This window comes from Paraburkholderia piptadeniae, from assembly GCF_900007165.1.
GTDB classification, from domain to species: Bacteria; Pseudomonadota; Gammaproteobacteria; order Burkholderiales; family Burkholderiaceae; genus Paraburkholderia; species Paraburkholderia piptadeniae.
The window spans coordinates 1-56944 of sequence record NZ_CYGY02000081.1 but is presented as its reverse complement, the minus strand read 5'-3'; the positions used below and the strand labels follow the sequence as shown (position 1 = coordinate 56944).

Below are 56944 nucleotides of genomic sequence, written 5' to 3'. Positions count from 1 at the left end.
GCTGCATCTGAAGCTCACGCGTTCGTCGATCGAACTCGCGGGCACGCAGCCGTCGCCGATCAAATGGACCTACACGGGCAGCATCGGGCTCGTCCGTTCACCGTCGGTTTTGCATTGGGTCGCGACGAGTCACAAAGGGCTGCGGGAAGCGGACTTCGATCTGAATGCCGCGACCGCGCCCGGAGACAGGGATCAGTGCCGGGGTTAGTGGGTGGGTTGAACCGTTTTGAACCGTATCGTGGCGGCACGCAACGTGCCGGTCGAAGCGGGTTTCCGGTCCGGTCGGAGGCGGTGGGGCGTCACCAGCAAACCCACCACCCACGCATTTTGTATCGCCGTACCGGCCAGATACATTGGGACACAAAGCAGGGGAGACGTTACGGTATAAAGTCGGCATTGCAATCAGGAGCAAGCCATGACGTCCAACCTTCACCACGGCTCGTGTCATTGCGGCGCGGTCACGTTCGAAGTCGAAACTCCCGTCACGCCCGCCGTGCGCTGCAACTGCAGTCTGTGCCGGCGCAGAGGCGCGCTGATGTCGCCATTCCTTCCCACAAGCGCGCTGCGCATCCTGTCGGGCGAGGACAGTCTCACGCTGTACCAGTTCAATACCCACGTCGCGAAGCATTACTTCTGCAAGCACTGCGGCGTTTATCCTTTTCACCAGACGCGCAAGGACCCGAACCTGTGGCGCGTGAACCTCGGCTGTCTGGACGGCGTCGATCCGTACGCGCTCGAAGCGTCGGTATCGGACGGCGCGAGCCTGTCGGTGGTCGGCGACGCATAATAGCGGCACAACAGCGGGCGAAGGAGCCTCGTGTGGAAAAAACGGATCATGTTCTGATCGTCGACGACGACCGCGACATCCGCGAACTGGTCGGCACCTACCTCAACAAGAACGGCGTGCGCGCGACGCTCGCGTCGGGCGGCCGGCAGATGCGCGCCGCGCTCGCGAGCGAGCGGCCGGACCTGATCGTGCTCGACCTGATGCTGCAGGGCGAAAGCGGTCTCGACCTGTGCCGCGAACTGCGCGCGGGCGAATTCCAGTCGATCCCGATCCTGATGCTGACGGCGCTGAGCGAAGAGACGGACCGCGTCGTCGGCCTCGAGATGGGCGCCGACGACTATCTCGCGAAGCCGTTCGCCGTGCGCGAGCTGCTCGCGCGCATCCGCGCGATCCTGCGCCGCGCGCGCATGATGCCGCCCGGCAACGAGCAGGCGAGCACGTCGCACTTCCTGTGCTTCGGCGACTGGCGGCTCGATACGATCGGCCGCAATCTGATCGACAGCGAAGGAACGATGGTCGCGCTGAGCGGCGCCGAGTACCGGCTGCTGCGCGTGTTCCTCGATCATCCGCAGCGCGTGCTGACGCGCGACCAGCTATTGACGCTCACGCAAGGGCGGCAGACGGAACCGTTCGACCGCTCGATCGATCTGCTCGTGAGCCGCGTGCGTCAGCGTCTGCGCGACGACGCGCGCGAGCCGCGCTACATCAAGACGTTGCGCAACGAGGGCTATGTGTTCTCGTCGCTCGTCACGCCGGAGGACAGCGCCTGATGAACCACGCAGCCGGCCGCCTGCGCGGTCTGTGGCCGCCGCGCACGCTGTTCGTGCGCCTGTCGCTGATCTTCTTCGCGGGCCTCATCGCCGCGCAGACGCTGTCGTTCTGGCTGACGATGGCCGAGCGCAACGAGTCTATGACGCACATGATGGTCGGCTACATCGGCCAGGAAGTGACGAGCTCCGTCGCGCTGCTCGACCGGCTGACGCCCGCCGAGCGCGTCGAATGGCTGCCGAAGCTCGCGCGGCGCAGCTATCGCTTCGTGCTCGGTCCGGGCACGAGCGGCATGCCGCCGGATGCGACGCTGTCCCGGCAGATCGGCGCTTCGATCGCGAAGGACGTCGGCGCGCACTACAACGTGACGGCCAATGCGGTGCCGGGCGAGCGCGAGCATCTCGAAGTGCATATGACATTGAGCGACGGCTCGCCGCTCACGATCGACATGCACCCGGTGCACGGCACGCCGCTGTCGCCGTGGCTGCCGCTCGTGCTCGCCGCGCAACTGGCGCTGCTGGGCGGCTGCGCGTGGCTCGCGGTGCGCCTCGCGACGCGGCCGCTCGAACGTCTCGCGCAGGCGGCCGACACGCTCGGCCCCGATCTCGCGCCCGCCGCGCTGCCGGAGAACGGGCCCGAAGAAGTCGCGCGTGCGTCGAAGGCGTTCAACGCGATGCAGGCGCGCATCGGCATCTATATGCGCGAGCGTTTGCAGATTCTGGCGGCCGTCTCGCACGATCTGCAAACGCCCATCACGCGCATGCGCCTGCGCGCCGACCTGCTCGACGACGAAGCGGAGCGCGCGCGTCTGCAAAAGGATCTGAAGGAGATGGAGCTGCTCGTGCGCGAAGGCGTCGCCTATGCGCGCACGCTGCATGGCGCCGACGAGAAGCCGTGCCGGATCGATCCCGACGCGCTGATCGGGAGCATCGTCAGCGACTATGCGGACGCGGGCGACCGAGTATCGCTGACGGGGCGCGTCGGCGAGCCGGTGACGACGCGGCCGCAGGCGCTGCGTCGCATTCTCGGCAATCTGATCGACAACGCGCTGAAGTACTCGGGCGGCGACGAAGTGACCGTCGAAATGAGCGTCGACGCCACGCGCGCGCGGCATGTGTCGATCGCCGTGCTCGATCGCGGCCCGGGCATTCCGCAGTCGCAGCTCGACGCGGTGTTCCAGCCGTTCTATCGCGTCGAGACGTCGCGCAATCGCGAGACGGGCGGCACGGGCCTGGGGCTCGCGATTGCGAAGCAGCTTGCGCAGTCGATGGGTGCGACGCTGACGCTGCGCAATCGCGAAAGCGGCGGCCTCGAAGCGCGGCTCACGCTTTGAAGGCGCGCATCGAACGTTCGAAGGCGCTTCGCGGGCACTACGCGGGCACTACGCGGCGCGCTTCATCGACGCGCGCACATAATCGACGAAGCGCGTCACGACGGGATCGTCGCGCTCCGTCTGCCATGCAAGGCCGACGCGCCATTGCGCGGACGCATCCTTCAGCCGCAACACGCGCGCATCGCGCAGCAAATGCTCCGCACGAGAAGGCACGAATGCCGTGCCGACACCCGACGCGACGGCGGCCAGCACCGACTGGATATCGTCGGCTTGCTGGATCACGCGCGGCACGAAGCCGCGCTCCGCGCACCATGCGTCGATCATGCCCGCCAGCCCCGGGCCGCGGCTGCGCGCGAGCGCAATGAAGCCAAGCTCGTTGAGTTCGTCGAGGTTCGCGGGCACGCGCTTCCACGTCGCGTGCGGCGGCACGGCCAGCGCAAGGGATTCGTCGACGACGCGAAACGCCGACAGGCCCGCGCTCGCGGGCAGCCGGACGAAGCCCACGTCGAGCTTGCCGGCGAACATGCGCCGCGTCTGCTCCGCCGACGACAGATCGTTCAGCGTGACACCGATGTTGGGATTGAGCCTTCGATACGCGGCGATCAAAGGCGGCGCAAGCGTGAGCGCCGACAGGCACAGGCCGATGCGCAGATGGCCGCGACGGCCGCTGCCCGCTTCGCGCGCGCGTGCGAGCACGTCGTCGGCGTCGCGCACGAGGGCTTCGGCATCGGGCAGAAACACGCTGCCGAAGGCCGTCAGTTCCGCGCCGTGACGGCCCCGCTCGAAGAGACGCGCGCCGAGGCTTTCCTCGAGCGCGACGATCTGCTTGCTGAGTGCCGGCTGGCTCAGATGCAGCGCCTGCGCCGCACGGCCGAAATGGCGCAGGTCGGTGACCGTCAGGAACGCGCGCAGCAGCCGGATTTCCATTCTTCACCGTTATCGTTTCGATCGAATTATTCATTTTACGTATCGAAGGGCGCGCGGTCCAATGGAGGCATTTCATCGATTCGTACCGGGTCCATCATGTCCTCTCTGCCCACCACGACGCTGCGTGTCGCGTCGATGCTGTTCAAGTCGCGCCGTGGCGCGACGGCCGATAACGTTGCGCGAACCGTCGCCGCCATCGAACGGGCCGCGCGCGACGGTGTCGGACTGGTGGTGTTTCCGGAAGCATGTCTGACGGGTGGCATTGGCGAAACTGCTTCGTCGGATGCGCGCAAGATACGCCGCACGGAGCTGAGGGCGCTTGCGCAGGGCATCGACAGCGCGCCCGTGCTCGCCGTCGCCGATGCCGTCGAGCGCACGGGCGTCGCCGCGGGTGTCGGCCTGATCGAAGCGGCGCCGAACGGGGAACTGTTCAACAGCTATGTCGTGTGCCTGCCGGGCGGCGAGCGGCACGTGCATCACAAGCTGCAGCCGGATGGCGCGCGCCATCTCGCGCGCGGCAACCGCTTCACCGTGTTCGACACGCGCTGGGGATGGCGGCTCGCGGTCCTGATCGGCGGCGACAACTATCTTGTCGAGAACGCGCGGATGGCGGCACTGCTCGGCGCGCGGCTGCTCGTTGCGCCGCATGCGCGCACGGGTGCCAGCGACGCCGCGAGCGCCGAATGGATGTGCCGCGCGTTGCCGGCGCGCGCGATCGACAACGGCATGTTCGTCGTCTACAGCGACGGCGTTCACGACGACACGCAAGCCGGCGATCATGCGGGCGAACGCGTGGCGGCCGCGATCGTCGATCCGTGCGGCCAAGTGATCGTGCAAGACGGGCAGGGCACGCGCGACGACGATATGATCGTCGCGGACCTCGACCCGGCGTTGATCGGCACGAGTCCCGGGCATCGCTGGCTCGATGCGAGGCGCCCCGATCTGTATGCGCGGCTGGCGACGGGACGCGCGCGTGAGATGCCACTGGACGCACGCGGGTTCGAGCCGGGCACGGCCAGCGCGCGCGGCTCGGTGCCCGTGAGCTTTGCGATGGTGAGACGCGATCGGACGCACGGCTGATCGAACGCGACGCCTGCACTCGTCACTTCATTCCGATGCAGGCTTGCGATGCATGCAAGAGGACCAACATACGCACATCGATAACAGCGCATTTTATTCGCGCCCTATACTTAGCCGATGAATCCTCTTCGAAAGCAGGCCATGCGTCGTTTATCAGTCAGGCGGTCGCCCATTCATGGCAAGGGCGTGTTCGCGCTGTGCGCGCTCGCGGCCGGCGAGCGCATCATCGAGTACAAAGGCGAAGTGACGTCATGGCGGCGCGCCGCGCGGCGCATCGAGCGTAGCGGAGACTATGGGCATACGTTCGTGTTCGGCCTGTCGGATGGGCGCGTGATCGACGGCAGCGTCGGGGGCAATAGCGCGCGCTGGCTCAACCATGCGTGCAAGGCCAATTGCGAGGCGGTCGAAATCGACGGACGCGTTTTTATCGAAGCCGCCGTCGATATCCAGTGCGGCGAAGAACTGCTGATCTCATATGGTCTGTCCGTCGACGATCCGCAAGACGAAGAAACTCGCCGCCAGTATGTATGCCGATGCGGATCGCCCGCGTGCCGCGGCACGATGCTCGCCGTTGCGGACGACGCGCGCGCATGACGCGGCGCTTCCCGGCGCATCCACCTGTCGACAAGCCGACTGACGATCGCTGACCATCCGCATCGCGCGCGTGGTTCGAGGCTGTACGCGTCGTCCGGGAGGACGTGTTGCCGGGCTGTGATACAGTGCCCGCAGCGTTCCAGAGAGGCGTCCATGACTAAACGACCACGGAAGACCACGCAGTCCCCGGCTCCGACCTTGCCGGCGTTGCTCATCGAACTGGAAGCGTCGCTGCCTTGCCTGATGGCGCAGCCTGCCGCTTTCTCATCCGCGCTGGTTCGCGTGTATCGCTGCCTCGACCGAGCGAGCGCGCCGATCCGGCAGCGCGCGCCGCGAGCCGGGCGGCCCGCGCGAAAAAAAGCGCCGGGCGCCGACATGTCGATGTCGCTGCCGCTCTTTCCCTGAATCCCTGAAGGCTGGACCCCGGGCTTTTCAGCGTTCCTCTGAACACGCGGGCGTGCACATGCGCCGCATCGACTCGCGTCCCTTATGGTCTGAGCGGTTCGACAGCCTGGCCGACACGCGCGTGCTGGACGCGCGGAAACGCAATCTGCACCGCGAGCCCACGCCGCCCGATTCCCGAGCCGATGTGAATCTGCGCGTCGAAATGCGTGGCGATGCGCGCGACGATCGATAGCCCGAGTCCGCTGCCATTGCCGCTCGCCGTTGCCGCCGAGCCGCGGAAGAAGCGGTCGGTCAGGCGCAGGCGCTCTTCGTCGGAAACGCCCGGGCCGTTGTCGGAGACCGTCAACGCGACGCTCTGCGCATCGGCTAGCACGCTGATATGCACGCGCCCGCCGACATCGCCGTACTTGATCGCGTTGTCGAGCAGGTTGTCGATCAGCGTGCGCGCGAGCACGCGGTCCGCATACACTTCGGCGTCGCGGTCCCCGGCCAGCACGATGGCCATCGACTTCTCTTCAGCATGAAGCGCGCGAAACGCGATCGCCTCGCTCGCCACTTCATGCAGCTTGACGGGCAGCGTCGTGACCGTCTCGCGTTCGTCGAGCCGCGCGAGCAGCAGCAGTTGCTCGGCGAGACGCGCGCTGCGGTCGACGCCCTGGACCACCCGGTGCATCGCCTGTTGACGCTGCGCGCCGTCTTGCGCGGCGAGCGCCACTTGCGCCTGGACCTTGATCGCGGCAAGCGGCGTCTTCAGCTCGTGCGCCGCGTCGGCCGTGAATGCGCGCTCGCGCATGATCGAATGTTGCAGCCGCGCGAGCAACTGGTTGATCGCGTCGACGAGCGGCTTCACTTCGGCGGGCGACGGATTGACGTGGATCGGATCGAGGTTGCGCGCGTCGCGCGTGCGCACTGCCTTCGAGATCGTCGACAGCGGCCTGAAGCTATGCCCGATGCTGAACCATATGAAGAGCGCCAGCACGGGCAGCGCGATGGCCATCGGACGCGCGATGCGGCTCGCGACGCCCGTCGTCAGATCGCTGCGCATATTGGCAGGCTCCAGCACGCGCACGGTGCGGCCCGTCGCGCTGTCGCGCAGTGCATAGGCCAGCCACATGCTTCCGCCGATCGTCAGCCGGTGCACACCTTCAGCCGTCTCGCCCGGCTCGACGGACGTTTTCAGCGACGCGAGGCCGGGGCTTTCGACGATCAGCCGGCCCGCCGCATCGCTCATCTCGAAGAGCGCATAGCGCGGCTGAGCATCGCTGTCGTCGTAGACGGCGGGCGACGCTCGCGTGTATTCGTTGCGCACGTCGATGCCCGCCGCGGCCAGTTTCGCGAGATTGGCCGCATCGAGCTGGATCAGCAGATGCGCGAGCTGGATCAGGCGCGCGTCGTCCCACTCGTCGACTTCGCGCGTCGCGTTGGTGAAGCTCCACGCGAACATCACCGCCCATACGGCGCCGACGCTGACGAGAATCAGCCACATCAGCCGGCGGCGGATCGACGTCGAGCGCGTTCCCGTCATGCTTTGTCCACGACGTAGCCGAAGCCGCGCACCGTGCGGATCACGTCGCCGCCGAGCTTCTTGCGCAGGTTCGACACGTGCACTTCGATCGCGTTGCTCTCGACTTCCTCGTGCCACCCGTACAGGCTTTCCTCGATGCGCGAACGCGGCTGCGGCACGCCCGCATGCGTGAGCAGGTGGATCAGCACGGCCCATTCGCGCGCCGTGAGCGGCACACGCACGCCGCCCTTCGAAACCGTTTGCGCGACCGGGTCCACGGTCAGACCACGCCACGCAATAACGTCGGTGCTGCGGCCTTGCGAGCGGCGGATCAGCGCGCGGCAGCGCGAAACCAGCTCGGCGAGATCGAACGGCTTGCCGAGGTAGTCGTCGGCGCCGGCGTCGAGGCCGCGCACCTTGTCGGCGGCCGTGTCTTTCGCCGTCAGCACCAGCACGGGAATGTCATTGCCGCGCAGGCGCAGCCCTTTGAGCAGGTCCATGCCGGAGAGCTTCGGCAAGCCCAGATCGAGGATCAGCAGCGCATAGGGCGTGGTCGCCAGCGCGACTTCCGCATGCTGGCCATCGCGCGCCCAATCGACCGTAAAGCCGGCATTGCGCAACGCGACTTCGAGCCCGCTGCCGATCAGGTCGTCATCTTCGACGAGTAGGATGCGCATGGATGTGAAATCTGTTTTGGGTCTGTTTGATGAGAGTCTATCGCGTATGACATATATGTATACGTGGGCGTCGCGGCATCGACAGGGCTTAAGCATTTCTTCAGATTTAGCCGTTAGCATCGCGCCGTACCCGCTTGCGGCAACGGCGCCGCCCCTTCACGACGAGGTAGAAGATGAACCTGAATGCCCTCACGCAACGCCCCGCCTACGACGGCATTGCGCGTCTGCTGCACTGGCTGGTGGCGCTTTTGATCGCCGCGCAGTTCGTGCTCGGCTGGACGATGCCGGACGTGCATCGGGATACCGTTCCAGACGGGCTGATCGCGTGGCATCTCGGCGTGGGCGCGGCGATCGTCGCGGCCGTCGCGTGCCGGATTCTCTGGCGCGTCACGCACCAGCCTCCGCCCGCCGAGCTGACGCCCACACTCGGCTTCATCTCGCGCGCGACGCATGCGCTGCTGTACGTCACGCTCGTCGCGGTGCCGCTGGCGGGCTGGGCGAACGCGTCGTCGCGCGGCTGGGCGGTCAAGCTGTTCGGCGTGGTCCGCTATCCAGACCTGACGCAGAACGGCTCGCAGACGGGCCACGCACTCGGCGACGTGCACGGATGGCTCGCCTGGGTGCTGCTCGCGCTGATCGCGCTGCACATCGGCGGGGCGCTCTTTCATCGCATCGTTCTGAAGGACGATGTGCTGCAACGCATGCTCCCGTAGATCGCGCAGTTGCCGTAAGCCACGAGCAATGTGTCGCAAGGCATCTGAAACAGCCACTGCATCGAAGGGGCTTAATATTCCCTTCAGAATCGGGTCGCTACCATCGGGGTGCGGTGTCCGGCGAGGTTCCGGCACGTTCGAATTCGGCGCACCGCCATGCGAACTTCACACGAGGGGAGTCGGCGCAGCGGGCCGGTGCGCGCCATGTAGGGCTGGCTGTGTGATGAAGCAAACCACTGTAGAGATGATCCGGGCACACGTCGTCACGGCTTCCGTTGCTGCGACGGCCATTGACGTGGCAGTCGTCAGCCTGCTTTTCTTCTGCAAATTTCCGGAATCGATGTTCGAGACGGCTTCGTTCCGTGCGATTACGTTCACCTTGCTACTGGCCGCCGTTCTTGCCACGCGCCACGCGGCGCATATCGCGTTCCGCGCGGCCATCTGGCGGCGTCATGCGCGTTTCGTCGGGCCACGGGAGAACGCGGTTTGTGTGTCTTCCATGTGTCCGGCGCGAAGACTTGTTATCCTTCATCTGCATTTCACCGGCATGCCTTATGTTCCCGTCAACAGGACGGGGTGGTGACTGCGTTCTGTGACGTGTGTCACCCGTTTATGCGCGGCTGTCGGCGAGACAGCCAGCTTCTGAAGTCTTTTAGCCGGAGCAACTAAAATCATGCAGGACGCGCTGCTGCACATCTACTGGCTGCCGACGGCGCTTGCGCTCGGGGCAGCGGTGTATGCCGTCATCGCGGTGGTGGCCTCGATCGTGTCGATGTCGCGTGTCGCGGCGGCCGAACGGCGCGTCGCGCCGACGCCCGTGAGCGTGCTGAAGCCGCTATGCGGTGCCGAGCCCAGGCTCTTCGAGAATCTCGCCACGTTTTGCGAGCAGACGCACCCGTGCTTCGAACTGATCTGCGGCGTATCGCGCGCGGACGATCCCGCCGTCGCGATCGTCCATCGCTTGCAGACCGCCTATCCCGAACGCCAGATTTCGCTCGTGATCGATCCGCGCATCCACGGCACGAATCTGAAAGTGAGCAACCTGATCAACATGGCCGAATGGGCGCGTCACGACGTATTCGTGATCGCAGACAGCGATATCGCCGTCGAAGCCGATTATCTGGAGCGCGTGTGCGCGCCGCTCGACGATCCGCAGGTCGGCATCGTCACCTGCCTGTATCGCGCGAAGGGTATCGCCGGGTTCTGGTCGCGCGTGGGCGCGCAGTTCATCAACGAATGGTTCGTGCCGTCCGTGCGCGTCGCGCATATGTTCGGTTCGACGCGCTTCGGCTTTGGCGCGACGCTCGCGTTGAAGCGCGCGACGCTCGAGCGCATCGGCGGCTTCGGACGTCTGAGGAACACGCTCGCCGACGACTACTGGCTCGCGGGGCATGTGCGCGAGCTCGGCTTGAACACGGCGCTGTCGTCCGTCGTCGTCGAAACGGATGTGACGGAATGCACGCTGCCCGCGCTATGGGATCGCGAGACGCGCTGGCTGCGCACGATCCGCTCGGTGAACCGCGCGGGCTTCACGTTCCTGTTCGTGACGATCACGCTGCCGTGGATGCTGTGCGGCGCGTGGCTCGCGTTCGCGCTGCGCGGCGGCGCGCACTTGCCGGGCGCGCTCGCGCATCCCGCCGTGTCGATCGCGCTGATCGTCGCGACGGTGACGGGAATTTCGGCGCGCGTCGTCCTGCATGCGATGATGAGCGCCGAGCGGAACATATTCTGGCGCGATCTCGCGCTGACGCCGGTGCGCGATGCGCTGATGTTCGCGCAATGGCTGGCGGGATCGTTTGGCTCGACCGTGGTGTGGCGCGGCGTGCGCATGCCCGTCGAGGAAAAGGACAGCGCGGCGACGGTGTTCCGGCCAGAGCCCGTCAAGGCACTCGAAGTATCCGACGGCCGCTGAACGCGCCGCATCCGCAGCAGTTGCGCGTTCGGCTCAATTGAAACTCGTGGAAAACGAATATGAAGAAGACGTTATTTTTGCAGGCACCGTCGTATGACGGTTTCGATGGCGGCGCGGGGTCGCGCTATCAGGCGAAGCGCGAAATCCGCTCGTTCTGGTATCCGACGTGGCTCGCGCAGCCGGCCGCGCTCGTGCCGGGCAGCCGGGTGCTCGATGCGCCCGCCGATGGCCTGTCGGTGGAAGCGACACTCGCGATCGCCGCGGAATACGAGGTCGTCGTCATTCACACGAGCACGCCGTCGTTCCCGGCGGATGCGCTCTTCGCCGAGCAGCTGAAGGCGCGCGCGCCGAAGGTGATGGTCGGCATGGTCGGCGCAAAGGTGGCCGTCGATCCGCACAACTCGCTGACGGCGAGCGACGCGATCGACTTCGTCTGCCGCGAAGAATTCGATTTCACCTGCAAGGAGCTCGCCGAAGGCCTGCCGCTCGCGCAGATCAAGGGCTTGAGCTATCGCGCCGCCGACGGTTCGATCGAGCACAACGAAGCGCGCCCGATCCTCGAAAACATGGACGAGCTGCCGTTCGTCGCGCCCGTCTATCAACGCGACCTGAAGATCGACAACTACTTCATCGGCTACCTGAAGCATCCGTATGTGTCGATCTACACGGGACGCGGCTGCCGCTCGCGCTGCACGTTCTGCCTGTGGCCGCAGACGGTGGGCGGCCATCGCTATCGCACGCGCTCCGTCGAGAACGTGCTCGAAGAAGTGAAGTGGATTCGCGACAACATGCCCGAAGTGAAGGAGATCATGTTCGACGACGACACCTTCACCGACTTCAAGCCGCGCGTCGAGGAGATCGCGCGCGGTCTCGGCAAGCTGGGCGTCACGTGGTCGTGCAACGCGAAGGCGAACGTGCCGTATTCGACGCTGAAGATCATGAAGGAAAACGGTCTGCGTCTGCTGCTCGTCGGCTATGAGTCCGGCGACGACCAGATCCTGCTGAACATCAAGAAGGGCCTGCGCACCGATATCGCGCGCCGCTTCTCCGAAGACTGCCGCAAGCTCGGCATCAAGATTCACGGCACCTTCATTCTCGGCCTGCCGGGCGAGACGCAAGAGACGATCAAGAAGACGATTGAGTACGCGAAGGAGATCAATCCACATACGATCCAGGTGTCGCTCGCGGCTCCGTATCCGGGCACGACGCTCTACAAGCAGGCCGTCGAAAATGGCTGGCTCGAAGAGAACAAGGTGATCAACCTCGTGAGCAAGGAAGGCGTGCAGCTTGCTGCGATTGGGTATCCGCATCTGTCGCGCGAAGATATCTATCACCACCTCGAACAGTTCTATCGCCAGTTCTATTTCCGGCCGTCGAAGATCTGGGAAATCGTGCGCGAGATGCTGATGAGCTGGGACATGATGAAGCGGCGCCTGCGCGAAGGCGTCGAGTTCTTCCGCTTCCTGCGGGCTCACGAGGCATGACGCAGCCGGGCAGGCCCCGACGCGCACTGATCGTTACTGCCGACGACTTTGGCCTGCACACGCGCATCAACGAAGCCGTCGAGCGCGCGCATCAAAGCGGCGTGCTCACGGCGGCGAGCCTGATGGTGGCGGCGCCCGCCGCCGCCGATGCCGTGCGGCGCGCGCAGCGCAATCCGACCTTGCGCGTCGGCCTGCATATCGTGCTGGCCGACGGCGTGCCGATGCTGGCGACGCATCTCGTCCCGGCGCTCGTCGACAGGCACGGCCGGTTCGGCGACCGGATGGTGCGCGACGGCTTTCGTTTTTTCCTGCTCCCGGAAGTGCGCCGTCAATTGAAGGCGGAAATCCGCGCGCAGTTCCAGGCGTTCGCGCACACGGGGCTGAAGCTCGATCACGTGAACACGCACAAGCACTTTCATCTGCATCCGACAGTGCTCGCGCTGATCATCGAGGTTGGCAGCGACTTTGGGTTGAACGCGATGCGTCTGCCGTATGAACCCGGCGCGCCGGCGTGGATCAGACCGTGGATGGCTCGTGTGCGCAAGCAGTTGAATAATGCAGGTATCGCGCACAATGATTACGTGATCGGCATGTCGCAGACGGGGCGGCTCGACGAAGCGGCGCTGCTCGCCGCGCTCGCGCGGCTGCCGGAAGGGGTCGGAGAGATTTACGGTCATCCGGCCGTGGCCGGAGACGGGGCGATCACGCCCACGATGCAGACATACCGGCACAGCGACGAATTCGACGCGCTGGTGTCCGGGCGCGTCGCATCGGCAATTGCCGCGAGCGGGGCCATCACGGGCGGTTTCGCCGATGTGTTCTCGCAGCGGACTTACGTATGATGAAGTGATGAAGTGGCTTAAATGGTTGGGGTTGCCCGCGGGCATCGCGGTGCTGATCGCGCTGGCGCTGCACGGCGGCATGGACGATGTGCTGCGCGCGATCGGGGCGGCGGGCTTTGCGCTGTTGTGGCTCGTGCCGTTGCATGCGTTGCCGCTGCTGCTCGATGCGCAGGCATGGCGGCTGCTCCTCGGCAAGCGCGCGCCGCTCGCATATCTGTGGTGGGTCGCGACGGTGCGCGAGGCGGTCAGCCGGCTGTTGCCGGTGGCGAGCATCGGCGGCGAGTTCGTCGGCGTGCGGCTCGCGCGCTGGCGGACGGATGACGCGAGTGTCGTCGGCGCATCGGTGATCGTCGAGGTGCTGGTGACGATGGCCGTCCAGTATGTGTTCGCGGCGATCGGTCTCGTGATGATCGTCGCGCAGACGGGGCACGACGCGATGCTTGTGACGGTCGGCGCGGCGCTCGTGCTGTCGCTGCCGCTGCCCGTCGTCGTGTTCGTGCTGTTGCGGCGCGGCGGGCTCTTTCGCGCGATCGAGCGATGGTCCGCGCGTCTGCCGATGAGCGAGCATTGGGGCGTCGAGCGCATGGGCGGCGCGCGGCTCGATGCCGCCATCGATGCGTTGCTGCGCGAACCCGGCCTGCTTCTGCGCGCGTTTCTGTGGCAGTTCGCGGGGTATGTGCTGGGCGCGTCCGAGGTGTATCTCGCGCTCTGGATGCTCGGGCATCCCGTTTCGATCGGCGGCGCAATCGCCGTCGAGGCGCTCACGCAAGCCGCCCGGCACGCGGCGTTTTTCGTGCCGTCGGGGCTCGGCGTGCAGGAGGCTGTCGTCGTGCTGCTCGCGCGGATGTTCGGCGTCGACGAGCAGACGGCGTTTTCGCTTGCGCTCATCAAGCGGATGCGCGAGGTCGTGTTCGGCTGTGTCGCGCTCGCGTCGTGGCAGGCAGTCGAACTCGTTCGCAACCGCGTCCGCAATCGCCAGGACGCGTGGCACAAGAATCCATCGCTCAGACCGGCCGAGCATCGCGTGCGGTCTCGCGACACCGTCGAGCGCGAGCGTTCTTCGCGCTGATTTACTCTGGGTATCCGCAGCACGCAATTCGCACGATGCGGGTTGCGCTTGCTGCGTCGCGTGGTGGACCAAGAGGATCAAGCAGATCAGGCACATGCGCAACGCCCGCGCTTCCGAACGCGAATCGCAATCAACTAGGTTCCGGAAATGTGCGAGCCGATGTCATAGGCTAAAAGCCGGCTCCTTCCAATCGATACCGAACGGCTGCGCATGCCGCCTCGTTCCCCATCGCCGCTACTTCCCCTCGACGCACTCAAGCGCGCCGGCCTCGCAGGCACGGCCGCGCAGGCCGCCGTGCTCGACTATCTGCTGCATGCGGAGCACGGCCACTACAGCGCGGAAGAGATTCACCGGCGCATCTCGGCGAGCGGCGAGCGGATGAATCTGTCGACCACCTACCGCGTGCTCAACCAACTGGTCGATGCCGGACTCGTCGCGAGCGTGCCGCTCGGCAAGCACCACAGTCTCTACGAACTGAATACGGGCAAGGCGCACGATCATCTCGTGTGCGTCGTGTGCGGCCGGGTTGAGGAATTCTCGGACCCGGCGTTCGATCGCCGGCGCAACGCGATCGCGAAGAAGTTCGGGATGCGCTTCGTCGGCAAGACGCTGGCGTTGCAGGGCGTCTGCGCCGAGTGCACGGCGCGCGCGCATCCGCCTCGCACGCGGACGTAGCAAAAGCAGGGCAGGCGATGAGCCCGCATTGCGCTGGCGCGCGTTTGCGCGCGCGGGAAAGGACTGTTCTCACGGGACGGATTAATCCTTGGCGCGGGAACCGCTAAAGTGACTCGTGTGCGCGGTGGTCCCTTCGCGCGCGAGAGAGCTTCCCCCGGTCGCCGGCACCCGGAGACCGGGGTTTTTTTCGATTGATCCAGTTTTTTGATGCGGGTAAGGTCGACGTGCCTCTTGAGAACAGGCGAGCTTTTGTCGAGCCCCGCGCCGCTCCGATCACGTCCGGCCGGGGCTTTTTTTATACGCTGCGTTTATCCCCTGCGGCATCACGCATCGCGAGCATCGTGCATCGCGATCCGCCGCGTTGCCCCGCCTGCCTCGGTACGCCTCTGTCTGCCGGCTGACGCCAACCCGTCGTACACTCTCCTTCAATCATCATCGAGGCGCGCCGCGAAAGGGGGACGATTTTCATGCCGGACGATCTGCTCAACACGAATCGCCTTCGCGATCCGGCGAACCCGGATCTGCTGCATCTGCTCGATGGGGTCGAGCAGTTCAGCGATCAGGTGTTTCCCGCCACCCAGGCGCTCTTCGAGAGCCTCGCGCAAGGCCAGGCGCCGCATACGCTGTTCATCACGTGCGCCGATTCGCGTGTGTCGCCGGAAATGATTACGCAGACGCATCCCGGCGAGCTGTTCGTGTGCCGCAATATCGGGAATATTGTCCCCGCTTACGGCGAGATGCTGGGCGGCGTGTCGGCCGTCGTCGAATATGCGGTGCTCGCGCTGAACGTGCGGCAGATCGTCGTGTGCGGACACAGCGATTGCGGCGCGATGCGCGGCCTCGCGGGCACGGCCCTGATGACCGCGGAAGACATGCCGACCGTCAACGCCTGGCTGCGCAATGCGGAGACGGCGCGCAGCGTCGTGCAGGCGCGCAACGTGGGCCGCGATCAGCTCGTGCAGGCGCTAGTCGAAGAGAACATCCGGCTGCAACTGATGCATCTGCGCACGCATCCGTCCGTCGCGGGGCGGCTCGCGCAACGGCGCCTCGACGTGCAGGGCTGGGTGTACGACATCGGGCACGGGCGCATCACCGTATTCAACGACGAAGACAACCGGTTCGAGACCGTACGCGAAGCGCGTGAGCGGCTCCAGCGGGTTGCACGGAAACAGGGCAGTTGAGTCGGCCTGGCCTTCGCATTGCCGCCGCCGCGGCGTTCTGCTATCCATTCATCCGCCCAGCGCCGCAGCGCGCCGCAGAAATCCCATCGCGCGCTCGTTGTCGAGATACGCCGTGTTGAAACGGACCCATGGCGTCGGCTCGCCGTGCGGGCGGTAGTAGCTGCCGGGCTGCACGGTGATCCCTGAGCGGGCAGCCTCGGCGACGAACACATCCGAATTCGGCACGCCGGGCACGCACGCCCATACGAGCGTGCCGCCGCAAGGCTCGTCGAACACCTGCCAGCCGACGCTCGCGAGCAGCTCCACCGCCGTCGAGATCGCGCCGTTCACGCGCCGGCGCAGCCGTTCCAGATGCTTGCGATACGTGCCACGCTCGAGCAGCGCGGCCACCACGCGCTCGCTGAAACGCGTGCCGCCGAGGCTCGTGAGCGCTTTCACTTCGACGAAATGCTTGACGAGCCCCGCTTCGGCCGCGATGTAGCCGAGCCTCAGCGATGACGACAGGCTCTTCGAAAATCCGCCGATGTACACGACACGCGTCAGCCGGTCGAGCGACGCGAGACGTTGCGTCGGAATGGCCTGGAAATCCGCGTAGACATCGTCTTCGACGATCATGAAGTCGTGCTCCTGCGCGAGCTGCAGCAGCCTGAAGCCGACATGCGGCGCGACGTTCGTGCCCGTTGGATTGTGAAAGACGGTGTTGAGGAAAAAGAGCTTGGGCCGGTGCTCTATCAGCAGCGCTTCGACAGCTTCGATATCCGGGCCCGTCGACAGGCGCGGCACGCCGACCAGCTCGATGCCTTGCAGCTTGAGCAGGCCGAACAGGTTGAAGTAGCCGGGATCTTCGACGAACACGGTGTCGCCGGGCTTGAGCAGCATCCGTACGACGAGATCGAGCGCCTCGCTCGCGCTGTTCGTCACCATGATGTTCTGCGGCTCCGCCGCCACGCCGACAAACGCCAGCCGCTGTTCGATCTGCAGACGCAATTGCGGATCGCCCTGCGGAATCGCGTAATCGATCAGGCTGCGGGCGTCCGTGCGCGACGCCTGGCGAATCGCTTGCGCGATTCCTTCGACATCGCGCCACGCTTCGGGGATAAAGCCGATCGACAGATTCAGCACTTCGTCGGGCCGTTCGAACTGGCGCAGGATCTGGTCGGATTCGGGCGTCGCGCGGATCGCGTCGAGCCCACGCGTGGCGCGCGGCGCTTTTTCGAACTGCTCGGCCACATAGTAGCCGGAGCCGTGCTTCGGCTGGAGCAGGCCGCGCGTGGCGAGCCGGTCGTAGGCCTCGATGACGGGAAAGCGGCTGATGTTGTGCTCGGCCGCGAACTTGCGGATGGACGGCAGACGCATGCCGACCCGCAACTCGCGCGACAGGATCAACGCCTCGACCTGCCCGACGATCTGCTCCGTCAGCGGGGTGGAAGTTGCGACGTCGAGGGTAATTTTCATTCGCCTCCCGTTCAAAGTGTTCGCGCAAGTTAACCGAACACTTCGCGCAAATTGATCGAAAGTGTTCATTCCAGTCGTCGAAGTTTACCGGAACAATAGGTCCGACGAACAGAATTCTTCGCCGAGATTGTTGGCTGAAAAAGTCTTTAAATCAATAGTTTGCTTAGTATTTGGCGCATCCGTCAAACGCCGGTGAAGATGGCCGAACACTTTGAGTGATCGTGTAAAAGCAGAACTGTATCGAAAGAACTTCCGAGGCCGTGCGAAACGACATGGCCCAGCAGAACCTGAGAGAACCGAACCTGAGAGAAACCATCGAACGGCGGCCGCTAGCGAGACTCCGACCGGACCGACCAGTCTGAAATCGACCTTTGAGCGCGCTCCCCATTGCGGGAGCGCCCGTTTTGCGTGTCGAGCGTTCAGTCTGCGGCCACAGTCCGACACTCGGGCACGCATTCGATCACAGCGCGTTTTGCCGCAATCGCTTTGCTGCGACCTATGGCATCGGACTGATAAACACACATACGTCTGACTGAACCTGAACGGACACGAAGAAGCCGCTGGTGTCGGGATCCACGACGGAGAACGGGGCTACATGTATAAGCCTGTTGCGCTCATCGTCTTGCCGCCACGGCGGGGCGGTGCTGCCCGCGAAATGGCTCCGGGTTTCTGGCTCCGGGTGCGAAGAACTGACCACTTCGAGTGGGCAGCTTGTTAAGTAGTGCAGACTTAAACCGCTAACCGAAGGAGATTGAAATGACGACGCAAACGCAGGTTCAACAGGTTCAGCCGCAACAGCAGTCCCAGACACAGTCGCAAACGGACCGACAGGACGACAGGAAGGTGACTGTCGTGGTCAAGCCGCGCAAAGCCCGCCCCGTGCTGATTCCCGTCCATCTGTAATGAGCGGGGCCGGCACCTTCGCGTGCCGGCCACGAACGGAGGCTGTCGTGATCGACGACATCTTTGAACCACGCGCGTTCGTGCTGGCGGGAAAGTGTCTCAGCACGTCGCCTTCGCTCGTCATCGAAGACGACGAGCACCAGTATGAATTTCCGGCGTCCGCCGACGGCGAAGACGCAGCGCCATTGATCAGCGCGTTGCGCTCCGGCATCAAGACCGACGAGGTGCTGGCGCACTACTCGCCGTATGAACAGAAAGTATTCGACCGTCTTAAGGAACTGCAACTGGTGCGCCCGGTGAAGCCCGCGCACGCCCGAAGCGGCCTCGACGTGCTGCTCGAACTCGAAGATCTCGCCAACGAACTGCTGTACCGCACGCTCTACACGAATGTGTTCTGGGAGAAGTGCGCATCGGCGAACACGCGCGACGATATACCGCTCAACGTGATCCACGGGATGATCGTCGAGAACTACCATTTCCTGTTCCGCGAAAGCTATTTCGACGCGCCCGTTCTTTCGTACGTCGCGAATACAGGTGTGCGCCTCGCGATGAACGAGTTTTACGCGGAAGAGTACGGTCACGACGAACTGCTGCTCAAGGCGCTGAACACGCTCGGCGTTACGCGCGAAGACCTCGCGCGCACCGTGCCGCTGCCGCAGACCATGGCGCTGTGCAATGCGCTCGCGTATTGGGCGCACAGTGATCCGCTCTTCTTCTTTTCGACGCTCGGCGTTCTCGAAGGGAAGGACATCAAGCAGGATTCGTTTCTCGATGCCGCGTACCGGATCGGCGTCGATCCCGCGTTGCTCAGGCCGGTAAAGACGCATTCCGATATCAATCTGCACGGCGGCCATGGCAGCCTCACGCGCAAGATCTTCTCGCGCATTCCCGCCATCGCGGAAACGGACGTGCGGCGAATGCGCGCGCAGACGCATCTGTTCGTCGAGCTGTACGACCAGTTCTATACGGGCATCTGGGAACACTACTCGACGTCCACGGCGCTGTTGCGCACGCTCGACGTCGACGAGGAGGCGTAATGCAGGCCACGACCGCATCGGATCTCTTTTCAGCGCCGCGTTTTCGTCCGGGCGTGCAACTGGTTCTGGAACACAACGGCCTGACGATCGACTATCGCGAGCAGTCGTGCTCCGTCGTCGCGGACAAGCTGGGCTTGTTGCAGGCATTCGCCGATTCGCTGAAGCAGGGCGACTTGACGATCGCCGAACTGAAGCACCGGCATGCCGACCTCGCGCCCGAGATCGACGGGCTGATCGAAGAATTTGACCGGCTCGGGCTGCTCACGGAAAGCGCTTTTCCCGTGCCGCGAGGGTGCCTGTCGGGCGAGGAGTTCTATCACCGGCTCAGGAAGTTCGCTGCCGAAACGATCGAGCGCAATTCGAAGTCGCGGTTCTATCAGGGTCTGCGCGACAGGACGCTGCCGCGCGGCGCGTTGATCGGCTATGCGCTCGAATACTTCTACATCGTGCGCGAGGCGCCGGGCCTGATCGCGCCGGCGCTCGGCCACGCCGAACCCGTGAAGGTGCAGAAGCTGCTGCAAGGCTTTCTCGCGTCGGAGCTGAACCACGATGAGATGCTGCGCCAGTCGCTGCACGCCGTGTCCATTCGGACCGACAACCTCGACTATCTGGTGCCGCTGCCCGCAACATTTGCGCTGTGCGCATCGCTCGGCGTGTACGCGCGCCAGCATCCGTTGAGCTTCAAGGCGCTGCTTTTCCTGTTCGAGCAGCCAGGCGTGAGCTTTCATGTCGAACTGGCCGACTATTGCCGCGAGACTGGCATCCCGGAGGGCTTCTGGCGCCCGATCGCCCGTCACGCGTCGATCAACGACGAATTCGATCACGACGACATCTCGCTCACGCTGCTCGCCGAGATCGACGCCGTGTCGCCGGAAGAGCAACTGACCGTGAAAAAGCACGTGATGCTCGCGATCGAAACGATGGTGCTGCAAGAGAACCAGATTCTCGATTACTACGGCAGGCAGCCCGTCGTGAAACCGCGCATCTTTGCCTGAGCACAGCCATGGAACGCTGGGATATCGATCGATACAGACGGCCGGCGCTGGTGCCGTGCGAGGTCGCTTCGGGCGGCGACGACGTATTGACGATCGGCGTCGGCGACGATGCCGTCGATCTGTCGTTCGAAGGCGTCGCGCGCGACGAGGTGGCCGACGTCGTCGCGCAATTGATGCGGCCTTCGTCCGAGATCTGGACGAAGCTCAATCGCCGCGCGTGCCCCGCATGGGTTCGCGCGCTGACGGTACAGCTCGACGCGCTGTCGCTGATCGAAGAGACCGACTCGGGCATCGACAGCGTGACGTCGGGCGCCGAACGCGCGATCGCGATGTGCGCGGAAGTCGGGCAGCATCTGGCCGCCGTCGTCGAGCGGCGGCTTGCGATGTACAAGGACACGCTCGCCGTCGTCCACGAGATGCTCGCTGACGATGACAACGAACGCGACGCGCGGTCGGGTGTGTTTCCGTTCTCGCGCAAATCAGCCGGCCCGTTTGCGGATAACTTCGCGTTGCAAGCCCTCCATTTCCAGCTTGCGTACGCGCGCCGAAACGCGCCCGAACTCCTGATCGCGTGGCAGCGCGTGCTCGCAGAAGTGTTCCGGCACGCCTGCTGGTTTCCCGCACACGCGACGGCCCGATCGCACGGCAAGAAAGACGCCGCGCTGGAGAGCTTCCGCAGCGTCGCTTCGCTCGATCCCATCGACCTCGAAATGTACCTGCTGTCGTTCGCGCATTTCGTCGAGCTTGCGCCGTTGCGCGTCGGCAGGCGCATGACGTCCGTCGATACCGCGCGCTTCGACGACGCATGCAGTGGTCTCACGCTTGCGGCACGCGCGGAGCGTCTGCTGATCAAGGCGCTCGATCAACTGGGCAGCAATGCGTATGCGTCGGCGGCGCTCGCGTGCAGCGAGATCACGCCGCTCGTGAAGGGCCTGTACGTCGAGCAGTATCACGTGACGGACCGTTTCGTCGAGATACTCGGGCAGCTGCTGTCGAAGCGTGTGCAACGCAATCTGCGCGCGCGGCTTTTTCAGTACTTTCAGGAAGAGTACGGCCACGAAGCGTTCGAGCTTGCCACCTGCGTCGCGCTCGGCATGAACGAAACCGATGTGCGCGCATCGGTGCCGCTGCCGCTGACGGCGCTTTATATCGATGCGTACACGGTGCTCGCGCATCGGATGCCCACGGCGTTCTTCGCGTCGATCATGGTCACGGAAGGCTTGCGCGACCAGCACAGCCCCGTTCACGCGCACATCGCCGCGCTCGTCGAAAACGCGCTGCACGCGGGCGACATCGCCGCGAAGCATGGCGAGACGAACGACGAACTGAATCATCCGAGCCTGTCGCGGCTCTTCCTCGCCGACGTTCCGCACGTGACGGCGGTCGAGCAGCGCTACAGCCTCGAAGCGGCGCTATTCATGCTCGAAGTGAACATGCGGCAACTGGAATCGGTCGCGTACTTCTATGGCGGTCAGACGCAACTCCAGTTTCATGGGCTCCACGAAGGCAGGAGGTCGCTTGAAGTCTGATTGCGAGTCGGGCGGCGCGCCGTCGCGCTTCGCTTCCGTCAATCCGTACTGGGAGACGTTTCTCGACGAACTGGACCTCGACATGACAGGCGCGCGTGGCGACGGCTGCTACATCGAAACGGCCGACGGACGTGTGCTGCTCGATTGTCTTGCGGGCTTCGGCGCCGCGAACCTGGGTCACGCGCATGCGACGCTGGGCGCGCGTTTCACCGATGCGTTGCAGCGCACGTCGGTGAACGTGTTTCCTTTCGAATGCGCCGAATCTCAACTCGCGCTCGCCGACAGGCTGCTCGCGCTGAGCGGCCGGCGCTTTCAGAAAGTGTTCTTCGCGACCACGGGCGCCGAAGCCGTGGAAAGCGCCGTGAAGTTCGCGATGACGAGCACGGGCCGCAGCGACGTCGTCGCGTTTCGCGATTCGTTCCATGGGCTGTCGATGTTCGCGTCTTTCATGACGGGCAATCCGTTCTGGACGGAGGCATTGCCCTGGAAGCCGGGCAACGTGCATCACGTCGACGCCGGCAACTTCGCCGCACTCGAAGACATGCTGGCGAGCCGCAAGATCGCGGCCGTCGTGTTCGAGCCGGTGGCGGGCTCGTCGGCGGCGCAGCACTGGACGGCGGAAACATCGGCGCGGCTCGCCGCGCTGTGCCGTTCGACGGGAACGAAGCTGATCGCCGACGAGGTGTACTGCGGGCTGGGGCGCGCGGGCGCCTGGTTCGGCATCGACGCGATCGGCATGAGCGATGCGTCGAAAGCGCCCGACATGATCGTCGTATCGAAGGGACTGACGGGCGGGCTCGTGCCGCTGTCCGCCGTGCTGATGAACGACGGCGACTTCGACGCCGTGTTCGGCGCACCCGGCAAGGCGAAAGTGCAGGGCTCGACGTTCGGCGGCAACCGGCTTGCAATGCAGTGCGGGCTGATTGTGCTCGATCTCGTCGAAAGCGGACGGCTCGTCGATAACGCGGCAGCGATGGGCGCGCTGATCGAGCGACGCATCGTCGATCGCTTCGGCGGGCGTCTGACGCTGCACGGCAAGGGACTCGCGCTGAGTCTCACGCCCGCCGCGCAGTGCGACATCAACATGGCCGATGTGTGGCTGGGGCTGATCGACGCCGGCGTGCTGGCGATGCCGAATTCCGCTTCACCGGATTCGCTGCGCCTGTCGCCGCCGCTGATTTTCGGCGTGGACGAAGTGGAATGTCTGATGGACCGACTCGAAGAGGCGCTACAGGAATGAACGCACACGATCAGAAACAGAAAGAAGGCACCGGCTATGCCGCGCTGCTCGTGGCGCTGTGCTGGTGGGGGCTGATGCCGCTGTACTACTGGCATCTGAAGGAAGTGAGCGCGCCGGAGATGCTCGCGCATCGCGTGTTCTGGTCGTTCGCGATGCTGTCGGTGGCGATCGGGCTCAGGCCCGCGTTGAGGCGGCAGATGGGCGGCTGGCGCTCGTTCGCACTCGCGCTGTTGCCCGCCGTGCTGCTGTCGGCGAACTGGGTCGTGTATATCCTCGCGTCGGTGACGGGCAATGCGTTGCAGGCGAGTCTCGGCTATTTCCTCAACCCGCTGCTATCGGCAGCGCTGGGCATTGTATTTCTCAACGAGAGGCTTAACGGTCTGAAAGCGGCAGCACTTGCGCTCGGACTGGCCGGCACGGTCGTGCAGTGCTACGCGCACGGCGGCGTTCCCGTGTTCGCCGTGATGCTCACCGTGACGTTCTCGCTGCTCGGTCTGGTCCGAAAGGTGTGGCCGACGAAGAACGCGATCGTCAGCACCTGGCGCGAGACCGTCGTGATGATGCCGTTCGCGCTCGGCTACTTTGCGTTTTTGTCGTCGAGTCATGCGCTCGCCTTCACGTCGTTGGGCGCGGGCGCGGCGGTGCTGATGATGCTCGCGGGCCCGCTGACGGTCGTGCCGCTCGCGCTTTACGCGTACGCGATGCCGCTCGTCTCGCTGACCGAGTCGGCCGTGATGCAATACGTGACGCCGACTGTGACCTTCATCCTCGCGCTCACGGTTTTCCACGAACGGCTGACGACCGTTGATCTCACGGGCTACGGGCTGATCTGGTGCGGGCTCGCGCTGGCAACATATGCGACGGTGCGGCGGCGTCCCGTCGCGTCGGCGGAGGCCGACCAGGGGGCAGGGACGGCGGCGCAGAACGTGTCCTTTCTCGCTGCGCACAAAAAGACGCCAGCTTCCGCTGGCGTGAATAGGTTCTGGCATTCCGAGGGCCGTCCAGAACCTGAGAGACGGTGTGAAAAGTCCGACGCATGACCGAGTTAGCGGGCCGCCGGATGCGGCGCAAAACTGGACTCGGCGGTATCGGAACTGTCCGCGTGAACGGCGCGGTCAACACAGCGCCAGTCTACTCCAGTTCGCGAAACAAACCCCGGAAATATGCGAATTGGGTATGAGCTTGTCGTGCGCTGCCGCACTCATGCCGTTGTCATCGGATGCTCGTCGTCGAGGGCATGAATTCGTGATGCGCTCGCCGCGCCGCGCGTCGCAAACAGGCGTTGAGCGGCGTCTGAGCGATCCTGGAAAAGATAATATAATCAACTGTTAAAACAGGTCGCGACCGTGGCGGCGACGGCTGCCGGCGGCGGACGGGAGAACAATGAGCCGCGGGCGAAGCAGTATCGGGAGGGGCGCAGCTGTCGTCATTGGCGTACTGTTCAGGCTTGGCGTTCTTGCGTCGGGTGGCACGCGCGGATCTTCCATCTGATCGTTTTGGCGCTGGCGCTTTTGGCCGGCTATCGTTGGTTCCCAATCAGGCTTGCATCGAACAACACGTCGCGCGCCGCGCCCCGTGCCCCTGCAAGCCGTGCCCGCGAACCGCTCGAGTCTTCCACCGCGCCGCCGGCGTTTCTGGCGTCGCGTTTCGCGTCGCAGTTTTCATCCGCATATCACAAGGCTCACGCTGAGCCAGGCGATTTCATGACAAGTTCTCCCGGCTCATACGACGACGAGCCGTTGGCATCGATGACCGAATCCGGCGCGCCGGCCGACGCCTTCCGCATCCGGCCCGCGCCCGGCGGCGTGCGGCCGTCCGCACGCTGGATCGCGCCCGGCGAAAGCGTGGAGATCGGCGGCATCGCGGTCGAGGGAGGCTTTTTCTACACGGGCGACGTGCAGCGCTCGCACGCCGATTCGATCGAAGCATGCGTGATCGACGCGCGCTTCGATCTCGCTCGCGAGGACGCGGACCCGACGGAGAGCCTCGGCAGCGCCGCGCTCAGTTACGGTGTGCTTACACCGGCGCAGCGCCGCACATACGTCGAGTGGCTCGCGTCCGATCGCAGGAAATCGGATATCCACACCGGCTATCTGTTCTTCTATCTGTATGGGCTGGAACGGCGCGTGCTCGTCGACGGCGCGGCGGGCAAGGTGAGCGGCGACGAATTCAACGCGATCGCGAAAGAATTGCGCCGCCTGCTGAATCTCGACGCGAACTACGCATGGCAAAAGCATGTGCGCGGCCTGCTCGATGCGCTGTCGCTGATGGCGTCGCGTCATACGCGGATGTATCGGCAGCCCGCGCCGGACGGGCTGGCGACGGGCTATCAGGTGCCGCTGAACGTGCGCGTCGCGTTCGGCCAGGCGGCGCTCGACCAGCATCCGCTGCCGGCGGACTGGGCGCTCGCGTGGGTGAAACTCGATCCGATGATGGTGCGGCGCACGGCCGTCGCGCGCTGTCCCGAGGAATTCGACCGCGTGTTCATGCGTCAGTATCGCGAGCGCTTCGGCGATGGCATGATCCTGCCCGCCAACCGGACGAAGCTGGACGCGTCGCCGCAACCGTCGTTCCGCGCGCTGAAGAGCGTGCCCGTGCCGGGTTTTCTGGTCGGGCTGCCCGATATCGCGGCCGTCAACGGCACGCGCAACAAGCTGCAATTGCTGATGCACGAGAGCGCTGCGGCGCTCGACGCGTACAGCCGCTATCTCGGTCGCTATCCGGAAGCGCAGGGCACGCTCGAAGCGACGCTGATGCTGCCCGTGAACATGTGGCCGCGAGCGACGCACGATGCGATCGACGCGCTCGCCGCCGACGTCGCACACGACACGGTCGTCAGCACGTTCGGCGCGGTGCTCGCGCGCTTCAGATCGGGCGGCAAGATGACGCGCGACAAGGCCGTCGTGTTCATCACGGCGCTGGCGGAGGCGGGGATCGCCGTCGAACCCGACGTGCGCCTGGGCGCGCGCACGCCGAAGCCGACGGATGCCGTCGCGCTGTTCGCGATCGAGCCTGATGCGACCCCGTTGCATACCGACGACGCGTACGACGTCGCGACGATCATCGTCGATCTGGCCGCGACGGTGGCACGCGCGGACGGCGATGCGACTCAGCGCGAGACGGCCGTGATCGAGTGGCAGATCGAGCAGTGGCCGCATCTGTCAGCGCAGCAGCGCGCGCGGCTGAAAGCGCGTAATCTCGTGCAACTTGCGCAACCGACGGCCGCTGCCGGGCTCAAGAAAAAGCTGGAGCCGCTGTCGCAGGACGTGAAGACGACGATCGCATCGTTTCTGGTGCATACGGCGAACGCGGACGGCGTCGTGTCGCGCGACGAAGTGAGGCTGCTGGAAAAGGTGTACCGGATGCTCGGCATCGATCCGCAGCGTCTTTATACGGATTTGCACCAGCACGCGAGCGGCGCGCCGGCATCGGCGGCGGGCGCGAGCGCGAACGCGAGGGCGCACAAGCACGCCGATACGCAGAAGCACGCCGCGCCAAAGCCGGCCTTCGCCCTCGACGCGACGCGCATCGCCGCGCTGAAGGAGGAAACGGTGCGCGTGTCGGCGATGCTGGCGGACGTATTCGTCGACGAGGCGCATGGAGCGGCCGGTGCGGCGCACAGCCACGCGATGGAAGCGCAGCCGCCCGCGCCCGTCGAAGCGAACGCGAAGGCAACCGTCCGCGACGAGGAACACGAAATGCTCGCCGAACCTGCAACGTCCGCGCCTGAAGTGCAGCAAACGTCTGAAGCAACGACGTCTGAAGCAGCGCAGACTGACGATGAAACACAAGCCCAGCTCCTCGGCCTCGACGATGCGCACTCGTCCTTCCTGCGCCTGCTCGTGACGCGCGCGTCGTGGACGCGCGCCGAACTCGCCGCCGCCGCGTCGCATCTCGAACTGATGCTGGACGGCGCGATCGAACAGGTAAACGAGGCGTCGCTCGATCAGTGGGACGAGCCGCTCACGGACGGGGATGATCCCGTCGAAATCAATCAGGAAGTCGCACAAAGGTTGGCTGCATGACAACGATTCGCCCAAGGGACCGCGATGCGGTCCTGCAGTCCCTGCGCGCCGGCGTCGTGCCGCGCATCGGGCAGCATCTGATCCAGGTGGGCCGCGCTCGCGAACTCGAAGCGCTGCTGAAGGATGTCGAACGCGTCGCGGACGGCGGCTCGGCGTTTCGCATCGTCGTCGGCGAGTATGGCGCGGGCAAGACGTTTTTCCTGAACCTCGTGCGCTCAATCGCGCTCGAAAAAAAGCTCGTCACGGTTCACGGCGATCTGAACCCGGACCGGCGTCTGCACGCGTCGGGCGGCCAGGCGCGCTCGCTGTACGCGGAGCTCGTGAAGAACATGGCGACGCGCACGAAGCCCGAAGGCGGCGCGCTCTCCGGCGTGGTCGAGAAGTTCATCGGCCAGGCGAAGACGGAAGCGAAGGCGACGGGCCGTACCAGCGACGAAGTGATCCGCGCGCAGCTCTCGCAGTTGACGGAGATGGTCAACGGCTATGATTTCGCCGACGTGATCGCCGCGTATTGCCGCGGCTTCGACGAAGGCAACGAGAAGCTGAAGAGCGATGCCGTGCGCTGGCTGCGCGGCGAGTTCTCGACGCGCACCGACGCGCGCCAGGCGCTCGGCGTGCGCACGATCGTCGACGACGCGAACATGTACGACCAGCTGAAGCTGCTCGGCCGTTTCGTGCGGCTCGCGGGCTACAGCGGCCTGGTGGTGTGCCTCGACGAAATGGTGAACCTGTACAAGCTCGCGAATCTCCAGGCGCGCAACGCGAACTACGAACAGCTGCTGCGCATCCTGAACGATTCGCTGCAAGGCACGGCGGAGGGCCTCGGCTTCGTGCTCGGCGGGACGCCGGAGTTTTTGCTCGACACGCGCCGCGGCCTGTACAGCTACGCCGCCTTGCAATCGCGCCTCGCGGAAAACGCGTTCGCAACGAACGGACTCGTCGACTACAGCGGCCCCGTGATCCGCCTCGCCGCGCTCACGCCGGAAGATTTCTACGTGCTGCTCGACAAGCTGCGCCTCGTGTACGCATTCGGTGACGCGAGCAAGGCGCTCGTGCCCGAGGAAGCGATTCCCGCGTTCATGGCGCATTGCGCGACGCGTCTGGGCGAAGCGTACTTCCGCACGCCGCGCACGACGATCACCGCGTTCATCAATTTTCTCGCCGTGCTGGAGCAGAACCCGTCGGCGGATTGGCGCGAACTGATCGGCGGGCTCGAAATCGAGCGCGACACGGGCGGCGCGGCCGACATCGTCAACGACGCCGCGCCCGACAGCGACGATGAGCTCGCCAGCTTCCGGCTCAACTGATTCGCGCAGCTTCGATCTGCTCGACGAGCGCATTCGTCGCTGGATCTGGCGCGAAGGCTGGACCGAGTTGCGCGACGCGCAGGAACGCGCGGTGCCCGCGCTGATCGACGCCGATCGCGACGTGATCATCGCGGCGGCGACGGCGGCGGGCAAGACGGAAGCCGCGTTTCTCCCGATTCTTTCGAACCTGCTGCGCGACGAGCCGTGCAGCGGATCGGTGCTCTACATCAGTCCGCTGAAGGCGCTGATCAACGATCAGTGGTCGCGGCTCGACGATCTGTGCGAAGCGCTGGAGATTCCCGTCACCGGCTGGCATGGGGATGTATCGTCCGGCCGCAAGCAGCGCTTTCTGAAGAAGCCCGCGGGCGTGCTGCTGATCACGCCCGAATCGCTCGAAGCGATGTTCGTCACGCGCGGCTCGTCGCTGGCGGCGACGTTCGGCGCGCTGCGCTACGTCGTCGTCGATGAGCTGCATGCGTTCATCGGCTCCGAGCGCGGCATGCAGTTGCAGTCGCTGATGCAGCGTGTCGAGCGCGTGTGCGCTCGCGTCGTGCCGCGCGTCGGCCTGTCGGCGACGCTCGGCGACATGCGCCTCGCCGCGGAATTTCTGCGGCCGCGAGCGGCGCAGAACGTGCACATCATCGAATCGGGCAGCGCGGGCCAGGAATTGAAGATTCTGATCAAGGGCTATGTCGAGAAGCCACCGCGCGTTCACTTCGAGCCCGATATCGAGAATCCCGGTCTCGAAGACGTCGTGCCAGGCAGCACCGTCGAAGTCGCGAATCACATGTACAAGGCGCTGCGCGGCTCGAACAATCTGATCTTTCCGAACAGCCGCCGGCAGGTCGAGCTTTACGCCGACCTGTTGCGCCGCGCGTGCGAACGCGACGGCTACCCGAACGAGTTCTGGCCGCATCACGGCAGCCTGTCGAAGGAATTGCGCGAGCAGACGGAGCAGGCGCTGAAGGCGGGCGACCGGCCCGCGAGCGCCGTCTGTACGACGACGCTCGAACTGGGCATCGACATCGGCGCAGTGAAGAGCGTCGTGCAGGTGGGGGCGCCGCCGTCGGTCGCGAGCTTGCGGCAGCGGCTCGGACGCTCGGGCCGCCGCAAGGGCGAAGCGGCCATTCTGCGCTGCTATTGCGTCGAGGCCGAGCTGCACAGCGACGCCGATCTGTCGGACCGGCTGCGCGAAAGCCTCGTGCAGTCGGTGGCGATGGTGAATCTGCTGCTGCGCGGCTGGTTCGAGCCGCCGCGCGCGAGTGGCATGCATCCGTCGACGCTCGTGCAACAGGTGCTGTCGATCGTCGCCGAACGCGGCGGCGCGACGGCGAGCGAACTGTGGGACACGCTGGTCGCGAGCGGCCCGTTCGGTGCGATCGACAAGGCGACGTTCGCGGCCATCCTGCGCAGCCTCGGCGCGAAGGATCTGCTCGTGCAGGAAGCGGGCGGCTTGCTGCTGCACGGCGTGGCGGGCGAGCGGCTCGTCAATCACTACGAGTTCTACGCGTCGTTCACGACCGACGACGAGTTCCGCATCATCGCCGGCGCGAAGGTGCTGGGCTCGCTGCCTGTATCGAGGCCGTTGACGGCGGGCCAGGGCATCGTGTTCGGCGGGCAGCGCTGGCGCGTGCAGGAAGTCGACGCGGGCAAGAAGACCGTCTACGTGAAGCCGGACCAGGGCGGCGTGCCGCCCGTGTTCGACGGTGGCGGCTCGCTCGTGCACGACGAAGTGCGGCGCGAGATGTTCAACGTGCTGAACGATGGACAGCCCGTCGTGTTCGTCGATGCGACGGGCCGCGAGCTGCTCGAAGAGGCGCGGCGCTTTTTCGCGTCGAACGAACTGGCCTCGCGCGCGGTGTTCACGCACGGCGGGAGCACGATACTCGCGACATGGTCCGGCGATTGGATCAACGATGCACTCGTCGTGCTGTTGCGCGCCGAAGGGCTCGACGCATGGAACCAGGGTCCGACGGTCAGCGTGCGCACATCGGGCGCGGATTCGGTGAAGGACGCGCTGCAACGCATCGCGGCGCTGACACCCGCGCAGACCCGCGACGCATTGCGCGCGATCGGCAACATCGACAACGAGAAATGGGACTGGACTTTGCCCGACGATGTGAAGCGCAGCGCGTATGCATCGCTGCGTCTCGACATGCCGGGCGCGCAGGCGTTGGCGAGTCGGCTCGCGGCGGGGTGGCCGTAGGGGCTGCGACGCGTTGATTCAATGTTTGAAGAATGGACTCGTCCGCAATTTAATGTTAGGAATCTTGATTTAATATGTGCCAGACGGCTTAATACGCGATGGCATAATTTGAGACTATTAATAAGGCTGACTTAGTATCTTTTTGGGCTAGGGAGTTTGCTGATGGCACATGATATCTTCATCAAGATTCAAGGCATTGCTGGCGAATCGCAAGATGCGATACATAGAAACGAGATCGACGTGATTGATTGGACGTGGAAGGTCGTGCAACAGTCGCTCATGATGTCGGGATCGGGTGGCGGCGCTAGCAAGGCGACAGTCTCGGACTTCGAGTTTACGCACCTGATCGACAAGGCAAGTCCTAATCTCGCGAGTTATTGCTTCACTGGAAAGCACATTCCTGAAGTCAGGCTGGTTATGCGCAAGTCCGTGGGAAATGACAACGTCATACATCGACGGCATCGAGAACGTTGGACTCTCGTTCGCGAGAATGAAAAAAGAATACATTGTTCAAAATGCTATTGGCGGCCAACGCGGGACGGTAACTGCGATCATGGATATCAAACAAAACGTTGCTCGCTAAGGCGGACCTGCTATGAGCAACAACTTATATCAGTTTCATGAACATCGCGCGCTGTCGCCGGCCGGGCTCTTTCTATTCATTGCCCTTGATGAAACACGAAAGCGATTGGGCTTTGATAACCTCGCCGCCGCTGCATCGTGGCTTCTTGGTCAGAATGACGTGCCTGTACCGGGGAAGATGAAAGCAGCAACCGAGGGTACTTCAGTGGTTTCCATTTTTCTGCGGAAGGTCATAAACAAGCGGACCTCGATCAGGCTTCCTACTTTGACCTGGAAGAGTGTGACGGAACTTCGCATCATTTATACAACGAGCCTTGCAGGTTTCATCGGTCGCTTGATTCCAGTCGCAGGAGCCACCTTCATGACATATGACGCAACGGTAATCATGTATCGGACGGTGAAAGCGTACAACGCGATGGTCAAACCGGAGGATCAATTGTGACCGAACATGATGAGCTTTGGGAGCAACTAGAGCACTTCACGCGGGCCGAGATTGGACGATCCCTGTTCGGTAAGGAACCGATACTTACGCCGTCAACCCGGGTCGAAGAGGACTTGCGTATATCAGGAATCGATGCGATCGAGTTTGTCGACAAACTATTCGAGCGATTCAACGTGGCGAACGGTGAATCGTTCCCCTACGTGCGGTATTTTGGCGGCGAGGCCGGAGGAAACCCGATTGCTGCGATCCCTTACCTGATCCTGTTCCTCTTCACCGGGAAACGATGCGAGTCGGAACACTCGCTTACCCTCGGCATGCTGTTGCTTGCGATGCGCATGCACCGATGGGACACGGAATTGATCGAGAAGGAATGTCGCGACGTGAGGCGTGATGGATAGCGTGCAGTATTGACCACGGCCGAATATCTCGCTTTGTGGCGCTATTCGCGGTCCGTGTCGCCGCCGATTTCCATGGCGAAGTTCAACTGGATGAATCTCGTCGGAGATCGTGTCGACGGCCGCCCTACAATTCAAGCGCCTTAGTCGACCGATTGCTGTGCGTGCAACCAAGTGCAAGGAAATCAATTAAGCGGTAGCATACATTTCTTTGCGCGCATCGAACGACTCGCATGAAACGCCACGTTTCAGCGAACCCTCGCTGTTGTGCGCCCTGCACACAACAATTTTCCCCATGTCGAACCATCCTCAGACGAGGCGTCCCCTCGTCATCGCGTCCGTGATGGCGTCGATGGCGATGGTGGCCATCGAAGCCACCATCGTATCGACGGCCATGCCGCAGATCGTCACGCAACTCGGCGGACTGCGTCTCTATAGCTGGGTCTTCTCGTCGTTCCTGCTCGCGCAGACGGCGATGACCGTCGTGTTCGGCAAGCTCGCCGATCTGTACGGCCGCAAGCCGACCGTGCTCGTGGGCATCGCGATCTTCCTGATCGGCTCGCTCGGCGCGGGCTTCGCGTGGTCGATGCCCGCGATGATCGTGTTCCGCCTGATCCAGGGCCTCGGCGCGGGCGCGATCCAGCCCGTCACGCTGACCATCGTCGGCGATCTGTATCCGGCGCGCGAACGCGGCAAGATCCAGGGCTATCTCGCGAGCGTATGGGCGATCTCGGCCGTGGTCGGGCCGATGGCGGGCGGTCTGCTGATCCGCGATCTGTCGTGGTCGTGGATCTTCTGGATCAACGTGCCGATCGGCATCCTCGCCGCGTACGGCTTCTTCTCGTACCTGCATGAAGAGAAGCGCCATCAGCGTCCGTCGATCGACATGCTGGGCGCGTTGCTCTTCACCGTCGCGATTGGCGCGCTGATGATGGCGCTCACCGACGCCGGTTCGGAAAACGACGGCCGCGCGCTATTCGAAGTGGCGCTCTTCGTCCTGAGCACCGCGCTCTTCGTGTGGCACGAACGGCGCGTGCCCGAACCGATGATCTCGTTCGCGCTGTGGAGCCATCGTCCCATCGCCGCGTGCAATGCCGCGACCGTGCTGTCGGGCATGGCGCTGATGGGGCTCACGACGTTCCTGCCGATGTACGTGCAGGGCGTGCTGAACCAGTCGCCCGTCGTCGCGGGCCTCGCGCTGACGATGATGATGGTCGGCTGGCCATCGGGCGCGACCTTCGCCGCGAAGGCGTTTCATCGGCTCGGGCTGCGCCGCACGCTCGTCGGCGGCAGCTTCTTCCTGCCGCTCGGCGCGATCGCGTTCGCCGTGCTCAATCCGCAAAGCTCGCCGGTACTGGCGGGCGTCGGCTCGCTCGTGATGGGCCTCGGGATGGGGATGGTGAGCGTCAGCTCGCTGATACTGATCCAGGAGATCGTGCAGCCGCTTCAGCGCGGCTCGGCGACGGCATCGAATCTGTTCGCGCGCAATCTGGGCAGCACGCTCGGCGCGGCCATCTTCGGCGCGGTGCTGAACTTCGGGCTGAGCCATTTCAAGGGCGTGTCGATCACGACCGACCAGTTGCGCTCGCTGCTCGACGCGACGCCCGGCGCGGCGACGGTGGCGCTCGCGGGCAACGAGCTGGTGCGCTCGGCGCTGCATCACTCGCTGCATCTGACGTTTCTGTCGATCTTCGTGATCTGCCTGGGCGCCGTGCTGTCGGTGATGGTGGTGCCGCCCATCAAGCTCGGCGGGCAGCCGCGCGAAACGTCGGCGGCCGCGCATCTGACGGAGATGTGATTCTCCTTGACGGAGCCTCGTCACGCGTCGTCAGGATGCACCGCTGGAACCAGGCTGCTGCTCGACGGCATCTAGCGCTGCCGCCATCTGCACGAAGCCGTCCTCAGGCGGCCGGCTCGATTCGCCCGCTGCCTGCACGATCCACTGATTGAATGCGCGCATCGCGGGCGTCGCCGGCTTGCCTTTTTGCCACGTGAGCCAGTAGCTGCCCGCGTGCACGTCGATGTCGAATGGACGCACGAGACGGCCCATTGACAGATCGCGTTCGAACATCGACGCCGGCGCGAGCGCGACGCCAGCGCCTTGCATCGCCGCTTCGACCATCAGCCGCGACGAATCGAAAACCGGCCCGCGCACGGGACGCGGCGCAAGGCCCGCCGCAGCGAACCAGCTCGACCAGTCGTCGGCGCGATACGAGCGCAATAGCTTTTCGCCCGCGAGATCGGCGGGCGCGCGCAGCCGTTGCGCGATTTCGGGCGCGCACAGCACCGATAGCGGCGCGTCGAACAGCTTCAGCCCGCGAGAGCCGGGCCAGGTGCCGTCGCCGAAGCGGATCGCGAAGTCGAGACCTTCCGCGGCGAGATCGACGAGATTGTTGTTCGTCATCATCCGCAGCTCGACGAACGGATGCGCGTCATGAAACGACTTCAGGCGCGGCATCAGCCACCCCACTGCAAACGTCCCGACCGCGCCGACCGTCAGCACCTCGTGAAAGTGGCCGCCTTCGAACTGGCGCAGCACGGCCTCGATGCGGTCGAACGCATCGCTAAGCACGGGGCGCAGCGCGAGTCCTTCATCCGTGATCGCGAGCCCGCGCGGCAGGCGCTTGAAGAGCGTCGCGCCGAGCCGCTCCTCGAGCATCCTCACCTGCTGGCTGACGGCCGCCTGCGTGACGTTCAGCTCGAGCGCGGCACGCGTGAAGCTCAGGTGCCGGGCCGACGATTCGAAGGCGCGCAGCGCATTCAGAGGCAGATACGGTCGCATGATCGAGTCATAAGATTTTCTGGGGTGTCGGCCAATTTATCATCGTTTGTCAGCGGCGCGCGGAAACGCGATAGTGGCGGCTCTTCAAGGAGACACAACGATGACGCGGCGACGATTCACGATGACGGTATGGGGCAGTGCGATAGCTGATGTTGCATCTCGGGCGTTGGGCGCGGGGAGGGCTGCACTGCCCGTCGTGGCCGCGGTGCTCGGCGCGCTGTGCGCGATGCCGGGCGCGAGCCATGCGGCCGATGCGCCGCCTGGCCGCGTCCAGCGCGCAGTGGACGAGGCCATCCGGCCGCTGATGGCGAAGGACAGGATTCCGGGCGTCGCGGTCGGCATCATCGACGCGGGCAAGCCGTGGGTGATCAACTATGGCGTCGCGTCGACGCAAACCCGCACGCCCGTCACGAACGACACGCTGTTCGAACTCGGCTCGGTGAGCAAGACATTCACGGCGACGTTGACGGCCTGGGCGCAGGTGGACCATCGGCTCGCGCTGTCGGATAGCGTCGGGACGTATCTGCCATCGTTGCGCGGCAGCCAGTTCGGCCGCGTGAGTCTGCTCAATCTCGGCACGCATACGCCGGGTGGCCTGCCGCTTCAGGTCCCGGACGACATCCACGACGAAAGCCAGTTGATGAGCTACTTCAACGCGTGGCGGCCCACGTATGCGCCGGGCACGTATCGCACGTATGCGAACCCCGGCATCGGCACGCTGGGCCTGATCGCGGCGAAGAGCATGGGACAGGATTTCACGGCGCTGATCGAGCGGCGCCTTTTTCCCGCGCTGGGCATGAAGAACAGCTTCATCGACGTTCCCGTCGATCGCGCCGCCGATTACGCGCAAGGCTATACGAAGGACGGCAAGCCGATCCGGATGGCGGGCGGCGTGCTTGCGCCGCAAGCGTACGGCGTCAAGTCGACGGCCGCCGACATGCTCCGTTTCATCGACGCCAACATGGGGCTGCTCCGGCTCGATGGGCAGTTGCAACGCGCGATCACGGACACGCACACCGGCTACTTCACGGCGGGGCCGATGACTCAGGATCTGATCTGGGAACAGTACCCGTATCCCGTCGCGCTGAAGTCGCTGCTGGAGGGCAACAGCCCGTCGATGGCGCTGAACGCGATGCCCGTCACCGAAATCAAGCCGCCGCTCGCGCCGCAGGACAATGTCTGGATCAACAAGACGGGTTCGACCAACGGCTTCGGTTCATACGTGGCTTTCATTCCGGCAAAGCGCCTCGGCATCGTGATCCTCGCGAACAGGAACTTCCCGATCGAAGATAGAGTGGCAGCCGCATATCAGATCCTGACGGCGCTCGATGGCGTCGGACGCTGACGATGTTCGTTGACGTGGATGACCGGCTTTGCCTTTGTTGCGTCTTAAATGCGACCACATGACACAGTAATTAGCCATCCGTATTATTTGAGAAGGCCATTCGCGGTGCGAAAATGAGTGCGAGCGATTAACCGACACCGTACGAGGAGTGGCCATGTTTCCCGAGTATCGCGATCTGATCTCGCGCCTGAAAAACGAAGACGCGCATTTTGCCCGGCTGTTCGAGCGGCACAACGAACTGGACCATCAGGTTCACAACATGGAGACGGGTGTCGCGCCCACGGATAGCATCCGCATCGAAGCCCTCAAGAAAGAAAAGCTGCGGATCAAGGACAGTCTGTACGCCATCCTCAGAAAAGCCCGCGCCGCTGCGTGACGGCCGGCAGCCACAAGAAGAGATGTGAGGGCCGGCATGCGCGTGTAAATGGCGCGCCGCAATATGCGGGCGGTTCGGAGTTCAACGCCAACGGGAGGCAATGAAGTTGACAGCGCAGCACGACAATCGAAATGTACAGATGCAGGAAGTGCCTTCGACGGCGCACGCAGCACATGATCCGGGCGCGCGTCGCGCATCGCGCGGCGACGTGATGCCGGGGCATACGGCGAAATCGGCTGAACTCGCGCAAACGAGCCACGCAATCGCGGCCGCGAACGATCTGCTTGCCAACAGCGTGCAGGCCGTGCTCGAAGCGCATGCGGGGCAACGCGAGGACGAGGGCCGGGACACGCTGCTCCACACGGTAAAGACCCTGATGGACGGCATGTCCGCCGACGAAGTGAGCGCGTTGCGCAGCCTGCTGCTGGAAGGCAATCCGGCCACGTGGTCGGCAAAGAAGAGCCGGCATCCCGACGACGAACTGTCGCCCGCATTGCGCGAGGGCGGCTATCCGTATCTGAACCTGATGTCGCGCAGGGCGTACGAGAAGCAGAAGTATCGCTTGCAGGTCGAACTGCTGAAGCTGCAGGCGTGGGTGCGCGAAACGGGCCAGCGCGTGATGATTCTCTTCGAAGGGCGCGACGCGGCAGGCAAGGGCGGCACGATCAAGCGCTTCATGGAGCATCTGAATCCGCGTGGCGCGCGCGTGGTCGCGCTCGAAAAGCCGACTGAACAGGAGCGCGGGCAGTGGTATTTCCAGCGCTACGTCCAGCATCTGCCGACGGCGGGAGAGATCGTGCTGTTCGACCGCTCATGGTACAACCGGTCGGGCGTCGAACGGGTGATGGGATTCTGCTCGCAGACCGAGTACACCGAGTTCATGCAGCAGGTGCCAGCGTTTGAGCGGCATCTCGCGCAAAGTGGCATCCACATCGTGAAGTTCTGGTTTTCGGTGAGCCGTGAGGAACAGGCGCGACGCTTCAAGGAGCGCCAGGTGCATCCCCTCAAGCAATGGAAGCTCAGTCCCGTCGATCTCGCGTCGCTCGACAAATGGGACGAGTACACACAGGCGAAGGAAGCGATGTTCACGCATACGGATACGGCGGACACGCCGTGGACAGTCGTGCGTTCCGATTGCAAGAAGCGCGCGCGGCTCAATGCGATGCGCTTCGTGCTGCACAAGCTGCCCTACGCGAATCGGGACCTCGACGTGATCGGTTCCGTGGACCCGCTGATCGTCGGACGGGCGATGTAGCCGTCGATCCGGCATCGCTCGATAACCTCGCGATGCGTGCGCCGCGATAAACATCGGCGGCGCCGCGCATCGCATACAACGATCATCGCGCGTTATCGCGAGCACACGGCATCGACAACTCGAAGCATCTTGCCGAAGAACGCGTCGGCGAACTGCGAGTCGAGCCAGCGCACGATCAGCGCGATCCGTCGTTCCGGCTCGATCCACATGAACGAACTCCCCGCGCCGACGCCGAAGTAGCTCGACTCCGGCACGCTGGGGAACACGCGCCGTCCCGTATTGAGCCACACAAGCGCGCCATAGAAGGGTGCGAGTGCGCAAGGCGTGCGCATCCGCGCGATCCATTCGCTCGACAGCACGCGACGCCCATTGGCGAGGCCATCATCGAGCAGCATCTGCGCCACCTTCAGCTGATCGTTCGCGCTGACCGACATCCCGCCGCCCCAGTGCGAGCCGCCCGGCACCGACTGCACGCGAGCGCCGCCGATCTCGACCCACGCATCGTCGTAACCCACCCACTGCCAGTTCTCGCTCGCGCCCACGGGCCGCATGATCGACTCGCGAAACACCTCGGGCAAAGGCCGACCGAACAGATGCAGCAACGCGAGCGACAACTGGTTGATGCGCACGTCGTTGTATTCCCAGTACGTGCCGGGACGCTGCAACTGGCGCAAGTCGCCTTTCTTGCCGTCGGGAGGATCGCCGAACGTCACTGCGCGATAGTGATCGGCCTGATCGGACAGTCCGAAACACTTGCCTTGCCATTCGCTCGTCTGTTGCAGCAGGTGCGTCCACGTGATCGGTGCGTTGTGCGCATCGTCGAAACCGATGCCCGGCACGCGCGCACGCACGGGCTCGTCAGGGTCGGGCAACAGGCCGCGATCGTGCGCGACGCCTGCGAGCAGCGCCAGATACGTCTTCGCGATGCTGAACGTGAGATCGGCGCGATCCGGCTCGCCCCATGTCGCGAGCGGCCGGCCGTCGACGGCAATCGCGCCCGACACCGGCCCGCGATCGTGAATCGGCCCGAGCAGCCGGTTCCAGGGCGGCGGATCGTTCACGTGCACGCCGAACTTGCCATCGGCGTTGCGATCCCATGCGGATTCGTGATCGACGGAAAACTGGATGGCGTCCCGGATTTCCTGTGGCAAATCGTGTTGCATGCGTGACTGCTTCCTTGCGTGTTCGTGATGTTGAGTCAATTGCGTCGACCGATCGTGCCCGCCGGCTCAATGCGCGTTGAGCCGCGCTCGCGCCCAGACGAGCGTCAGCAGGCTCACGATGGCGGCGAGCATCAGATACAGTCCGGGCGCGAGGTTGTTGCCCGTCAGTGCGATCAACGACGCGACCGCGAGCGGCGTGAAGCCGCCGAACACCGTCGTGCCGATGTTGTAGCCGATCGCCATGCCCGTCGTGCGCGTGCGGGTCGGAAAGAGTTCGGCCATCAGCGCGGGAATCGGCGCGAAGTAGGTGGCCTTCAGCAGCGCGACCCAGATGACGGCGGCGAGCAGCGTCGGCAGCGACGGATGCGCGTTGATGAACATGAACGCCGGGTACACCGTCAGGAAGAACAGCACGCCCGCGCCGAGCATGATGCGCGTGCGGCCCACCTTGTCCGACCAGTGGCCGACGCACGGCGTCAGCACCGTCACGATCAGCCCTGCGACCAGCGTCGCGATGAAGCCCGACGAAGGCGCGAGGCCGAGTTGCCGCGACGCATAAGTCGGCATGTAGAGGATCATGTAGTTGGCCGTCGTCGTCAGCACCAGCGCGCCGATCGACACGAGCACGCGCGACTTCTGCGTCGCGAGCAACTCGCGCACGGGCGATTCGGCTTTTTCCATGCGCTCGAATTCGGGCGTCTCGTCGATCCGCCGGCGGATATACAGGCCGACAGGCCCGATCAGCATGCCGAACAGGAATGGAATGCGCCAGCCCCAGCCTTCGAGTTGCGGCTGCGTGAGCATGCCCGTCAACACCGCGCCGAACGCCGACGCGAGCAGCGTGCTCGCCCCCTGGCTGGAGAACTGCCAGCTCGACATGAAGCCGCTGCGCTGCGGCGCGTGCTCGATCAGGAACGCCGTCGAGCTGCCGAACTCGCCGCCCGCCGAGAAGCCTTGCAACAACCGCGACAGGAAAATGCCGATGGGCGCGAGAATGCCGATCGCCGCATAAGTCGGCATCAGCGCGACCATGGCCGTGCCGAGCGTCATCATCGCGATCGACAGCGTCAGCGACGCCTTGCGTCCCTTGCGGTCGCTGTACGAGCCGAGCACGAGCGCGCCGATGGGCCGCGCGAGGTACGACAGCGCGAAAGTGCCGAGTGTGAGCAGCAGGGACACCGTCGCGTTGTGCACGGGGAAGAACAGCTTCGACAGCGTGGTCGCGAAGTAGCCGTACGCGATCAGGTCGTAGAACTCGAGCGCGTTGCCGATCGACGTGGCGATGATCAGACGCGCGACGCTCGCGCGCGACGGCGCGTGCGAGGCTGCCTGCGCGCTGTGGGAGGCTTGATGCACGGATACGGAGTCAATGCTCATTGCGACGTCCTCAGGCAAGAGTTGTCGAAACATGCGGTGCGGGATTGGATGCGTCGGAACCTGTCGCGCCGAGGTCCCAGAAGAGACCGGCCATGATGCGCAGCCCGTCGCGCACGACGGGGCCGAGCAGATGTTCGTTCGGCGCATGCTGCGAGCAGCCGGGATACGAATGCGGGACCCATAGCGTCGGCATGCCGAGCACGTCGGCGAAGACGTCGTTGGGCAGCGTGCCGCCCAGGTTCGGCAGCAGCACGGGTTCTTCGCCCGTCGTCTGACGCAGCGAACGCAGCGCCCACTGAACCCAAGCGTTGTCGGGATCGACGCGTGTCGCGGGCGCGCCGCGCTCCACTTCGAGCTCGACCATGCCGAAGCCGTGCGCATCCAGATGCCGCCGCATGATCGATTCGAGGTTGCGCCAGTCCGTGCCGACGACGAAACGGATCTGCATGTACGCGATCGCATGCGGTGGAATCGCGTTGACGGGCTTGTCGGGATTGCCCGTGCGGAACGCGAGCACTTCGAGATTGTTCCAGCCGAACACGCGCTCGGTCGGCGTGAGGCCGGGCTCGCCGTAGTCGGCATCGACGGCCGGCTCGCCCGGATTGCCGCCCACGCCGATATCCGCGAGCGCGCGGCGCACCGCGTCGGGAATGGGCGGCGGGCGCAGTCCTTCGACGAGAATCTTGCCGTTTGCATCGACCATCGACGCGATCGCGTTCGCGAGCACGATGCCCGGATTGCGCAGCAGGCCGCCCCAGTTGCCCGAGTGATGGCCGCCGTCGCGCAGCTTCAGTTCGAGCTTGAAATTGACGAGGCCGCGCGAGCCAAGGAAAACAGTGGGGCGGTGCGCGGAAAGACGCGGACCGTCGGAGGCGATCAGCACATCGGCGGCGAGTTCGTCGCGCAATTGCGTGCACAGTTCGTGCAGGCCCGGCGAGCCGACTTCCTCGCCCGTTTCGAACAGCAGCTTCAGGTTGAAGCCGAGCCTGCCGCCGCGCGCATCGAGCACGGACTTCAACGCGGCGAGGTTGATGCTGTGCTGGCCTTTGTTGTCGGCGGTGCCGCGCCCATACCAGCGCTCGCCGTCGATGGTCACGTCCCACGGCGTCAGGCCGTCGCGCCACTGCGCGTCGTAGCCGCGCACCACGTCGCCGTGGCCGTAGCTGAGCACGGTCGGCAGCGCGTCGTCTTCGTGGCGATGCGCGATCAGGAATGGGCCCGCGCCCCTGGCGGGATTGTCGACGACGCGGCAGACGAAGCCCCACTGCGTCAGAAGCGGCGTGAGTTCATCGTCGAGATAGCCGCGCAGGCGTTCGCCGCTGTCGGCCTCCTGGCTCTCCGTGCGAAACGCGACGCGGCGCCGGAGGTCGTCGAGAAAGCGGCCGGAATCGTACTGGCCGGCCGCGTTTTGAATGGCGATGTCACGGGTCAACAGCGTGTCTCCTCTGCGGGCGTGGGTTTATAGAAAGCAGTTGAACCGATCGTGCGGTCGCCGATATTTCTGCACAATTACAATATTTGCCACGAATCGTTGCCGAAACGGCAAAGCACACGACCATCGACATGGACAGCACGGCACTGCGTTACTTTCTGGAGGTGGCCCGCAGCGGGTCGCTGAGCAAGGCATCCGAGCGGCTGTATGTGGCCGTGTCGGCGTTGAGCCGGCAGATCGGCAAGCTCGAAGAGGAACTGGGCACGCCGCTTTTCGAGCGGCGTCCGCGCGGCATGGTGCTGAGCGACGCGGGACGGCTGCTCGCCGAGCATGCGCGGCGCAGCCTGCTCGAAAGCGAGCGCGTGATCGACGAGATTCGCGGGCTGAACGAGGGCGGCCGCGCAACGATACGCGTCGCCAGTTCCGAAGGCGTCGCGCCGCATTTTCTGCCGCAAGTGTTCGCGCATTTTCTGAAGACGCATCCGTCGACGCATTTTCAGCTGGACGTGTCGGCGCCATCGGTGGCGACGCAGCGGGTGAGGGAAGGCACGTCCGATATCGCCGTGTGCTTCAGCATCGCGCCGGAGAAGGAGATCAACGTGCACTATTCGCAGCGCGCGCCGATCTTCGCGCTGGTGCGGCGCGGCCATCCGCTCGCGGCGCGCGAGTCGGTGTCGCTGCGCGATCTCACGCCGTGGCCGCTTGCGATGGATAACCAGGGCGTGACGATCCGGCAACTGTTCGATATTTCGTGCAGCCTCGAAGGGCTGATCTTCGAGCCCGTGTTCGTGAGCAACTATCACGCGGCGCTACAGAGCTTCGTGCGGCTCACCGACGCCGTGACGCTGACGGGTTATCTGACGGTCAGAAGCCGCCTGGAATCGGACGGGCTCGCGGCCGTGCCGATCACGAACCCTGAACTGCATCAGCGAACGCTGCAGGTTCAGACGATGGCGGGACGCACGCTGCCGCAGGTGATGCAGGCGTTTGTCGATCTGCTGACGCGAGCGATCGAGGAGCCGGCAATTGTCGATTGATGGCGGGCGTGAATAAACCGCGCCCCCGTTAGCAATCCAACAGGTCTCGAGCACGCGTCCCGCCTCACGACGCAAAGCATCCTTTCGTTTGCCTTCAGCCTGAAGTTCCAGCCCTCTCTGCGACTCGCGTGAGGGTTGGCAGCAATCGCGCATCGCGGCGTCCCGCCTCAAACACGCGACATCGTCGCCTCCCCCCAAAGCCAGGGTATACCCAATTTGCAAGCCAATTTGCGTACGCCCCTATTGCGCAAATAAATTTGCGAGAAGATACTCAGCGCAAATCGACTTGCTGTCGTTCCCTGTCGTTTCATCAACCAACGCAGAAGGTGTCGTCATGAAACTCGTAGCAAAGCTCGCCGCGGCCGCACTCGTCGCCGTTTCCGTCCTTGGTCATGCGGCGAGGGCAGAGACCCTGCTGGTCGCCTGCGATACGGCGTTCGTGCCGTTCGAATTCAAGCAGGGCGACAAGTACGTCGGCTTCGATATCGATCTGTGGGCGGCCATCGCGAAAGACCTGAAGATCGACTACAAGCTGCAGCCGATGGACTTCAGCGGCATCCTGCCCGCGCTGCAGACGCATAACGTCGATGTCGCGCTCGCAGGCATCACGATCAAGGACGAGCGCAAGAAGGTGATCGACTTTTCGGACGGCTACTACGACAGCGGCTTCACGCTGATGGTGCCCGTCGCGAGCACGATCAAGGGCCCGGACGACCTGAAGGGCAAGTCGCTTGCGATCAAGACGGGCACGTCGTCGGCGGATTACGCGAAAGCGCACTTCGCGGGCACGGACCTGCGTCAGTTCCCGAACATCGACAACGCGTATCTCGAGTTGCAGACAGGCCGCGTCGATGCGGCCATGCACGACACGCCGAACGTTCTCTACTACATCAACACGGCAGGCAAGGGCCACGTGAAGGCGGTCGGTCCGCAGATGATGGCGCAGCAATACGGCATCGCGTTCCCGAAGGGCAGTGCGCTCGTGCCGAAGGTCAACGCGGCGCTTGCGAAGATCAAGGCCGACGGCCGCTATGCGGCGATCTACAAGAAGTGGTTCGGCGTCGAGCCGGCTAAGTCCTGATAAGCGGGCCTCGGGAGAGAAGTCATGCAGTTCGATCTGTCCGTCGTCGTCGATGCGCTGCCTGCGCTATTACAAGGCGCGCGGCTCACGGTGCTGATTACCGTCGTGGGCCTCGCGGGCGGCATGCTCGTCGGCTTCCTGTTCGGCCTGATGCGCGCTTACGGCAACGCACTCGTGCAGAAGATCGCGTTCGCGTACGTGGAATTCGTGCGCGGCACGCCCATCGTCGTGCAGGTGATGTTCATCTACTTCGCGCTGCCCGTGCTGCTGAACGTGCGCGTCGATGCGATGACGGCCGCCGTCGTGTCGATCATCGTCAACTCGGGCGCGTATATCGCCGAGATCGTGCGCGGCGCGTTTCTGTCCGTGCCGCGCGGCCTGAAGGAGGCGGGCCTCGCGCTCGGCATGCCGATGTGGCGCGTGCTGGCGTTCGTCGTCGGGCCCGTCGCCATTCGCCGCATGACGCCGTCGCTCGGCAACCAGTTCATCGTGAGCCTGAAGGATACGTCGCTCTTCATCGTGATCGGCGTCGGCGAGCTGACCCGCCAGGGGCAGGAGATCATGGCCGCGAACTTTCGCGCGGTCGAAATCTGGACGGCCGTGGCCGTCATCTATTTGTGCATGATCGGTGTGCTGACGTTCTGTCTGCGCACGATGGAAAAGAGGATGCGGATACTATGAACGCGCTCGCCAGGATGGTGGAATTCAAGCAGGTGACGAAGCGCTTCGGGCAGACGACGGTGCTCGACGCTGTCGATCTCGACATCCGCGCGGGCGAGGTCGTAGTGCTGATCGGTCCGTCGGGTTCGGGCAAGTCGACGCTCCTGCGCTGTATCAACGCGCTGGAGCATATCGACGGCGGCGACCTGATCGTCGATGGCATCAGCGTGCGGGGCGGGGCGAAAAAAGTCCGCGAGATCCGCAAGGAAGCGGGCATGGTGTTCCAGCAGTTCAATCTGTTTCCGCAAATGACGGCGCTCGAGAACGTTGCGTTCGGTCCGCGCCAGGTGCGCGGCGCGGGCAAGGACGAAGCGCAGGCGCTCGCGCGCGAACTGCTCGCGAAGGTGGGCCTCGCGGGGCGCGTCGGTCATTACGCGAGCGAGTTGTCGGGCGGACAGCAGCAACGCGTGGCGATTGCGCGCGCGCTTGCCGTGAAGCCGAAGCTGATGCTGTTCGACGAGCCCACTTCGGCGCTCGATCCCGAGCTGCGTCAGGAGGTGCTGCGCGTGATGCAGTCGCTGGCGGAAGAGGGTATGACGATGGTCGTGGTCACGCACGAGATGGCGTTCGCGCGCAAGGTCGGCACGCGGCTCATCTTCATGGAGCACGGACATATCACCGTCGACGGACCGCCCGCCGAACTGCTCGACAATCCGCCGAATCAGCGCCTGCGTGATTTCCTTCAACACGTCGAATGATTTCGCTCACATGCCAGCACTTGGTTTCATCGAAGTTTCCGGTTCGCCTTATGAGGCGGGCCAGGCGTTAGGGCGCTTCGGCGCCGACGCCGTGCATCGTCATCTGGTTCATACGCCCGCATGGCGCAACGTGATGCAATGGCGCGGCACGCCGATGGCAGCCGCGATGGCCGCGCACGTTCAGCAGCGGTTTCCGCGCATCTGGTCGGAGTTGGAGGGGCTCGCCGACGGCCTGCGCGCGCCGTTCGACGAAGTCTTTCTGTGGAACTGCCGCGGTGATGTCTGGGCCGCGTCGCCCGACGGATGCACGACGGTGCAGTTGCCGTCAGCTGCGGAAAAGCGCATTAGCCACAACGAGGACGGCGACCCCGGTTTCGCGGGACATTGCGCGCTTGCGGCGTGCCGCATCGACGGCAGTCCGGGCTTTGCGGCGTTCGTGTATCCGGGCTCGCTGCCGGGGCATACATTCGCTGTCACGGACGCGGGTCTCGCCGTCACCGTCAACAATCTGCGACAGCGACGGGTCGAGGCGGGCGTGCCGCGCATGGTGCTCACGCGCGCGGTGCTGGATGCGTCGAGTGTCGATGCGGCGCTTTCCGTGGTGCGCGACAACCCGCGCGCGGGCGGCTTCCACCTGACGCTCGGGGCTTGCGCGAGTCCTGCGCTGCTGAGTGTCGAGTACAGCGCGCATGGCTTTTCGGCGCGAGAGATCACGCAGCCGTCGCTGCATGCGAATCACGCGATCCATCCGTCGATGCGCGACTTCCCGCAGGTCGTGACCGATTCGTCGCGCGACCGGCAGGCACCCGGCGACGCGCTGTTGAGCGAAGCGCGCGAAGAGGGGCGCAAACGCGGGCGCACGCCTGATCCGCTTGCGATTCTCGCCGACACACACGGCACGTCGCTGCCGATCTATCGAGCCGACCCCGCCGACCCGGACGACGAGAACACGCTCGCCACAGCCGATATCGTGATCAGGGCATCTCACATAGAATGGGACGTTTATGAACAGCCAGGCAAGCCGCCCCGGTATCGACTGATCGATGGACACAGACAAACGCAAGACGCGCCGCACGGCGCTGAATGACGACGAGGCGAGTGCGCCGGACATGACGGGAACCGCGCCGCGCAGCGTGGACGGACTGCGCGAACTGGTGGTGCGGATCGGACGCGACGAGGCGGGTCTGTCGCTCGGCGGCAAGGCGCATACGGTGCTCGCGCGACTGCTCGAACGGCCGGAGGAAGTGGCCGTGCGCACCATCACCGATCTGGCGACGGCGCTGGACGTGAATGCGTCGACACTCACACGGCTCAGCACGAAGCTCGGCTATACCGGGTTCGCTGATTTTCAAAGCGTGTTTCGCGATTCGCTCGCGCAGCGCCATCGGCATTTCTATACGCATCAGGCCGAGCGGCTCGTCGCGGGAAAAAAGGCGCGCACTCAGACGCCTGTGAATGGCGGAACGTCGCCCGAGGTCGAGGTCGTCGCGCAACTGGCGCGCGAATCGATCGGCAACGTCGAGACGTTTCTTGCGCGGCTGTCGCCCGACGATCTGCGCGGCGCGGCGGCTTTGCTCGCGGGCGCGCCGCGGGTTCGCGTGCATGGCTTGCGGCAGTTCAGCGCGCTTGCGAGCTTTCTTTGCTACGGGCTCGGGATGATCCGTACCGACGTCGCGTTGCTCGACGCGCAAGGACTCGGCGTGGCCGAAGGACTCGCTCAACTGCAACCGGGCGACGTGGTGGTCGTGTCGAGCGTCGCGCCTTATACGCGCAGCGTCGCCGAGGCCGCCGTGGCTGCCGCCGAGGCCGGCATGACCGTCATCGCGATTACCGACACGCTTGCGTCTCCATTGGTGCCGCCCGCGCGTCACGCGTTTCTGATTCCCCATGACAGCAGCTTTTTCAGCAACAGCATGGGCGCGTATCTGATCTTTTGCGAAGGCTTGCTGAATCTGGTCGCGACGCATTTGGGGAAACGGTCGCTGCAGGCGTTGTCGCGACGCGAGCGGTTGATTACGGCGTTGGGGATTGAGACTGGGTGAATTGGGCGTTTCCCGGGAGCCGGTTGGGGGGCTAATGGCGCGGATTCCAAAGAGCCGTAGCAACCGGCGGCCGGACAGGTTATGCGTCGAAATAAGCGGACATTTGAACTTGGCTGCTACAAGCCAAAACGTTGATAATTTACGTTATGTCAAATGACATGCACGCAATAAGAGCCCCCATCAACCCGCATCCCCAGACACACCTACGGCAACCGCTTGAACAGCTTCGGCCATTCTTCGAACAGCCAAAGCCTTAATCAAAGATTCAGAACACGCATCGGATGCAACTCGCGCAAACTTCTCGCGTCCGACCGTCCTCCTCAAGCCATACGAGTGCTACGACACCATTCGAGCACGGTCCTTCCAGTACTGCTCCCGAACCTGTCGACGCAGCACCTTGCCGACTACGCTCACCGGAAGCGATTGAACGAAGTCAACCGATTTCGGCGCCTTGAACCGGCCAAGACGGCTCTTGACATGCTCGATCAGCTCGTCTGCGCTCACCTGGGCGTCGGCCCGCAATACGACCTCCGCGTGCACCGCTTCGCCCCATTCCTCATGCGGCACGCCGACCACGGCGGACATCTGCACGGCCGGATGAGAATTCAGCGCAGCCTCGACCTCGATCGCATACACGTTGAACCCGCCCGTGATGATCACGTCCTTCTTGCGATCGACGATATACAGGAAGCCCTGCTCGTCGATATAACCCATGTCGCCGGATTTCCAGTAACCGTCTTCGAACTCGGCCGCAGTGCCCTCCGGATTGTGCAGGTAGCCCGACACCGTGGCGCGCGAGCGGAGCCAGAACTCGCCCGTCTGGCCCGGCGACACGTCCGTGCCGTCATTGCCCACGACCCTGAGGTCCACGCCCGGCGCGACACGCCCGGCCGAAGCGAGTTGAGCATCGCTTGCCACAAGATGATCGGCCTTGGTCAGGCACGTCACGGCCTGGAGACATTCCGTCGAACCGTACTGCTGCACGAAGATATTGCCGAACCGCTGCTGGGCCTGCCTGAGCTTGGCGGGACTCATCGGCGCGCCGCCGTAGGTCAGCGTGCGTAGCGACGAAACATCGTGCTGCGCGGCCTCCTGCAATTCCAGCAGCCGGTAAATCAGCGTCGGAAGCAACAGGCTAAAGGTGATCCGCTCGCGCTCGACGTTGCTGCACCATTGCTTCAGATCGGGCGAGTTCTGTGTGACGGAGCAGCCGCCACGGAACAGTGTCGGCAGCAAGCCGAGACCGGAGCCGTGACTGATCGGTGCCATGTGCAGATAGCGAGTGTCAGGCTCGTAGTGCTGCTCGAACTCGGTGTAAAACGAGTCGCGCGATGCAAGCCAGTTGTCCATCGTGTACTGCGCACATTTGCTATTGCCTGTCGTGCCGCCTGTGAAACGGTAGACCATGACGTCGTTGAACGCATCGCTGACGACGCCCGGATTTTCATCCGATACGCCTTCGAGAAGATTCCAGAAGTAGTACAGGCCGTCGCGCTCGACGTGCACGGGGTCCATGCAGACCACGGTCACGCCCGACTTACGCAAGGTGTCGTAGTAACGCTCGACCAGCGCATTCTCCATGAACACGACTTTCGGACGAATGAAATCGAACTGCCGGCAATGTTCATCCACCGAGTCGCGGAAATTGGTCCACGCCGCGGTCGCCTCGCCCTTGAGCGTGGTCCACGCGTGCATCAGCGACAGATTGTCGTTTTCCAGCAGGCACATGAATACATCGCCGCGTCGCAACATCAGGCGCTCGCGCATCATGTTGACGATCCGATTGGTGAGGCGATGCAGTTCCCGATAGGTGTAACGCCGCTGCCGTTCGATATTGACCAGTGCCTCGCGGTCGGCGAACCGGATAGCGAGCTGCTCCGTGAGGTTCGCAAAATTCAGTTTCACGCGTTGTCTCCTTTTGTTTGTGCATCCGGCTTCTGGAAGATTCAACAGCAATATCGATCCAGTTCGTACGCTTGATTACGCCACCCGGCCATCGATGCTGGACCCTTTGCCTGAACGGAAGGACCTTGCCAGTGGACGCTAGGCTCACCCGATGATCCGGCCGAGCGGGCTTAGACCAGGTTGCGAGCGATGATGAGCTTCTGGATGTGACTCGTTCCTTCGTAAATCTTGGTCACGCGCGCATCGCGGTAATAGCGCTCAACGGGGAAATCGGCGAGATAGCCGTAGCCGCCGTGGATCTGCAGCGCATCCGAACAGACCTTCTCGGCAATCTCGCTGGCGTAGAGCTTCGCCATCGACGCTTCGGATGCGCACGGGATGCCTGCCGTATGCAGTCTCGCTGCATGAAGGACAAATTGATGTGCCACAGCGACCTGGGTCGCCATGTCGGCCAGATCGAACCCTACGCCCTGCAGATTGATGATGGGCGCGCCATAAGCTTCGCGTTCCCTGGCGTATTGCACCGCGGCTTCCAATGCTGCGCGTGCCACTCCAACCGCCACCGCGGCGATCCCGATACGCCCCTCGGAGAACCCGCCCATCAGCCGCTTGTATGCAGTGCCCTCTTCTCCAAGAAGATTTTCGACGGGAACGCGGCAATTATCCAGTTGGATCTGTGCGACATGAGCCGAACGCTGTCCCAGTTTGTTTTCAACGCGCGCAACGACGTAGCCGGGATCGGTTGGATCGACGATGAACATGCTCCCGCCGCCCTTCCCCGCGTTCTTGTCGGTGATGGCGAACGCGAAGGCGAAGCCGGCCTCGCTGCCGTTCGAAATGAACTGCTTCGTGCCGTTCAGCACGTAGTGGTCGCCTTCGCGCCGGGCCGACGTGCGAAACGCCGCCGTGTCGGAACCCGCCTGCGGTTCGGTCAGAAGCCCCGCACCGATGGTCCTGCCGGACACCAGACCGGGAAGATAACGCTCCTTCTGCGAGGCGTTGCCCTCGGAGGCGAGCATGCCGCCCATCGTGTTGTGAACGTGCAGGATCGTCGCGAATCCTGCATCGGCTGCCGCGAAGGCTTCGATAGCGAGACAGTACTCGACGAAGCTCGCCCCCGACCCACCATACTCGGGAGGAACCAGCATACCGAGGAATCCAAGCTCCGCCACCTGATTCAACTCGGCATGTGGCCACGCGCACGTTCTATCGCGTTCGGCGGCAGTCGGCGCGACGACCTCCGCTGCGACCTTTCTTGCCGTTTCGCGAATCATCAGCTCCTGCTCGCTGAGAAACGCCGCTGAATTGTCTTTCATAGTCATTCCACTAGTTGGTTTCGTTTCAATACGTGATGACGAATGCTTCCGCTTCCAGCCAGGTTTGCGCTGTTGCATGACTGCCGTCCTTGCGCGTTCCGTCCGCCGTCAAAAAGACTGCCGATCGCCTTCTTGTTTTCTATTCCTTACTAAACTGGATGCATCGTCGTAGCCGATGTATCGCGATTCGATCCGGGTTGCAGCATCGAACGGCGCGTCACATCGATGCCGAAAACGAAGCGATCAAGCCGACACCATCCGGTTCTGTATCTCTTCTGCTTCCTGAAGTGCTCGTTGAATGATCGCCGAGGCGGACAGCACCTCGTCGATCAGTCCCTGAACCTGTCCGATCGGCAAAATGCCGCGCTTCATGTCGCCTTTCCGGATGGACAGCAGCGTGGATTTCGTCAATGCGCCGATCTGGACTTGCTGCACCAGGTTTGCAGGCCGAACGAACGCCATTCTGAGAACCTGGGGCAAGGACATGCCGAGCTGGGCGGCGCTCGCCAGCGCACCCGGCACGGCTTCGATGAAACTGATTGCACGCCGGGCACGCTTGCGCGCGGCTCGCGTGTCCATGACACGGCATGGAATCCCGTCGAAATTCGGGCTGTACAGCGTGTCGGCCACGCTCTTGCTGATCGCCGTATCCTTTGCGTGCGCGTGCAGTGGGCTTTCGAGCGACAAGGCGAAGCGCGTACCCATCGCGATGGCGTCGGCGCCGAGCGCCAGCGCCGCGACGAGCCCTCGCCCGTCAGCGAACCCTCCCGCCGCGATGATGGGTAGCTCGACGGCATCGCGCACGGCGGGGACGAGCGTCAGCGACGTCGCTGCGCCGCCATGCCCGGCCGCCTCGTGACCCGTCACGATCAGCGCGTCGGCACCGGCCGCTTGCGCGGCACGCGCATGCTTTTCCGTCGTAACCGTGTTGACGACCATGCCGCCATAGGCGTGAACGGCATCGGCGATTTCTGTGCTTCGTCCAAGCGACAGATTCACGACGGGCACACGCTCTTCCAGCGCGACGCGCACATTCCCCGACGCAAACGCCGTCAACATCGTGATGTTGATGCCGAATGGCCGCGAGGTGATCGCACGCACGCGTCGAATGGACTCGCGCGTCGCTTCGGGGTTCAAGGGGGCAGTCGCAAGAATGCCCAGCCCTCCCGCTTCGGAGACCGCGGCGACGAGTTCCGGTACGGCAATGTGGCTCATGCCTGAACAAATGATCGGATGATCGATACCGAACAGTCGTGTAATACGGGTTTCCAAAGTTGAGCTCCTTATTGGTTTGCATCGGGGAGTGTTCATGTCCAGACGGCGCACGGTGCGCCGCCTTCGCCAGCGGTCCGCGTACGCCCCTACGCAGCCCGCGCGTGCGGCCACAACCACGGCACGACGAAACGCAGCGCTTGCAGGTCGGCCGGCGTGTCGAGATCGACGGCCAGCCCCGGCCGTTGAACTTCGACGACCGGCAAGCCATTTCGCGCTGCCGCGCTGCGGTGTCGTGCTGCGCTGTCTTTGCCGAAGCTGAATGCAAAGGGGACGTCGAGCGGCAGGCATAGCGCGTTCGTGCCGCAACCGGTGTGGTCACGTGCAAGCGCGACGCCGGTGGCCAGGGGAGCGGCTGTCGCCAGCGCGATCAGATCGTCGGCGCACAGCAACGGCAGGTCGCACGACACCGTCATCAGGCGTGATCCGCGATTCGTACCGAGATGGGCGCGTGCTTCGTCGAGGGCGCCGTTCATTCCTGTGAGATTGCGCTCGATGAGCCACTCGACGCCCGCCCTGTGCGCCACGGCCGCCACTTCGGCACAGCGCGTCACCACGAGCGTGCGTCCGCGCCCAGGAAACCGCGTGGCCTCGGCTAGCACATGCTCGAGCAGCGTCGTGTTGAGACGAATGCGTTCGTGCTCGCTCAACATACCGGCGAGGCGTTGCTTGCCGCCGCGGATGGATCGAACGGGTACGACGAGCCACGGTTTCATGCGTTCGCTCTCGGGCCGGACAGATCGAGTGCCTCGAGCACGCGTGCCGCGAAGGCGTCGCCTGCCGACACACGCGCGACGGCTGCTATTGCCGTCGAGGCGATCTGCTTCGGTTGCCGCGGCTTCATTGCTCGCGCGCGTGAGGGTCGGCTTCGAAGCCCGTGATGCGAATGCCCGCACCCGAAATCTTGTAGCGCGAATTGATGGCGATGAGCACCGACGTCAACGCCTCGGCTGCCGCGGCGTTGCAGATGGGCCCCGCATGGTACGCACGCAGGCCGATCGCGCGGGCGAGACCGATCACGGTGTCACGTGCGTCGATGTCGTCGCCGCACACCAGCACGTCGCATTCGACCTCATGCGCAAGATCGCGCAGATGATGCGCCGAGACGTTCTGGAATGCCGCGACAACGCGCACGTCCGCGCCGAGGTGCGCCTGCATCTGCGCGACGGCCGAACCGCCTTCGGGCAACTGCACGCGTGCGACTTTGGGCGGCACGAGCGGCACGGTCGCGTCGATCAGGATCTTGCCGCCGAGACTGCCGCGCACTTCATCGGCCGTTGCGCGTGCAGCCGCGTACGGCACCGTCAGCACGATGATGTCGGCTGCCTGCGCGGCCATCGGATTGTCTTGCCATGTCAACGCCGCGCGGCCGAGTACATCGTTGAGTTCGGCACATACGCGCACAGCCTTCTCTGCGTTGCGCGAGCCGATGATGACCCTGTAGCCGGCCTGCGCCCAGCGCAATGCGAGCCCGCTGCCTTCATTGCCCGTTCCGCCAAGCACGGCGATCGTCGGTTTTTCCTGTTGCACCATGTTGCCCTTCGCGTGTCTGTTCGATTCCCGCGACCTGAATGGCCACGTCGTGTTGGCTATGCGTATCTCGGCGCCGCGCACGTTGCGGCGTGCCGCTCGAGTCCGGACACGTCACGGTCCCGACTTATCGCCTGTCCTGCCCGTGCCCGCGCAAGCGTTGGTCAATCGAGGTTCAATGTCACGCAGCCGGAGCGCTTCGCGATATCGACGAACGCTTGCAGTTGCGACATCCGCTCCTGGAAGCTGCTCGTCTCGAACATCGGAATGACGGTATGGACACCGGCGGCCTGATAGGCATGCAGCCGCTGGGCGATCCGGTCTGCGGGGCCGCACAGCGTCACCATGTCGACGAGTTCGTCGGGCAGAAGCGCTGCCGCCTCGGCCTTGCGTCCTGACAGGTAGAGCTCCTGGACCTGTTCGGCGACATCGCCGTAGCCATACGAGCTCACGAGCGTCTTGTAGAAGTTGTTTTCCTTCGAGCCCATGCCGCCGACGTACAACGCAAGCCTCGGCCGCATCGTGTTGCGCGCCCGGGCCAGGTCGTCGTCGATATGAACGATCACGTTGACCATGACGTCGATCGCAGAGGGATCGCGGCCGGCCGCGCGCGCGCCCGCCTCCAGCGGTGCGCGCAGCGTCGCCGCGTGCTCGGGCGCAAACCAGAATGGCAACCAGCCGTCAGCGATCTCGCCGCACAATTCGATGTTCTTCGGACCGAGCGCTGCGAGAAGAATGGGCACGGCGGGACGCACCGGGTGCATGATCAGCCTGAGCGGTTTGCCCTCGGTTCCCGGCAGCGGCAGCCGTATCGTCTCGCCGTGGTACTCGAGCGGCTTTTCGCGGCGCAGGATCATGCGGATCACTTCGACGTATTCACGAGTGCGCAGCAGCGGCTTTGCAAACGGTACGCCATGCCAGCCTTCCGAGACTTGCGTGCCACTCGGGCCAAGGCCCATCAGCAGGCGTCCGTTGGACAGCCAGTCGAGCGTCGCGGCCGTCTGTGCCGTCATGGCTGCCGTTCGGCCGGGAATTGCGAAGATGCCCGCTCCGATCTGAATGCGCTTCGTGCAGGCCGCAAGCGCAGCGAGGACGGTTGCAGCGTCGTTGCCATAGGGCTCGCCAACCCACAGCGAACGGTAGCCGAGTCGCTCCGCCTCCTGTGCGAACTCGATTTCCTGGGCGGGTGTGAAGAGGGTGGCGATGTACCCCATGTTGATGCCGATATGCATGCTGCTTGTCTCCTGTTCGACTCGACCGGGTTCGGGGATTGCTGACGTTATCTGGCAGTTCGTGGCGCAATGCTATGCCAATACGTTTCGTGCGCACCCTGTCCTTTGAGGGGGTGTAGAGGCGCGAGCAGTCCGGCGCTCGTCGCCTGTTTCAGGGTGTTGTTGCACCGCTCGGCAGAGCGTCAAAAAACAGCGATGAGCGACTGATTCGGGGCCGCAGAAGGCATGCGCGCAATTGCTGCCCGAACGTGGTCAGGACGACGGCACACGGCGTGTCGAAGCTACGCGTTCCCTAGCGCGAACGGCGTTGCGTCATGCATGGCGAAATGACGGATCACCTGCACGCGACGGCAGAGCGTCGATACAGCGCTGATCAAGGCGAAAGGGGGAACATTCCGACGCGCACCGCGCGATGACGTCGACGTTGCGACGCACGATGCTCGAATTCGCGCCAAAACCCCCTCTGAATAGGCCACTTGAGGGACGAAACGGATTCGCGGTTGCAAGCGATCGGTAAGATCACACTTTTAGTCCAACCGAGCGGTTCGATGGCGGCGGTCCAGCGAGCGAGCCGGGATTATCGACATGTCCTTCAAAAAACGGCTGAAGTCAGAACAACAACCCGACCGCGCGTGCGCCCCACGGAGCACGGCGACGTTCGACTGCGCGAGGATGGCACGATGCGCGGCGATCAAGGCAGGACGATGAAGCTACTGACGGCACTGACACGACACATCTTCATGAGCCTCGGCAACGCGATGCCGACGTATGGCCCTTTCAATCGCATGCGTGCTTCGATGTACCGCAAGGCGGGCATGGTGATCGGCAAGGACGTGACGATCATCGGGCCGTTGAATGTCGAGATGAGCCTCAACGAGGAGACGATTCGCGGCATTTCGATCGGAGACCGCGCGTATCTGAACGCCGATACGCGCCTCGCCTGTCGAAACAGCCGGATCTCCATCGGCGTCGACGTGCAGATCGGACCGCGCGTATCGTTCGAAACGGCCACGCATGGTCTCGTGTTCGAACCCGAGTTCGGGCGCGGACTGGATCACCAGGAAATCCGCATCGAAAACAAGGTGTGGATCGGTGCGGGTGCCACCATCCTGCCCGGCGTGACGATTCACGAGGCGGCGGTGGTTGCCGCAGGGGCCGTCGTGACGAAGGACGTGCCGGCCTATACGCTCGTCGGCGGCGTGCCGGCACGGAAAATCAAGGATATCGAACGCACGTGAAGCATGCAGCGCGCGCTGCATGGCGGAGAAATGGGGGCGAGGATGTGTCGTCCATTTCGCCCTCCTCCGCTGCCCGCCTGGCGAACCGGCAATCAGCCGCGAGCCTGATCCGCTTCAGACGCCTTGCCTTCATCGGCGGCAGCGCTTTCCGGCTGCGGCTTGCCATCGTCCTCCGCAGCCTTCGCGACGGCATTCGCTTCGCCCTCCGGCTTGGCCGGCTTCGTCCGTCCACCCGAGCGACGACGCGCAAACGCCGAATCCGATGCCGTGACCTTGCCGGTTTCCGTCCCTGTCAGATCAACGCGCGGCGCGCCTTCCGTCAGGCTCGCCCAATAGCGGCTGCCGCGGCACCAGGTGCTCACCGCGTCGCGGATTTCCTGCTCGGTCAGCTTCAGTTCGCCCGCTTGCGCAAGCAGATCTTCGAGAATGCCGATCTTCAGCGCCACCTTCGGCGCAGGATTCTTCGGAAACGCCAGCGGAAAGCGCTTCTGCAATTTGCCGATGGTATGCACGACGGGATCGACGGGATTTTGCCGCGCTGCCGGCCGCGCCTGCGCCGGTTTGCCCGCCGGCTTCGCGGCAGGCTTTGCCGCCGGCCTGGCGTCCCGGGTTTTTGCGTCCTTCGCTTTGGCATCCTTGCCGCCCGCCTGGGCAGCCTGCTCTTTCGCCGCCTGCTTTTGCTTGCGCTGTGCGTTTGCCTGTTTGGCGAGTTCGTCCCTTAGCTTCGCCAGTTGTTCAAAGCCCATGTGTTCACCTGTATTGCAATGACGCAGGATTGTAGCAGCCGACGAGCATCTTCATCCCGCCCGGCTACCGACTGCCGTGCGCTTATCATGCACTTGCTTGATGGCCCTTTCTTGATACTCCTCGCGGTATGCGAGCTTTCGCCACGATGTGCACAAGGCGCGGCAGTAGCCGACGCATTGGGCAAATAGCGGTCCTGATACGCGTGAATCACAAAGAAGTTGTCACCGCATGCGATTCTGCGCGAGATTCACGCATAAAAAACAAAGCGCCGCAAGTGCGGCGCTTCGTGTGACTTCAAATACAACAAACGGCATCAGAACCGGTGCACG

53 protein-coding genes and 1 pseudogene (1 of these 54 cut by a window edge) are annotated in these 56944 nt (G+C 64.2%); 38 read left to right on the top strand and 16 right to left on the bottom strand.

Annotated features, from left to right (window positions below):
- From BN2476_RS36785 to BN2476_RS36770, 4 genes are all read left to right on the top strand, one after another.
- Positions 1 to 208, top strand: partial view of a hypothetical protein gene (locus BN2476_RS36785; RefSeq protein ID WP_087739110.1) — the final stretch only. 1043 nt of this gene lie to the left of the window's left edge; only the last 208 of its 1251 coding nucleotides appear in the window; the start codon falls outside the window, past its left edge; its stop codon occupies positions 206 to 208.
- A gap of 207 nt (positions 209 to 415) precedes the next feature.
- Positions 416 to 787, top strand: coding sequence for a GFA family protein (locus BN2476_RS36780; RefSeq protein ID WP_087739109.1), 372 nt, complete (start codon positions 416 to 418; stop codon positions 785 to 787).
- Between the two features lie 32 nt (positions 788 to 819).
- On the top strand, positions 820 to 1557 hold the full coding sequence (locus BN2476_RS36775) for a response regulator (RefSeq protein WP_087739108.1): 738 nt from the start codon (positions 820 to 822) through the stop codon (positions 1555 to 1557).
- The gene (locus tag BN2476_RS36770; protein WP_087739107.1) at positions 1557 to 2888 is read left to right on the top strand and encodes an ATP-binding protein; all 1332 of its coding nucleotides are present in this window, start codon (positions 1557 to 1559) and stop codon (positions 2886 to 2888) included. The genes BN2476_RS36775 and BN2476_RS36770 overlap by 1 nt, the downstream gene beginning before the upstream one ends.
- A gap of 48 nt (positions 2889 to 2936) precedes the next feature.
- Here BN2476_RS36770 and BN2476_RS36765 read toward each other — a convergent pair whose 3' ends face one another.
- Positions 2937 to 3815, bottom strand: coding sequence for a LysR family transcriptional regulator (locus BN2476_RS36765; protein WP_087739106.1), 879 nt, complete (start codon positions 3813 to 3815; stop codon positions 2937 to 2939).
- 96 nt (positions 3816 to 3911) lie between these two features.
- On the opposite strand from BN2476_RS36765, the gene BN2476_RS36760 reads away from it, so the two are divergent.
- The 3 genes from BN2476_RS36760 (at position 3912) to BN2476_RS36750 (ending at position 5894) form a co-directional block, all read left to right on the top strand.
- The gene (locus BN2476_RS36760; protein WP_087739105.1) at positions 3912 to 4895 is read left to right on the top strand and encodes a nitrilase-related carbon-nitrogen hydrolase; all 984 of its coding nucleotides are present in this window, start codon (positions 3912 to 3914) and stop codon (positions 4893 to 4895) included.
- Between the two features lie 141 nt (positions 4896 to 5036).
- Positions 5037 to 5489, top strand: a complete 453-nt coding sequence (locus tag BN2476_RS36755; protein ID WP_087739104.1) for an SET domain-containing protein — start codon at positions 5037 to 5039, stop codon at positions 5487 to 5489.
- A 153-nt stretch (positions 5490 to 5642) separates the two neighbouring features.
- A complete protein-coding gene (locus BN2476_RS36750) occupies positions 5643 to 5894 on the top strand; it encodes a hypothetical protein (protein ID WP_087739103.1) in 252 nt (83 codons plus the stop codon).
- A gap of 82 nt (positions 5895 to 5976) precedes the next feature.
- Here BN2476_RS36750 and BN2476_RS36745 read toward each other — a convergent pair whose 3' ends face one another.
- Complete coding sequence (locus BN2476_RS36745) at positions 5977 to 7419, bottom strand: ATP-binding protein (RefSeq protein WP_087739102.1); 1443 nt, start codon at positions 7417 to 7419, stop codon at positions 5977 to 5979.
- On the bottom strand, positions 7416 to 8075 hold the full coding sequence (locus BN2476_RS36740; protein ID WP_087739101.1) for a response regulator: 660 nt from the start codon (positions 8073 to 8075) through the stop codon (positions 7416 to 7418). Before BN2476_RS36740 ends, BN2476_RS36745 begins: the two co-directional genes overlap by 4 nt.
- 173 nt (positions 8076 to 8248) lie before the next feature.
- Between BN2476_RS36740 and BN2476_RS36735 the strand changes: the two genes are divergently transcribed.
- From BN2476_RS36735 to BN2476_RS36700, 8 genes are all read left to right on the top strand, one after another.
- Positions 8249 to 8788: a cytochrome b gene (locus BN2476_RS36735; RefSeq protein ID WP_087739100.1), complete on the top strand. Its 540-nt coding sequence runs from the start codon at positions 8249 to 8251 to the stop codon at positions 8786 to 8788.
- Between the two features lie 223 nt (positions 8789 to 9011).
- Complete coding sequence (locus BN2476_RS36730; protein WP_087739099.1) at positions 9012 to 9371, top strand: hypothetical protein; 360 nt, start codon at positions 9012 to 9014, stop codon at positions 9369 to 9371.
- Between the two features lie 90 nt (positions 9372 to 9461).
- Positions 9462 to 10700: a bacteriohopanetetrol glucosamine biosynthesis glycosyltransferase HpnI gene (gene hpnI, locus BN2476_RS36725; protein WP_087739098.1), complete on the top strand. Its 1239-nt coding sequence runs from the start codon at positions 9462 to 9464 to the stop codon at positions 10698 to 10700.
- A 59-nt stretch (positions 10701 to 10759) separates the two neighbouring features.
- A complete protein-coding gene (gene hpnJ, locus BN2476_RS36720; protein WP_087739097.1) occupies positions 10760 to 12184 on the top strand; it encodes a hopanoid biosynthesis associated radical SAM protein HpnJ in 1425 nt (474 codons plus the stop codon).
- Complete coding sequence (gene hpnK / locus BN2476_RS36715; protein ID WP_087739096.1) at positions 12181 to 13026, top strand: hopanoid biosynthesis-associated protein HpnK; 846 nt, start codon at positions 12181 to 12183, stop codon at positions 13024 to 13026. The genes hpnJ and hpnK overlap by 4 nt, the downstream gene beginning before the upstream one ends.
- Positions 13027 to 13030: 4 nt before the next feature.
- Positions 13031 to 14095, top strand: a complete 1065-nt coding sequence (locus BN2476_RS36710) for a lysylphosphatidylglycerol synthase domain-containing protein (RefSeq protein ID WP_087739128.1) — start codon at positions 13031 to 13033, stop codon at positions 14093 to 14095.
- Between the two features lie 210 nt (positions 14096 to 14305).
- Positions 14306 to 14770, top strand: coding sequence for a Fur family transcriptional regulator (locus BN2476_RS36705; RefSeq protein ID WP_087739095.1), 465 nt, complete (start codon positions 14306 to 14308; stop codon positions 14768 to 14770).
- A gap of 467 nt (positions 14771 to 15237) precedes the next feature.
- A complete protein-coding gene (locus BN2476_RS36700) occupies positions 15238 to 15951 on the top strand; it encodes a carbonic anhydrase (protein WP_087739094.1) in 714 nt (237 codons plus the stop codon).
- A gap of 48 nt (positions 15952 to 15999) precedes the next feature.
- On the opposite strand, the gene BN2476_RS36695 is transcribed toward BN2476_RS36700, so the two are convergent.
- The gene (locus tag BN2476_RS36695; RefSeq protein WP_087739093.1) at positions 16000 to 17406 is read right to left on the bottom strand and encodes an aminotransferase-like domain-containing protein; all 1407 of its coding nucleotides are present in this window, start codon (positions 17404 to 17406) and stop codon (positions 16000 to 16002) included.
- A gap of 756 nt (positions 17407 to 18162) precedes the next feature.
- Between BN2476_RS36695 and BN2476_RS46780 the strand changes: the two genes are divergently transcribed.
- The 13 genes and pseudogenes from BN2476_RS46780 to BN2476_RS36635 all read left to right on the top strand — a co-directional run bounded on the left by BN2476_RS46780 (position 18163) and on the right by BN2476_RS36635 (position 33865).
- Positions 18163 to 18309: a hypothetical protein gene (locus BN2476_RS46780; RefSeq protein WP_160111824.1), complete on the top strand. Its 147-nt coding sequence runs from the start codon at positions 18163 to 18165 to the stop codon at positions 18307 to 18309.
- A 47-nt stretch (positions 18310 to 18356) separates the two neighbouring features.
- Complete coding sequence (locus BN2476_RS36690) at positions 18357 to 19346, top strand: iron-containing redox enzyme family protein (protein WP_235851119.1); 990 nt, start codon at positions 18357 to 18359, stop codon at positions 19344 to 19346.
- Complete coding sequence (locus BN2476_RS36685) at positions 19346 to 20341, top strand: iron-containing redox enzyme family protein (RefSeq protein WP_087739092.1); 996 nt, start codon at positions 19346 to 19348, stop codon at positions 20339 to 20341. Before BN2476_RS36690 ends, BN2476_RS36685 begins: the two co-directional genes overlap by 1 nt.
- 8 nt (positions 20342 to 20349) lie before the next feature.
- Positions 20350 to 21870 (top strand): iron-containing redox enzyme family protein, encoded by a 1521-nt coding sequence (locus BN2476_RS36680; RefSeq protein WP_087739091.1) that lies wholly within the window; start codon positions 20350 to 20352, stop codon positions 21868 to 21870.
- Entirely contained in the window at positions 21860 to 23110 is a 1251-nt protein-coding gene (locus BN2476_RS36675) for an aspartate aminotransferase family protein (RefSeq protein WP_235851118.1), read from the top strand. Before BN2476_RS36680 ends, BN2476_RS36675 begins: the two co-directional genes overlap by 11 nt.
- Positions 23107 to 24150 carry an EamA family transporter RarD gene (gene rarD, locus BN2476_RS36670; protein ID WP_087739089.1) on the top strand — a complete coding sequence of 348 codons (1044 nt, stop codon included), beginning with the start codon at positions 23107 to 23109 and terminating at the stop codon, positions 24148 to 24150. Before BN2476_RS36675 ends, rarD begins: the two co-directional genes overlap by 4 nt.
- A 663-nt stretch (positions 24151 to 24813) precedes the next feature.
- The gene (locus BN2476_RS36665) at positions 24814 to 27135 is read left to right on the top strand and encodes a tellurite resistance TerB family protein (RefSeq protein ID WP_087739126.1); all 2322 of its coding nucleotides are present in this window, start codon (positions 24814 to 24816) and stop codon (positions 27133 to 27135) included.
- Complete coding sequence (locus BN2476_RS36660) at positions 27132 to 28442, top strand: ATP-binding protein (protein WP_087739088.1); 1311 nt, start codon at positions 27132 to 27134, stop codon at positions 28440 to 28442. The genes BN2476_RS36665 and BN2476_RS36660 overlap by 4 nt, the downstream gene beginning before the upstream one ends.
- Positions 28414 to 30648: a DEAD/DEAH box helicase gene (locus tag BN2476_RS36655; protein WP_087739087.1), complete on the top strand. Its 2235-nt coding sequence runs from the start codon at positions 28414 to 28416 to the stop codon at positions 30646 to 30648. The genes BN2476_RS36660 and BN2476_RS36655 overlap by 29 nt, the downstream gene beginning before the upstream one ends.
- 162 nt (positions 30649 to 30810) lie before the next feature.
- Positions 30811 to 31231: pseudogene (locus BN2476_RS36650) on the top strand (Hcp family type VI secretion system effector).
- Positions 31232 to 31243: 12 nt separating this feature from the next.
- Positions 31244 to 31672, top strand: a complete 429-nt coding sequence (locus tag BN2476_RS36645) for an STM2901 family protein (RefSeq protein WP_087739086.1) — start codon at positions 31244 to 31246, stop codon at positions 31670 to 31672.
- On the top strand, positions 31669 to 32070 hold the full coding sequence (locus BN2476_RS36640; RefSeq protein ID WP_087739085.1) for a DUF1493 family protein: 402 nt from the start codon (positions 31669 to 31671) through the stop codon (positions 32068 to 32070). The genes BN2476_RS36645 and BN2476_RS36640 overlap by 4 nt, the downstream gene beginning before the upstream one ends.
- 292 nt (positions 32071 to 32362) lie before the next feature.
- Positions 32363 to 33865, top strand: a complete 1503-nt coding sequence (locus tag BN2476_RS36635; RefSeq protein ID WP_087739125.1) for an MDR family MFS transporter — start codon at positions 32363 to 32365, stop codon at positions 33863 to 33865.
- 30 nt (positions 33866 to 33895) lie between these two features.
- Here BN2476_RS36635 and BN2476_RS36630 read toward each other — a convergent pair whose 3' ends face one another.
- Entirely contained in the window at positions 33896 to 34849 is a 954-nt protein-coding gene (locus tag BN2476_RS36630) for a LysR family transcriptional regulator (protein ID WP_328590438.1), read from the bottom strand.
- Between the two features lie 226 nt (positions 34850 to 35075).
- Here BN2476_RS36630 and ampC point away from each other — a divergent pair, with 226 nt between their 5' ends.
- From ampC to ppk2, 3 genes are all read left to right on the top strand, one after another.
- Entirely contained in the window at positions 35076 to 36194 is a 1119-nt protein-coding gene (gene ampC, locus BN2476_RS36625; RefSeq protein ID WP_235851123.1) for a class C beta-lactamase, read from the top strand.
- A 154-nt stretch (positions 36195 to 36348) separates the two neighbouring features.
- Positions 36349 to 36570, top strand: a complete 222-nt coding sequence (locus BN2476_RS36620) for an HP1242/YdcH family protein (protein WP_087739084.1) — start codon at positions 36349 to 36351, stop codon at positions 36568 to 36570.
- 139 nt (positions 36571 to 36709) lie between these two features.
- On the top strand, positions 36710 to 37825 hold the full coding sequence (gene ppk2, locus BN2476_RS36615; RefSeq protein ID WP_235851117.1) for a polyphosphate kinase 2: 1116 nt from the start codon (positions 36710 to 36712) through the stop codon (positions 37823 to 37825).
- A gap of 92 nt (positions 37826 to 37917) precedes the next feature.
- Here ppk2 and BN2476_RS36610 read toward each other — a convergent pair whose 3' ends face one another.
- From BN2476_RS36610 to BN2476_RS36600, 3 genes are all read right to left on the bottom strand, one after another.
- Entirely contained in the window at positions 37918 to 38988 is a 1071-nt protein-coding gene (locus BN2476_RS36610) for a serine hydrolase domain-containing protein (RefSeq protein WP_087739083.1), read from the bottom strand.
- Positions 38989 to 39054: 66 nt separating this feature from the next.
- Positions 39055 to 40365 (bottom strand): MFS transporter, encoded by a 1311-nt coding sequence (locus tag BN2476_RS36605; RefSeq protein ID WP_087739082.1) that lies wholly within the window; start codon positions 40363 to 40365, stop codon positions 39055 to 39057.
- A 10-nt stretch (positions 40366 to 40375) separates the two neighbouring features.
- The gene (locus BN2476_RS36600; RefSeq protein ID WP_087739081.1) at positions 40376 to 41797 is read right to left on the bottom strand and encodes a M20 family metallopeptidase; all 1422 of its coding nucleotides are present in this window, start codon (positions 41795 to 41797) and stop codon (positions 40376 to 40378) included.
- A 131-nt stretch (positions 41798 to 41928) separates the two neighbouring features.
- Between BN2476_RS36600 and BN2476_RS36595 the strand changes: the two genes are divergently transcribed.
- The 6 genes from BN2476_RS36595 to BN2476_RS36570 all read left to right on the top strand — a co-directional run bounded on the left by BN2476_RS36595 (position 41929) and on the right by BN2476_RS36570 (position 47375).
- Positions 41929 to 42834, top strand: a complete 906-nt coding sequence (locus BN2476_RS36595; protein WP_087739080.1) for a LysR family transcriptional regulator — start codon at positions 41929 to 41931, stop codon at positions 42832 to 42834.
- Positions 42835 to 43168: 334 nt separating this feature from the next.
- Positions 43169 to 43915, top strand: a complete 747-nt coding sequence (gene glnH / locus BN2476_RS36590; protein ID WP_087739079.1) for a glutamine ABC transporter substrate-binding protein GlnH — start codon at positions 43169 to 43171, stop codon at positions 43913 to 43915.
- 24 nt (positions 43916 to 43939) lie between these two features.
- Positions 43940 to 44596 carry a glutamine ABC transporter permease GlnP gene (gene glnP / locus BN2476_RS36585; protein WP_087739078.1) on the top strand — a complete coding sequence of 219 codons (657 nt, stop codon included), beginning with the start codon at positions 43940 to 43942 and terminating at the stop codon, positions 44594 to 44596.
- Positions 44593 to 45333 carry a glutamine ABC transporter ATP-binding protein GlnQ gene (gene glnQ / locus BN2476_RS36580; RefSeq protein WP_087739077.1) on the top strand — a complete coding sequence of 247 codons (741 nt, stop codon included), beginning with the start codon at positions 44593 to 44595 and terminating at the stop codon, positions 45331 to 45333. The genes glnP and glnQ overlap by 4 nt, the downstream gene beginning before the upstream one ends.
- A gap of 10 nt (positions 45334 to 45343) precedes the next feature.
- Positions 45344 to 46420: a C45 family autoproteolytic acyltransferase/hydrolase gene (locus tag BN2476_RS36575; RefSeq protein ID WP_087739076.1), complete on the top strand. Its 1077-nt coding sequence runs from the start codon at positions 45344 to 45346 to the stop codon at positions 46418 to 46420.
- Positions 46377 to 47375 (top strand): MurR/RpiR family transcriptional regulator, encoded by a 999-nt coding sequence (locus BN2476_RS36570; protein ID WP_087739075.1) that lies wholly within the window; start codon positions 46377 to 46379, stop codon positions 47373 to 47375. The genes BN2476_RS36575 and BN2476_RS36570 overlap by 44 nt, the downstream gene beginning before the upstream one ends.
- A gap of 336 nt (positions 47376 to 47711) precedes the next feature.
- Here BN2476_RS36570 and BN2476_RS36565 read toward each other — a convergent pair whose 3' ends face one another.
- The 7 genes from BN2476_RS36565 to BN2476_RS36540 form a co-directional block, all read right to left on the bottom strand.
- Entirely contained in the window at positions 47712 to 49280 is a 1569-nt protein-coding gene (locus tag BN2476_RS36565; protein WP_087739074.1) for an AMP-binding protein, read from the bottom strand.
- A gap of 170 nt (positions 49281 to 49450) precedes the next feature.
- Positions 49451 to 50596, bottom strand: coding sequence for an acyl-CoA dehydrogenase family protein (locus BN2476_RS36560; RefSeq protein ID WP_087739073.1), 1146 nt, complete (start codon positions 50594 to 50596; stop codon positions 49451 to 49453).
- 243 nt (positions 50597 to 50839) lie between these two features.
- Entirely contained in the window at positions 50840 to 51868 is a 1029-nt protein-coding gene (locus tag BN2476_RS36555; protein WP_087739072.1) for an NAD(P)H-dependent flavin oxidoreductase, read from the bottom strand.
- An 89-nt stretch (positions 51869 to 51957) separates the two neighbouring features.
- Positions 51958 to 52584, bottom strand: a complete 627-nt coding sequence (gene cofC, locus BN2476_RS36550; protein WP_087739071.1) for a 2-phospho-L-lactate guanylyltransferase — start codon at positions 52582 to 52584, stop codon at positions 51958 to 51960.
- Complete coding sequence (locus BN2476_RS49400; RefSeq protein WP_268957995.1) at positions 52581 to 52712, bottom strand: hypothetical protein; 132 nt, start codon at positions 52710 to 52712, stop codon at positions 52581 to 52583. Before BN2476_RS49400 ends, cofC begins: the two co-directional genes overlap by 4 nt.
- The gene (gene npdG, locus BN2476_RS36545) at positions 52709 to 53401 is read right to left on the bottom strand and encodes an NADPH-dependent F420 reductase (RefSeq protein WP_087739070.1); all 693 of its coding nucleotides are present in this window, start codon (positions 53399 to 53401) and stop codon (positions 52709 to 52711) included. Before npdG ends, BN2476_RS49400 begins: the two co-directional genes overlap by 4 nt.
- A 161-nt stretch (positions 53402 to 53562) precedes the next feature.
- Complete coding sequence (locus BN2476_RS36540) at positions 53563 to 54630, bottom strand: LLM class F420-dependent oxidoreductase (RefSeq protein ID WP_087739069.1); 1068 nt, start codon at positions 54628 to 54630, stop codon at positions 53563 to 53565.
- Between the two features lie 680 nt (positions 54631 to 55310).
- On the opposite strand from BN2476_RS36540, the gene BN2476_RS49570 reads away from it, so the two are divergent.
- On the top strand, positions 55311 to 55868 hold the full coding sequence (locus BN2476_RS49570) for an acyltransferase (protein ID WP_087739068.1): 558 nt from the start codon (positions 55311 to 55313) through the stop codon (positions 55866 to 55868).
- A gap of 92 nt (positions 55869 to 55960) precedes the next feature.
- Here the strand turns inward: BN2476_RS49570 and BN2476_RS36530 are convergent, their stop codons facing one another.
- Positions 55961 to 56614, bottom strand: a complete 654-nt coding sequence (locus BN2476_RS36530) for a ProQ/FinO family protein (RefSeq protein ID WP_087739067.1) — start codon at positions 56612 to 56614, stop codon at positions 55961 to 55963.
- Positions 56615 to 56944 lie beyond the last annotated feature (330 nt).

Bases quoted from the DNA above. Each gene is read 5' to 3' on its own strand.
- BN2476_RS36655 (WP_087739087.1), top strand. From the start codon at position 28,414: ATGAGCTCGCCAGCTTCCGGCTCAACTGATTCGCGCAGCTTCGATCTG.
- BN2476_RS36665 (WP_087739126.1), top strand. From the start codon at position 24,814: ATGACAAGTTCTCCCGGCTCATACGACGACGAGCCGTTGGCATCGATG.
- BN2476_RS36605 (WP_087739082.1), bottom strand. From the start codon at position 40,365: ATGAGCATTGACTCCGTATCCGTGCATCAAGCCTCCCACAGCGCGCAG.
- BN2476_RS36680 (WP_087739091.1), top strand. From the start codon at position 20,350: ATGGAACGCTGGGATATCGATCGATACAGACGGCCGGCGCTGGTGCCG.
- BN2476_RS36735 (WP_087739100.1), top strand. From the start codon at position 8,249: ATGAACCTGAATGCCCTCACGCAACGCCCCGCCTACGACGGCATTGCG.
- BN2476_RS36770 (WP_087739107.1), top strand. From the start codon at position 1,557: ATGAACCACGCAGCCGGCCGCCTGCGCGGTCTGTGGCCGCCGCGCACG.
- BN2476_RS36645 (WP_087739086.1), top strand. From the start codon at position 31,244: ATGAGCAACAACTTATATCAGTTTCATGAACATCGCGCGCTGTCGCCG.
- BN2476_RS36780 (WP_087739109.1), top strand. From the start codon at position 416: ATGACGTCCAACCTTCACCACGGCTCGTGTCATTGCGGCGCGGTCACG.
- BN2476_RS36540 (WP_087739069.1), bottom strand. From the start codon at position 54,630: ATGCATATCGGCATCAACATGGGGTACATCGCCACCCTCTTCACACCC.
- BN2476_RS36700 (WP_087739094.1), top strand. From the start codon at position 15,238: ATGCCGGACGATCTGCTCAACACGAATCGCCTTCGCGATCCGGCGAAC.
- glnP (WP_087739078.1), top strand. From the start codon at position 43,940: ATGCAGTTCGATCTGTCCGTCGTCGTCGATGCGCTGCCTGCGCTATTA.
- glnQ (WP_087739077.1), top strand. From the start codon at position 44,593: ATGAACGCGCTCGCCAGGATGGTGGAATTCAAGCAGGTGACGAAGCGC.
- BN2476_RS36610 (WP_087739083.1), bottom strand. From the start codon at position 38,988: ATGCAACACGATTTGCCACAGGAAATCCGGGACGCCATCCAGTTTTCC.
- cofC (WP_087739071.1), bottom strand. From the start codon at position 52,584: ATGAAACCGTGGCTCGTCGTACCCGTTCGATCCATCCGCGGCGGCAAG.
- BN2476_RS36660 (WP_087739088.1), top strand. From the start codon at position 27,132: ATGACAACGATTCGCCCAAGGGACCGCGATGCGGTCCTGCAGTCCCTG.
- hpnI (WP_087739098.1), top strand. From the start codon at position 9,462: ATGCAGGACGCGCTGCTGCACATCTACTGGCTGCCGACGGCGCTTGCG.
- hpnJ (WP_087739097.1), top strand. From the start codon at position 10,760: ATGAAGAAGACGTTATTTTTGCAGGCACCGTCGTATGACGGTTTCGAT.
- BN2476_RS36575 (WP_087739076.1), top strand. From the start codon at position 45,344: ATGCCAGCACTTGGTTTCATCGAAGTTTCCGGTTCGCCTTATGAGGCG.
- BN2476_RS49570 (WP_087739068.1), top strand. From the start codon at position 55,311: ATGCGCGGCGATCAAGGCAGGACGATGAAGCTACTGACGGCACTGACA.
- BN2476_RS36635 (WP_087739125.1), top strand. From the start codon at position 32,363: ATGTCGAACCATCCTCAGACGAGGCGTCCCCTCGTCATCGCGTCCGTG.
- BN2476_RS36760 (WP_087739105.1), top strand. From the start codon at position 3,912: ATGTCCTCTCTGCCCACCACGACGCTGCGTGTCGCGTCGATGCTGTTC.
- BN2476_RS36530 (WP_087739067.1), bottom strand. From the start codon at position 56,614: ATGGGCTTTGAACAACTGGCGAAGCTAAGGGACGAACTCGCCAAACAG.
- npdG (WP_087739070.1), bottom strand. From the start codon at position 53,401: ATGGTGCAACAGGAAAAACCGACGATCGCCGTGCTTGGCGGAACGGGC.
- BN2476_RS36730 (WP_087739099.1), top strand. From the start codon at position 9,012: ATGAAGCAAACCACTGTAGAGATGATCCGGGCACACGTCGTCACGGCT.
- BN2476_RS36695 (WP_087739093.1), bottom strand. From the start codon at position 17,406: ATGAAAATTACCCTCGACGTCGCAACTTCCACCCCGCTGACGGAGCAG.
- BN2476_RS36560 (WP_087739073.1), bottom strand. From the start codon at position 50,596: ATGAAAGACAATTCAGCGGCGTTTCTCAGCGAGCAGGAGCTGATGATT.
- BN2476_RS36595 (WP_087739080.1), top strand. From the start codon at position 41,929: ATGGACAGCACGGCACTGCGTTACTTTCTGGAGGTGGCCCGCAGCGGG.
- BN2476_RS36765 (WP_087739106.1), bottom strand. From the start codon at position 3,815: ATGGAAATCCGGCTGCTGCGCGCGTTCCTGACGGTCACCGACCTGCGC.
- BN2476_RS36740 (WP_087739101.1), bottom strand. From the start codon at position 8,075: ATGCGCATCCTACTCGTCGAAGATGACGACCTGATCGGCAGCGGGCTC.
- BN2476_RS49400 (WP_268957995.1), bottom strand. From the start codon at position 52,712: ATGAAGCCGCGGCAACCGAAGCAGATCGCCTCGACGGCAATAGCAGCC.
- hpnK (WP_087739096.1), top strand. From the start codon at position 12,181: ATGACGCAGCCGGGCAGGCCCCGACGCGCACTGATCGTTACTGCCGAC.
- BN2476_RS36570 (WP_087739075.1), top strand. From the start codon at position 46,377: ATGGACACAGACAAACGCAAGACGCGCCGCACGGCGCTGAATGACGAC.
- glnH (WP_087739079.1), top strand. From the start codon at position 43,169: ATGAAACTCGTAGCAAAGCTCGCCGCGGCCGCACTCGTCGCCGTTTCC.
- BN2476_RS36705 (WP_087739095.1), top strand. From the start codon at position 14,306: ATGCCGCCTCGTTCCCCATCGCCGCTACTTCCCCTCGACGCACTCAAG.
- ampC (WP_235851123.1), top strand. From the start codon at position 35,076: ATGCCGGGCGCGAGCCATGCGGCCGATGCGCCGCCTGGCCGCGTCCAG.
- BN2476_RS46780 (WP_160111824.1), top strand. From the start codon at position 18,163: ATGACGACGCAAACGCAGGTTCAACAGGTTCAGCCGCAACAGCAGTCC.
- BN2476_RS36755 (WP_087739104.1), top strand. From the start codon at position 5,037: ATGCGTCGTTTATCAGTCAGGCGGTCGCCCATTCATGGCAAGGGCGTG.
- BN2476_RS36630 (WP_328590438.1), bottom strand. From the start codon at position 34,849: ATGCGACCGTATCTGCCTCTGAATGCGCTGCGCGCCTTCGAATCGTCG.
- BN2476_RS36620 (WP_087739084.1), top strand. From the start codon at position 36,349: ATGTTTCCCGAGTATCGCGATCTGATCTCGCGCCTGAAAAACGAAGAC.
- BN2476_RS36685 (WP_087739092.1), top strand. From the start codon at position 19,346: ATGCAGGCCACGACCGCATCGGATCTCTTTTCAGCGCCGCGTTTTCGT.
- BN2476_RS36745 (WP_087739102.1), bottom strand. From the start codon at position 7,419: ATGACGGGAACGCGCTCGACGTCGATCCGCCGCCGGCTGATGTGGCTG.
- BN2476_RS36750 (WP_087739103.1), top strand. From the start codon at position 5,643: ATGACTAAACGACCACGGAAGACCACGCAGTCCCCGGCTCCGACCTTG.
- ppk2 (WP_235851117.1), top strand. From the start codon at position 36,710: ATGCAGGAAGTGCCTTCGACGGCGCACGCAGCACATGATCCGGGCGCG.
- rarD (WP_087739089.1), top strand. From the start codon at position 23,107: ATGAACGCACACGATCAGAAACAGAAAGAAGGCACCGGCTATGCCGCG.